Origin of the sequence: Paenibacillus sp. FSL H3-0321, from assembly GCF_038002865.1 — a bacterium.
Classification (GTDB): Bacteria; Bacillota; Bacilli; order Paenibacillales; family Paenibacillaceae; genus Paenibacillus_AQ.
Genome location: NZ_JBBODH010000001.1, coordinates 1,902,771 through 1,960,441, shown reverse-complemented (window position 1 = coordinate 1,960,441; position 57,671 = coordinate 1,902,771). Strand labels below are relative to the sequence as shown.

The 57,671-nt window shown below is 46.3% G+C and carries 50 protein-coding genes and 1 pseudogene (2 of these 51 cut by a window edge); 30 read left to right on the top strand and 21 right to left on the bottom strand.

Annotated features, from left to right (window positions below; genetic code table 11):
* The 13 genes from MHI45_RS08725 to MHI45_RS08665 form a co-directional block, all read left to right on the top strand.
* On the top strand, positions 1 to 537 hold the 3' end of the coding sequence (locus tag MHI45_RS08725) for a glycoside hydrolase family 52 protein (protein WP_341118970.1). It extends 1,689 nt beyond the left edge of the window; only the last 537 of its 2,226 coding nucleotides appear in the window; its start codon lies off the left edge, out of view; it ends in the stop codon at positions 535 to 537.
* A gap of 40 nt (positions 538 to 577) precedes the next feature.
* Positions 578 to 2,653: an alpha-glucuronidase family glycosyl hydrolase gene (locus tag MHI45_RS08720; protein WP_076113817.1), complete on the top strand. Its 2,076-nt coding sequence runs from the start codon at positions 578 to 580 to the stop codon at positions 2,651 to 2,653.
* Between the two features lie 12 nt (positions 2,654 to 2,665).
* The gene (locus tag MHI45_RS08715; protein WP_076113816.1) at positions 2,666 to 3,751 is read left to right on the top strand and encodes an NAD(P)-dependent alcohol dehydrogenase; all 1,086 of its coding nucleotides are present in this window, start codon (positions 2,666 to 2,668) and stop codon (positions 3,749 to 3,751) included.
* A 48-nt stretch (positions 3,752 to 3,799) separates the two neighbouring features.
* Complete coding sequence (locus tag MHI45_RS08710) at positions 3,800 to 4,594, top strand: Nif3-like dinuclear metal center hexameric protein (RefSeq protein ID WP_076113815.1); 795 nt, start codon at positions 3,800 to 3,802, stop codon at positions 4,592 to 4,594.
* A gap of 229 nt (positions 4,595 to 4,823) precedes the next feature.
* Positions 4,824 to 7,112: an AraC family transcriptional regulator gene (locus MHI45_RS08705; RefSeq protein WP_076113814.1), complete on the top strand. Its 2,289-nt coding sequence runs from the start codon at positions 4,824 to 4,826 to the stop codon at positions 7,110 to 7,112.
* A gap of 173 nt (positions 7,113 to 7,285) precedes the next feature.
* Positions 7,286 to 8,881 carry an extracellular solute-binding protein gene (locus MHI45_RS08700; protein WP_076113821.1) on the top strand — a complete coding sequence of 532 codons (1,596 nt, stop codon included), beginning with the start codon at positions 7,286 to 7,288 and terminating at the stop codon, positions 8,879 to 8,881.
* Between the two features lie 79 nt (positions 8,882 to 8,960).
* A complete protein-coding gene (locus MHI45_RS08695) occupies positions 8,961 to 9,869 on the top strand; it encodes an ABC transporter permease (RefSeq protein ID WP_076113813.1) in 909 nt (302 codons plus the stop codon).
* A 13-nt stretch (positions 9,870 to 9,882) separates the two neighbouring features.
* Positions 9,883 to 10,761: a carbohydrate ABC transporter permease gene (locus MHI45_RS08690; RefSeq protein WP_076113812.1), complete on the top strand. Its 879-nt coding sequence runs from the start codon at positions 9,883 to 9,885 to the stop codon at positions 10,759 to 10,761.
* A gap of 44 nt (positions 10,762 to 10,805) precedes the next feature.
* Complete coding sequence (locus MHI45_RS08685; protein ID WP_076113811.1) at positions 10,806 to 14,282, top strand: glycoside hydrolase family 2; 3,477 nt, start codon at positions 10,806 to 10,808, stop codon at positions 14,280 to 14,282.
* Positions 14,283 to 14,963: 681 nt separating this feature from the next.
* Positions 14,964 to 18,527, top strand: coding sequence for an alpha-amylase family glycosyl hydrolase (locus MHI45_RS08680; protein ID WP_341159859.1), 3,564 nt, complete (start codon positions 14,964 to 14,966; stop codon positions 18,525 to 18,527).
* A gap of 189 nt (positions 18,528 to 18,716) precedes the next feature.
* Positions 18,717 to 19,232, top strand: coding sequence for a hypothetical protein (locus tag MHI45_RS08675; RefSeq protein ID WP_076113809.1), 516 nt, complete (start codon positions 18,717 to 18,719; stop codon positions 19,230 to 19,232).
* A gap of 611 nt (positions 19,233 to 19,843) precedes the next feature.
* Positions 19,844 to 21,805: a serine hydrolase gene (locus MHI45_RS08670; RefSeq protein WP_341159858.1), complete on the top strand. Its 1,962-nt coding sequence runs from the start codon at positions 19,844 to 19,846 to the stop codon at positions 21,803 to 21,805.
* 177 nt (positions 21,806 to 21,982) lie between these two features.
* Entirely contained in the window at positions 21,983 to 23,440 is a 1,458-nt protein-coding gene (locus MHI45_RS08665) for a hypothetical protein (RefSeq protein WP_076113807.1), read from the top strand.
* 110 nt (positions 23,441 to 23,550) lie between these two features.
* Here the strand turns inward: MHI45_RS08665 and MHI45_RS08660 are convergent, their stop codons facing one another.
* The 5 genes from MHI45_RS08660 to MHI45_RS08635 all read right to left on the bottom strand — a co-directional run bounded on the left by MHI45_RS08660 (position 23,551) and on the right by MHI45_RS08635 (position 28,024).
* Positions 23,551 to 24,267, bottom strand: a complete 717-nt coding sequence (locus MHI45_RS08660) for an ABC transporter permease (RefSeq protein WP_076113806.1) — start codon at positions 24,265 to 24,267, stop codon at positions 23,551 to 23,553.
* A 17-nt stretch (positions 24,268 to 24,284) separates the two neighbouring features.
* Positions 24,285 to 24,983, bottom strand: a complete 699-nt coding sequence (locus MHI45_RS08655; RefSeq protein WP_076113805.1) for an ABC transporter ATP-binding protein — start codon at positions 24,981 to 24,983, stop codon at positions 24,285 to 24,287.
* An 86-nt stretch (positions 24,984 to 25,069) separates the two neighbouring features.
* The gene (locus MHI45_RS08650) at positions 25,070 to 25,609 is read right to left on the bottom strand and encodes a PadR family transcriptional regulator (protein ID WP_076113804.1); all 540 of its coding nucleotides are present in this window, start codon (positions 25,607 to 25,609) and stop codon (positions 25,070 to 25,072) included.
* Between the two features lie 256 nt (positions 25,610 to 25,865).
* On the bottom strand, positions 25,866 to 27,194 hold the full coding sequence (locus MHI45_RS08640; RefSeq protein WP_076113803.1) for a sugar phosphate nucleotidyltransferase: 1,329 nt from the start codon (positions 27,192 to 27,194) through the stop codon (positions 25,866 to 25,868).
* 14 nt (positions 27,195 to 27,208) lie between these two features.
* A complete protein-coding gene (locus MHI45_RS08635; protein WP_076113802.1) occupies positions 27,209 to 28,024 on the bottom strand; it encodes a DUF6492 family protein in 816 nt (271 codons plus the stop codon).
* Between the two features lie 208 nt (positions 28,025 to 28,232).
* Between MHI45_RS08635 and MHI45_RS08630 the strand changes: the two genes are divergently transcribed.
* Complete coding sequence (locus tag MHI45_RS08630) at positions 28,233 to 28,988, top strand: YheC/YheD family protein (RefSeq protein WP_076113801.1); 756 nt, start codon at positions 28,233 to 28,235, stop codon at positions 28,986 to 28,988.
* Between the two features lie 198 nt (positions 28,989 to 29,186).
* On the opposite strand, the pseudogene MHI45_RS08625 reads toward MHI45_RS08630, so the two are convergent.
* Both MHI45_RS08625 and MHI45_RS08620 read right to left on the bottom strand, forming a co-directional pair.
* Positions 29,187 to 29,456 (bottom strand): annotated as a pseudogene (locus MHI45_RS08625) (transposase); the annotation flags it as partial.
* A 315-nt stretch (positions 29,457 to 29,771) separates the two neighbouring features.
* A complete protein-coding gene (locus MHI45_RS08620; protein ID WP_341118969.1) occupies positions 29,772 to 30,557 on the bottom strand; it encodes a helix-turn-helix transcriptional regulator in 786 nt (261 codons plus the stop codon).
* Positions 30,558 to 30,696: 139 nt separating this feature from the next.
* On the opposite strand from MHI45_RS08620, the gene MHI45_RS08615 reads away from it, so the two are divergent.
* The 3 genes from MHI45_RS08615 to MHI45_RS08605 all read left to right on the top strand — a co-directional run bounded on the left by MHI45_RS08615 (position 30,697) and on the right by MHI45_RS08605 (position 33,818).
* Positions 30,697 to 31,470 carry a sugar phosphate isomerase/epimerase family protein gene (locus tag MHI45_RS08615; RefSeq protein WP_340897149.1) on the top strand — a complete coding sequence of 258 codons (774 nt, stop codon included), beginning with the start codon at positions 30,697 to 30,699 and terminating at the stop codon, positions 31,468 to 31,470.
* Between the two features lie 29 nt (positions 31,471 to 31,499).
* The gene (locus MHI45_RS08610) at positions 31,500 to 32,519 is read left to right on the top strand and encodes a Gfo/Idh/MocA family protein (protein ID WP_340897150.1); all 1,020 of its coding nucleotides are present in this window, start codon (positions 31,500 to 31,502) and stop codon (positions 32,517 to 32,519) included.
* Between the two features lie 225 nt (positions 32,520 to 32,744).
* Complete coding sequence (locus tag MHI45_RS08605) at positions 32,745 to 33,818, top strand: LCP family protein (protein WP_340897151.1); 1,074 nt, start codon at positions 32,745 to 32,747, stop codon at positions 33,816 to 33,818.
* A gap of 104 nt (positions 33,819 to 33,922) precedes the next feature.
* On the opposite strand, the gene MHI45_RS08600 is transcribed toward MHI45_RS08605, so the two are convergent.
* Positions 33,923 to 34,576, bottom strand: a complete 654-nt coding sequence (locus MHI45_RS08600; RefSeq protein WP_340897152.1) for a GntR family transcriptional regulator — start codon at positions 34,574 to 34,576, stop codon at positions 33,923 to 33,925.
* A 173-nt stretch (positions 34,577 to 34,749) separates the two neighbouring features.
* Here MHI45_RS08600 and uxuA point away from each other — a divergent pair, with 173 nt between their 5' ends.
* Genes uxuA through uxaC form a run of 3 tightly spaced genes read left to right on the top strand, consistent with a single transcriptional unit; the run spans position 34,750 to position 38,856 of the window.
* Entirely contained in the window at positions 34,750 to 35,826 is a 1,077-nt protein-coding gene (gene uxuA, locus MHI45_RS08595) for a mannonate dehydratase (protein WP_340897153.1), read from the top strand.
* Entirely contained in the window at positions 35,827 to 37,434 is a 1,608-nt protein-coding gene (locus tag MHI45_RS08590; RefSeq protein ID WP_340897154.1) for a mannitol dehydrogenase family protein, read from the top strand.
* A gap of 18 nt (positions 37,435 to 37,452) precedes the next feature.
* Entirely contained in the window at positions 37,453 to 38,856 is a 1,404-nt protein-coding gene (gene uxaC / locus MHI45_RS08585; protein ID WP_076113795.1) for a glucuronate isomerase, read from the top strand.
* 37 nt (positions 38,857 to 38,893) lie between these two features.
* Here uxaC and MHI45_RS08580 read toward each other — a convergent pair whose 3' ends face one another.
* Entirely contained in the window at positions 38,894 to 39,487 is a 594-nt protein-coding gene (locus MHI45_RS08580) for a hypothetical protein (RefSeq protein WP_038595168.1), read from the bottom strand.
* Positions 39,488 to 39,735: 248 nt separating this feature from the next.
* Between MHI45_RS08580 and MHI45_RS08575 the strand changes: the two genes are divergently transcribed.
* Both MHI45_RS08575 and MHI45_RS08570 read left to right on the top strand, forming a co-directional pair.
* Entirely contained in the window at positions 39,736 to 40,560 is an 825-nt protein-coding gene (locus tag MHI45_RS08575) for a MerR family transcriptional regulator (protein ID WP_076113794.1), read from the top strand.
* A gap of 26 nt (positions 40,561 to 40,586) precedes the next feature.
* The gene (locus tag MHI45_RS08570; RefSeq protein WP_076113793.1) at positions 40,587 to 41,597 is read left to right on the top strand and encodes a serine hydrolase domain-containing protein; all 1,011 of its coding nucleotides are present in this window, start codon (positions 40,587 to 40,589) and stop codon (positions 41,595 to 41,597) included.
* On the opposite strand, the gene MHI45_RS08565 is transcribed toward MHI45_RS08570, so the two are convergent.
* From MHI45_RS08565 to MHI45_RS08555, 3 genes are all read right to left on the bottom strand, one after another.
* The gene (locus MHI45_RS08565) at positions 41,579 to 42,454 is read right to left on the bottom strand and encodes an effector binding domain-containing protein (RefSeq protein WP_076113792.1); all 876 of its coding nucleotides are present in this window, start codon (positions 42,452 to 42,454) and stop codon (positions 41,579 to 41,581) included. The two genes, MHI45_RS08570 and MHI45_RS08565, sit on opposite strands and share 19 nt — an antisense overlap.
* Positions 42,455 to 42,474: 20 nt before the next feature.
* Positions 42,475 to 43,590: a C45 family autoproteolytic acyltransferase/hydolase gene (locus tag MHI45_RS08560; RefSeq protein ID WP_256718250.1), complete on the bottom strand. Its 1,116-nt coding sequence runs from the start codon at positions 43,588 to 43,590 to the stop codon at positions 42,475 to 42,477.
* Between the two features lie 104 nt (positions 43,591 to 43,694).
* Positions 43,695 to 43,895, bottom strand: coding sequence for a hypothetical protein (locus MHI45_RS08555; RefSeq protein ID WP_076113791.1), 201 nt, complete (start codon positions 43,893 to 43,895; stop codon positions 43,695 to 43,697).
* Between the two features lie 203 nt (positions 43,896 to 44,098).
* Between MHI45_RS08555 and MHI45_RS08550 the strand changes: the two genes are divergently transcribed.
* The 5 genes from MHI45_RS08550 (at position 44,099) to MHI45_RS08530 (ending at position 48,152) form a co-directional block, all read left to right on the top strand.
* On the top strand, positions 44,099 to 44,389 hold the full coding sequence (locus tag MHI45_RS08550; RefSeq protein ID WP_076113790.1) for a MazG-like family protein: 291 nt from the start codon (positions 44,099 to 44,101) through the stop codon (positions 44,387 to 44,389).
* Positions 44,390 to 44,492: 103 nt separating this feature from the next.
* Positions 44,493 to 45,713, top strand: a complete 1,221-nt coding sequence (locus tag MHI45_RS08545) for a GAF domain-containing sensor histidine kinase (protein WP_076113789.1) — start codon at positions 44,493 to 44,495, stop codon at positions 45,711 to 45,713.
* A gap of 177 nt (positions 45,714 to 45,890) precedes the next feature.
* A complete protein-coding gene (locus tag MHI45_RS08540; RefSeq protein ID WP_076113788.1) occupies positions 45,891 to 46,217 on the top strand; it encodes an ArsR/SmtB family transcription factor in 327 nt (108 codons plus the stop codon).
* Positions 46,218 to 46,249: 32 nt separating this feature from the next.
* Complete coding sequence (locus tag MHI45_RS08535) at positions 46,250 to 47,539, top strand: arsenic transporter (RefSeq protein WP_076113787.1); 1,290 nt, start codon at positions 46,250 to 46,252, stop codon at positions 47,537 to 47,539.
* 103 nt (positions 47,540 to 47,642) lie between these two features.
* On the top strand, positions 47,643 to 48,152 hold the full coding sequence (locus MHI45_RS08530; RefSeq protein ID WP_340897155.1) for a hypothetical protein: 510 nt from the start codon (positions 47,643 to 47,645) through the stop codon (positions 48,150 to 48,152).
* Positions 48,153 to 48,165: 13 nt separating this feature from the next.
* Here the strand turns inward: MHI45_RS08530 and MHI45_RS08525 are convergent, their stop codons facing one another.
* Positions 48,166 to 48,606: a hypothetical protein gene (locus MHI45_RS08525; RefSeq protein WP_340897156.1), complete on the bottom strand. Its 441-nt coding sequence runs from the start codon at positions 48,604 to 48,606 to the stop codon at positions 48,166 to 48,168.
* A 137-nt stretch (positions 48,607 to 48,743) separates the two neighbouring features.
* Here MHI45_RS08525 and MHI45_RS08520 point away from each other — a divergent pair, with 137 nt between their 5' ends.
* Both MHI45_RS08520 and MHI45_RS08515 read left to right on the top strand, forming a co-directional pair.
* On the top strand, positions 48,744 to 49,235 hold the full coding sequence (locus MHI45_RS08520; protein WP_076114597.1) for a hypothetical protein: 492 nt from the start codon (positions 48,744 to 48,746) through the stop codon (positions 49,233 to 49,235).
* A gap of 28 nt (positions 49,236 to 49,263) precedes the next feature.
* Positions 49,264 to 49,893 carry a suppressor of fused domain protein gene (locus tag MHI45_RS08515; RefSeq protein ID WP_341118968.1) on the top strand — a complete coding sequence of 210 codons (630 nt, stop codon included), beginning with the start codon at positions 49,264 to 49,266 and terminating at the stop codon, positions 49,891 to 49,893.
* Positions 49,894 to 49,973: 80 nt separating this feature from the next.
* On the opposite strand, the gene MHI45_RS08510 is transcribed toward MHI45_RS08515, so the two are convergent.
* From MHI45_RS08510 to MHI45_RS08500, 3 genes are all read right to left on the bottom strand, one after another.
* Complete coding sequence (locus MHI45_RS08510) at positions 49,974 to 50,360, bottom strand: immunity 22 family protein (protein WP_340897159.1); 387 nt, start codon at positions 50,358 to 50,360, stop codon at positions 49,974 to 49,976.
* Positions 50,361 to 50,451: 91 nt separating this feature from the next.
* A complete protein-coding gene (locus MHI45_RS08505; RefSeq protein ID WP_340897160.1) occupies positions 50,452 to 51,054 on the bottom strand; it encodes a pentapeptide repeat-containing protein in 603 nt (200 codons plus the stop codon).
* A gap of 451 nt (positions 51,055 to 51,505) precedes the next feature.
* The gene (locus MHI45_RS08500; protein ID WP_076114592.1) at positions 51,506 to 52,387 is read right to left on the bottom strand and encodes a helix-turn-helix domain-containing protein; all 882 of its coding nucleotides are present in this window, start codon (positions 52,385 to 52,387) and stop codon (positions 51,506 to 51,508) included.
* A 90-nt stretch (positions 52,388 to 52,477) separates the two neighbouring features.
* On the opposite strand from MHI45_RS08500, the gene MHI45_RS08495 reads away from it, so the two are divergent.
* On the top strand, positions 52,478 to 53,743 hold the full coding sequence (locus tag MHI45_RS08495) for an MFS transporter (protein WP_076114591.1): 1,266 nt from the start codon (positions 52,478 to 52,480) through the stop codon (positions 53,741 to 53,743).
* Between the two features lie 204 nt (positions 53,744 to 53,947).
* Here the strand turns inward: MHI45_RS08495 and MHI45_RS08490 are convergent, their stop codons facing one another.
* From MHI45_RS08490 to MHI45_RS08470, 5 genes are all read right to left on the bottom strand, one after another.
* Positions 53,948 to 54,379 (bottom strand): SMI1/KNR4 family protein, encoded by a 432-nt coding sequence (locus MHI45_RS08490; RefSeq protein ID WP_076114598.1) that lies wholly within the window; start codon positions 54,377 to 54,379, stop codon positions 53,948 to 53,950.
* A 466-nt stretch (positions 54,380 to 54,845) separates the two neighbouring features.
* On the bottom strand, positions 54,846 to 55,274 hold the full coding sequence (locus tag MHI45_RS08485) for an SMI1/KNR4 family protein (protein ID WP_076114590.1): 429 nt from the start codon (positions 55,272 to 55,274) through the stop codon (positions 54,846 to 54,848).
* A gap of 251 nt (positions 55,275 to 55,525) precedes the next feature.
* Positions 55,526 to 55,939 (bottom strand): hypothetical protein, encoded by a 414-nt coding sequence (locus tag MHI45_RS08480; RefSeq protein ID WP_076114589.1) that lies wholly within the window; start codon positions 55,937 to 55,939, stop codon positions 55,526 to 55,528.
* A gap of 310 nt (positions 55,940 to 56,249) precedes the next feature.
* On the bottom strand, positions 56,250 to 56,594 hold the full coding sequence (locus MHI45_RS08475; RefSeq protein ID WP_341118967.1) for a hypothetical protein: 345 nt from the start codon (positions 56,592 to 56,594) through the stop codon (positions 56,250 to 56,252).
* 556 nt (positions 56,595 to 57,150) lie between these two features.
* A protein-coding gene (locus MHI45_RS08470) for an SMI1/KNR4 family protein (RefSeq protein ID WP_076114646.1) crosses the window boundary here: on the bottom strand, positions 57,151 to 57,671 show its 3' portion. The gene runs 169 nt beyond the window's last position; the window shows 521 of its 690 coding nt (coding positions 170–690); its start codon lies off the right edge, out of view — the gene reads right to left on this strand; the stop codon is at positions 57,151 to 57,153.

Here is a 57,671-nt window from a genome sequence, read left to right as displayed (position 1 = left end):
CTGCAGGCTGACAAATGCGCCGCGTCCATAGCTTCACAGTTGAACAGCGAAGGATACATTCCGGCCATCATCAATGAAGACAACCATTCCTGCATTATCCCGGCGATTGAAGGGCTTGTGTTCCCGCTCTTCACCGGCTGTGAAGAAGCGCTCGATCCAAATGGCAGATTTGCCGATTATCTGAGTACGCTGAACACTCACTTGAACAATGTGCTGGTTCCGGGAGTTTGCCTTTTTGATGACGGAGGGTGGAAACTCTCGTCTACAAGCAACAATTCATGGCTGAGCAAAATCTATCTATCCCAGTTCATCGCCCGGGAAATTCTGCATCTGCCCTGGGATGAACGCGGACTCGCGGCCGATGCGGCACATGTCAGCTGGCTGCTCCATCCCGAGCTTTCGTACTGGTGCTGGAGTGACCAAATATTATCCGGCCTAATCGGCGGCAGCAAGTATTATCCACGGGGTGTAACTGCAATCCTGTGGCTGGTTGAGGGCACAGGAAACCGGTCGCTGACCCGGGAAGCTGTACGCTAAGACAAATTACTTCAGGCCAGAATAAGGAGGAATTCTGCATATGAAAGCATCCAACGGTAATAAACATACTCTTGCTGACAGTGGATACACTGCCTGGTTAAGCTATCCGGTGCTGCCGCAAGGGAACGCATATAATCAATATGTGAAATGGTGCGGGGCCGTGAAGGTTGCCGAAGAGAACGATACGGTTCAGGCTGCGCTTCAGGAATGGCAAAGAGGTATTGAATCAATGCTGGGCATAAAGGTGTCATCCAAACCGGATGGGCTGTGTATTGCCATCGGCACCTTCCAGGGAGGAAATGAATTAATTTCCGGTGTGTTTGCTGAAGATACCCTTGCAAAGGTGGGCCCCGAAGGTTTTGCGATCCGATCCAGTGAAGAAAATGACTGCATTGCAGTAGGCGCTTCATCACCGGCGGGTGTTCTCTATGGTGTATTTCACCTGCTGCGCCTGATCGGCAGCCTGCAGAGCATTGAAGGGTTGGACGAGGTAGTCAATCCGGTGAACGGGCTGCGGATGATCAACCATTGGGATAATTTTGACGGCAGTGTGGAGCGGGGATATTCGGGAAGATCGTTTTTGTACGAAGACAACCGTTTTACTCGCGACCTGGAGCGTATCCGCGATTATGCGCGGTTGATGTCCTCGGCAGGCATCAACGCCATTGCCATCAATAATGTGAATGTTCATGCACTTGAAACGCTGTTTATTTCGAAGTACCTGCCCGACGTTTCAAGAATCGCCGATGTGTTCAGGCTGTATGGGATCAAGCTGTTCCTGAGCGTTAATTTTGCCGGTCCGATGCATGAAGGAGAAGTAGGGACAGCCGATCCCTTGGACCCTGAAGTACGCAAGTGGTGGCAGAGTAAAGCAGCCGAAATCTATGCAGCCATTCCCGATTTTGGCGGATTTGTGGTCAAGGCCGATTCGGAGAACCGCCCGGGTCCGTTCACCTATGGCCGGGACCATGCCGACGGGGCCAACATGCTGGCCGAAGCGCTTGAACCGTTTGGCGGAATCGTGATCTGGCGCTGCTTCGTCTATAACTGTAAGCAGGATTGGCGGGACCGCAAGACCGACCGGGCCAGAGCAGCCTATGACCATTTCAAACCGCTCGACGGCAAATTTAATGATAACGTGATCCTGCAGATCAAGAACGGCCCGATGGATTTCCAGGTCAGAGAACCTGTATCGCCACTGTTCGGGGCGCTGGAGCGGACCAATCAGGTGATTGAATTCCAGATTGCCCAGGAATATACCGGCCAGCAGCGCCATGTCTGTTATCTGGTCCCCCAATGGAAAGAGATCATGGAATTCAACACCTATGCCAAAGGAGAGGCTTCCCCTGTAAAGCATATCGTGGATGGATCACTATGGGGCAACCGTTACAGTGGTATTGCAGCGGTTTCCAATGTGGGCAATGACAAGAATTGGACCGGCCATCTGCTGGCACAGGCGAATCTGTACGGATACGGACGTCTGGCCTGGAATCCGGAGCTGACGGCAGAGCAAATCGCCAGTGAATGGATCTCGCTGACCTTTGGCACAGACCCGGTAGTATCAGGCGTAATTAGCCGGATTTTGCTTGATTCGTGGGAGATTTATGAATCCTACACGGCACCGCTGGGCGTAGGCTGGATGATCAATCCGGAGCATCATTATGGACCTAATGTCGACGGCTATGAATATTCGCAGTGGGGCACCTATCATTATGCCGACCATCGGGGAATCGGCGTAGACCGGACGGTTAAGACAGGCACCGGCTACAGTGCCCAATATTTAGGCAGCAATGCTGAGCACTATGATTCTCTGGAGGAATGCCCCGATGAATTGCTGCTGTTCTTCCACCATGTTCCATATACCCATATACTTCATTCCGGGAAAACCGTGATCCAGCATATTTATGATGCCCATTTCGAAGGTGCGGAGCGTGCAGCAGAGCTGCTGTCGATGTGGACCAGTCTGAAGGACAAGGTTGCAGAAGGTCTTTACCTGCAGGTGGAGAACCGCCTGAAGGAGCAGGCCGGTCATGCCAAGGAATGGCGCGACCAGATCAATACGTACTTTTACCGGAAGAGCGGCATCGAAGATAACAGCGAACGAGTCATTTACTGAGGGGGAACGGACATGAGCAAGCATTCACAAGTCACAAGACAAGATAAGCTGCCCTTGACCATGAAAGCAGCGGTCATGGACAAACCCGGGAGCATCGTAATTAAGGAAGTGCCGGTACCGGAGGTTGGAGATCATGAAGTGCTCGTCCAGGTTATGGCCGTTGGCGTATGCGGCTCGGATCTGCACTACTATGAGCATGGCCGGATTGGGCGGTTTGTAGTAGAGAAGCCGATTATTCTGGGGCATGAATGTGCAGGAGTTATTGTTGCCGCAGGAGATAAGGTAACCAAAGCAGTCATCGGAGACCGTGTTGCAGTTGAACCGGGAGTGACCTGCGGACACTGCAGCGCCTGCAAGGCTGGAAGATACAATCTTTGCCCCGATGTCCAGTTCCTTGCGACACCTCCTGTAGACGGAGCATTCGTACAGTATCTGGCGATCCGCGAGGATATGGTGTTCAGGATTCCAGATCATTTGTCTTTTGAAGAAGCGGCTTTAAATGAACCCTTCTCGGTAGGCATCCACGCGGCCAAACGAAGCCGGCTGCAGGCAGGTGAGACGGTGGCGATCATGGGGATGGGGCCTGTCGGGCTGATGGCGGTTGCGGCAGCCAAATCCCATGGGGCCTCCCGGATCATTGTGACCGATCTGGAGGAGGTCAGACTGGAGGCGGCGCTGCGCCTTGGAGCGACGCATGCGATCAATATCAGGAAAGAGGACGCGGTAGAGACCATCAAGCAATTAACGGATGGGGCGGGCGTAGATGTGGCCTGGGAGACTGCCGGTAATCCGATGGCGCTGCAGTCGGCACTGTATTCCATACGGCGCGGTGGAAGGCTGGCTATCGTAGGTCTGCCGGCACAGGATGAGATACCGCTTAATGTGCCCTTTATTGCGGATAACGAAATAGACATTTACGGCATCTTCCGGTATGCCAATACGTACCCCAAAGGAATCGAATTTTTGGCTTCGGGAGACGTGGACGCAGGTGTGTTAATTACAGACCGTTACACGTTGGCAGAAACCCGCGAAGCGCTCGAACGGGCCATTCATAACAAAAGCGGCAGCCTGAAGGTTATTGTATATCCCAATGAATAGACCTGAGTCTCGATGAAGCTTATGCTCACAAAACATTAGGAGGGCATAATGACACCTACTTTCGGATGTATTATAGATAAATTAACGGCAGGAATTGCTAGGCCGGACGGAACTGTAGACAAGCTGGAGCCAGGGTGCCTGGAGACGAAGGTGCAGGGAATCGTTACAGCCTTCTCCGCTTCACAGTATGTCATAGAACAGGCTATTGCCTTGGGGGCCAATTTGATCATCACGCACGAAGGCGTTTTTTTCAGTCATCAGGATCACCGGGAATGGCTCATGCATGACCCTGTATATAAGCAAAAAGCTGATCTGATCGCAGGCTCGGGACTGGGAATTTACCGGTTTCATGATTACCTGCACCGCTATACACCGGATGGGATCATTGAAGGCCTTCTCCGGGCGCTTGATTGGCAGAAATATGTTTCGTCACATCAGCCCTCTGCCTCCATTCTGACTATGCCTGCTATGAAGGTTGCGGAGGTTGCAGAATATCTGAAACGGCAGCTTCAAATTCCTTACTTGCGTGCAGCAGGCAGCCTCTCAACTTCATGCCGCAGAGTAGGAATACTGGTCGGTTACAGGGGCAGCGGTGCCACGGTGATCCCCTTATTTGAACAAGAGTCCCTCGATTTAATCATAGCCGGAGAAGGTCCGGAGTGGGAGACTCCAGAGTATATAAGAGATGCAGCCCATCAAGGGCGGGAGAAAGCCTTAATTATGCTGGGCCATGCAGAGAGTGAAGCGCCCGGCATGAGTTATCTGGCAGAGCGGCTGTCATCGCAGTTTCCACAGCTTCCGGTCCACTTTGTTAAAGACCAGCCGGTGTTTCAAATCGTATAAAGCCCGAAGCCTCTTTTGAAGCAATAGGACGGAGGAACAGCCTGTTCACTCCTTGTATCCTCCTGCCGACAAAGAGGTTTTGAGTTTTCACTGCAATATGCTATTGCAAAAGCGGAAGTTTACAAATAATCAATCAGGTTCATTTTGTAGATTGCCCTCCGGGTCATTTATATATATAGTTGAAATCTAGCAAGGACAAAGGCAAAGACACCATAAGGGAGTGCGGAATATGAAGCAAAAAAAGTTGATGTTCAGCAAAAGTGTGGCCTACAAATGGATTGTCTCCTATGCTGTGATTATGCTTATTCCGCTTATTGTTAGCGCTATCATATACCTGCAAACTAAACAAATCGTTGAATATGAAATTGAGCGGGCAGGCCATGCAATGCTGAAGCAGATGCAGAATACGGTCGACAGTGAAATTGATCAGGCTGAGAAGATGGCTATGCAGTTGTCCATTCATAATGATGTGAATAAATACTTGAACATGACAACCATGGAAGAGAAGAGTCAATCCTTTCAGATTTACAAAACCCGTCAGGAGTTAAGCAAATATAAATCGACAAATGATTTTGTGAGCGGAATTTATTTGTATTCAAGCCGTCTGGACAAAGTGCTGACGGATGAGACCTATGTAGACAGTAAAACCTTTTATGAGATGAACCGCCAAATGATCGGTATGCCTTATGAAGAGTGGTTGTCACTGTTGAAGGGTGAGTCTGCCGGAGGAAAGGCATTGCCCCCTTTCACCCAATTCAAACGTTGGGAAACCAAGGTTGTTTTAATGAAGCCTTTCTCAAGCGCCGGAGCGGAAAATGCATTTAAAGGGGCACTTATCCTTCCGCTGAACGGCAGCAAAATTCAAAGTATGCTGAAAAATGTGGATTGGGTCAATAAAGGTGATGTGTATATTGTAGATAAGAATAATCAAATTTTGTTCCAGAACAACAGCCTGGCCGGCTTTCAGAACGTGCCATACACCGAAGAAGGCGGCAAAAAAGCAGGAACCTCTTTCATAAATATCGCCGGAACCGAAAACATGGTATCTTTTATCGATTCGGACACAACAGACTGGAAATATATAAGCGTCTTTCCTTCAAGTGTGTTTTGGGAAAAAGCGCGGGAAATCCGCAATCTGAACCTGTTCGGGCTGCTGCTCTGCTTTTTGGTCGGAGGCGGTGTGATTTCTTATTTTGCCCGCAAGAACTATAATCCTGTACGCGAATTAGTGAATATGTTCTCGGGTGCCAAGGATGAGCAGACACAGCGGGTGCTGGATGAGTTTTCCTTCATCAGGGAGAGCGCATTGGCCACCATCCGTGAAAGGGATGACATTAACAACCGGCAGTTCAGGCAGCTTCGTGTCCTGCAAACCTATTATTTATCCCGTCTGCTTAAAGGGCAGGCTGAAGATGGATTGTCGGTGGAGGAAGCAGCAAGGCTGCATCATTTTAAATGGGATTCTGAGGATTTCGCGGTGTTGCTGTTCTATATCCAGGGCGGGGGGGAAGGCAGTCCTTCACCAAGCCTTTCCAACTTTATCGTTTCCAATATCATCATGGATTTCACCGGCGGGCACCATAGTCTAAGCTTTACCGAAATGGACGGCATGCTGGCAGCTGTAATCAATATCAATGCCGAACGTTCGGCCAGCTGGAAAGAGGATATTGAGGAAGCACTGACCAAAACACTGGAGTTTATTGACCGGAAGTACCGTCTGCAGATTGTTATGGCCGGAAGCGAGCGCCACACCGGACTGAACAGCCTGCACCAGGGTTATCTTCAGGCGCTGGAGGCTCAGGAATACCGGCTGGTGCTGGAAGAGAATCTGTCTATTTGGTATGGGGAAATTGAGCCGCAGGAAACGGATTATTATCTCTCCATCAATGATGAAGTCGTATTTATTAACCTGATTAAAAGCGGGGAGTTTGATAAAGCATCAGCTATGGTGGATGCCATTCTGGCACAGTTTTTCGGTTCCCAGGTGTCCATTGAGCTGGTGAGGTATGCGATGATTGATTTGACCAGCTCGATTATGAAGGCAATTCCTCAAGAGGCCCAGCGGTCCAAGCTGTGGGAAGAATGGCGTCCAATGAAACGTCTATTAGTCTGCACAACACGCGGGGAATTCCGGCAAGAGCTGATGGAGCTGACGCGGATGGCCTGCGGCATGGCCAATGAGAAGCTGACTCTGATGTCCAATACCGGAATTGGGGAAGAGGTATCTGCGTATGTGAAAGACAATTATGCGGATATCAATCTCAGCGTATCTATGATCGGTGCCCATTTCGGCATTACTCCCCAGTATGTATCCAGGTTATTTAAGGAACAAACCGGGCAAGGGCTGCATGATTACATCAGCCAGATCCGCACCGGCGAGGCCAAAACGCTGCTGCAGGAGGGGGTCACTATTGAAGAAATTTCCTCCCGGGTCGGTTTCTCCAGCAGCAGTGCGTTTATCCGGGTATTCAAAAAATATGAAGGCATCACGCCTGGCCGATATAAGAATCTGCAATAAACAAACTGGATCTTCAATTTCCAAAAAGGAGGATAGGGACTCAAAATGCCTATCCGCTTTTTGCGTTTTGATCAATGGATTTTGCATATTGAACATTGTTTGCCCGTATAAATCCGCTTACATTGTAGAGGCAACAAGTCATCAAATCACATTAAACGGAGGTCGTCATGTTGATGAAAACATTCAGAAAGAAAAAAATTCACCACTCGGTTATCCTGCTGTTGGGTCTTGCTCTGCTGTCAGCCGGATGCGCCAATTCAAGCAATGGCAAGAATGAAAGCGCTTCTAACCCTCCTTCCAATGAAACGCCTGCCGCAGAATTCGCTTATCCGATGTCTGGCAGCACGGAGCTCACCTTTATGAACGAACAATTGGGAGGTACTCCGGAAAAACTGCCTATTGATGACGAATATGAAAAGCGTACAGGGATTAAAATCAAGCATTTAGGCGGAACACCCATGACTGACCAGAAATTCAGCCTGCTGCTGGCCTCGGGTGAGCTGCCGGATATTTTTCTGAATACATGGCTGCAGTATCCGGGCGGTCCGGATAAAGCGGTAGAGCAAGGGTACATTCTGAAGCTGAATGACCTGATTGATCAATACGCACCCAATTTGAAGAAGACGCTCCAGGAGCATCCTGAAATCGATAAAATGATCAAAACGGATGACGGCACTTATTATGCCTTCCCGTTCATCCGCTCCGAGGCCGGACGGGTATATGGCGGCCCTATTATCCGCAAGGATTGGCTTGATGAGCTGAACTTGACTGTTCCGGAAACGATTGATGAATGGCATACGGTGCTAACTGCTTTTAAAGAAAAGAAAAATGCAGCTGCGCCTGTAACGTTCCGCACGATGTTCCTGGGCGAACGGACCGGCGGTTTTGCCGGGGCCTATGGAGTGATGGGGAACTTTTATATCAATGACGGAAAAGTAGTGTACGGCTACCTGGAGCCCGGATATAAGGATTATCTGACAACGATGGCCCAGTGGTATAAAGAAGGGCTAATTGACAAGGACTTTGCTTCGATTGATTCGGCAACGGTAGACAAGAAGATGACCTCCAAAGTAAGCGGGGCAACGATTGGCTGGCAGTTCTATATCGAGAAATACAACTCCGCCGCACAGGAAACCGATCCGAACGCCAATTTTGTGGCGGCTCCTTATCCGTCTGCTGCCAAAGGCCAGCTCCCTGAGTTCGGACAACTGGATAATGCCTATGCGGGCACCAGCTCAGCCGCAATATCGGCGACTGCCAAAAATGTCGAAGCGGCGATGCGCTGGCTGGACTACGCCTACACCGAGGAAGGCAGCCTGCTGAATACGTTTGGCGTTGAAGGCACTACGTATACTCTGGAGAACGGCAAACCTGCATATACCGATCTGGTGGTTAAAAATCCGGAAGGCCTCGGCAGTGATCAGGTCATGATGAAATACTCGCACGGAACCAATTTCCCGATGATCCAGCAGGACAACAATCTGCCAGCTAAATATATGCAAACCACAGAGTCCATCGATATCTGGAAGAAAACCAATCATGAAAGCCATCTGCTTCCACCGATTACACCAACAGCCGAGGAAGCTGATGAAATGAGCAGTATTATGAATGACATTAACGCGCTTGTGAAAGAGGTCGAGCTCAAAATTATTCTGGGTACCGAATCCGTTGATAATTACGATAAATATGTTCAGCAGTTGAAAGATATGGGCATTGAGCGGGCACTGGAGATTCAGCAGGCAGCTTATGAGCGTTACATGAAACGGTAGACCCTGTCAGCAGGGGCCGCTATAAATAGGATAAAATGGGCGGCCCCTTCTGAAGTAATGCAGCAAAGGAGAGAAAGTTATGCTGAAATCCAGATTGGGAAAAGATTTATTGCGCAATAAATGGCTCTACCTAATGATTATTCCGGTGGTAATTTACTATTTTCTATTTCACTATGTTCCTTTATACGGCACCATTATTGCCTTCAAGCAATTTGTTCCGGCAAAAGGCATTCTGGGCAGCGATTGGGTCGGATTCAAGCATTTTGAGGAGTTTTTCTCCAGCATTTACTTTTTTCGCGTAATTAAGAATACGGTTTTGCTGAGTTTTTTCAACCTGCTATTCGGGTTTCCCGCACCTATTATTCTGGCATTATTGCTGAATGAATTAAAAAGCCCGCTTTTCCGGCGGATTACACAGACCATCACTTACATGCCGCATTTTATTACACTGGTGGTTGTAGCCGGAATCATCCGGTATTTTACCTTATCCGATGGTCTGATTAATGATGTCATTGCCTTTTTTGGCGGCGCCCGGATCTCCTTCCTGCAGCAACCGGAATCCTTCCGCCCCATTTATATAATCAGTGAAATATGGCAGCAGATCGGGTGGGGAACCATCATTTATCTGGCGGCCATCACCGGAATTGACCAGCAGCAGTATGAGGCTGCCAAGATTGACGGAGCGACGAAGCTGCAGCAGATCCGCCACGTTACGCTGCCGGGTATTCTTCCGACCATTATGATTATGCTGATTCTGGCGCTTGGGAATATCATGAACGTCGGTTTCGAGAAGATCATTCTCTTATACAGTGCCAGTATCTATGAGACGGCGGATGTCATATCCACCTATGTTTACCGTAAAGGGATTTTGGAATTCAGCTACAGCTACAGCGCGGCGGTGGGACTATTCAACTCCGTGATCAACTTCACCATTTTGCTGCTCGCCAACTCTTTCAGTAAACGTGCTAGTAACAACAGTCTTTGGTAAGGGGTGGACAACGATGATTAAAACGTCGCTCGGTGAACGTATTTTTGACATTTGCAATACCATTATTATGGTGCTGCTGATTATTCTGACGCTGTATCCTATGCTCTATATCCTCTTCTCTTCCTTAAGTGAAGGCAACCAACTGATTTCGTTCAATGGCATCCTGCTGTGGCCGCAAGGGTTTTCGCTGGAGGGCTACAAGGCAGTTCTTAGCAATCCTACGATCCTGTCAGGCTTCAAAAACACTCTTTTCATATTAGTAGTGGGGCTCGGGATTAATATGACGCTGACCTCTCTCGGAGCCTATTTTCTATCCCGGGAAGGGGTGATGCTGCAGAAGCCGATCATGTTCTTTATCGTGTTTACGATGTTTTTTCAGGGAGGACTGGTCCCCTTCTATCTGATTGTGAAATCTTACGGGCTGTTGGACTCCTTATGGGCGCTTATTCTACCTACGGCTGTCAGCACCTTTAACTTAATCATTATGCGGACCTATTTTATGGCCATTCCGAAGGAACTGGAGGAGTCCGCATTTCTGGACGGAGCCGGTCATTTTACGATCCTGTTCCGGATCTTCATTCCGCTGTCCATGCCGGTTGTTGCTGTACTGATTCTCTATTATGGCGTGGGCCACTGGAACAGCTGGTTTAATGCAATGATCTTTCTGCGGGATCAGGATCTCTATCCGATACAGCTTGTGGTCAGAAACATTATTCTCGAGAACGACAATGCCAGCATGCTTGGGACCACAACCCTGATCCAGAGCCGCGACGTTGCCGAGACATTAAAATATGCGGCCATCATCGTGACAACGGCACCTATTTTGCTCCTGTATCCCTTTTTGCAGAAATATTTTGTTAAAGGTGTTATGGTGGGAGCATTGAAAGGATAATTAATTGCACTCTGCAATCCACAAACGGGGGGAATCTTATCCATATGAGTATCAAAAGAAAACTGAATGCTGGCTGGCATTTCAGTAAGCAGCCGCTTCATTCGGAGCTGGCGAAGGTAGCCGCTGATGCGGACTGGATGCCGGTTTCGCTGCCTCATGATTGGCTGATCTACAACACTCAAGGGCTCTATGAAAACGGAGAAGGCTGGTACCGCAAAATCCTCACCCTGGATGAAGTGCCAGCCCACAGCCGCCTGTCCCTGCGTTTTGAGGGAGTGTATATGAATTCTACGCTTTATGTGAACGGACATGTGGCGGGCGAATGGAAATACGGGTACTCGACCTTTGAATTTGATATTACCCCTTATCTGATTGAGGGAGACAATACGATTAGTATGCGTGTCATTCATGAATCCCCCAATTCCCGCTGGTACTCCGGTGCCGGGATCTACCGCTCTGTGTGGCTGAAGACTTATCCGAAGACTCACATAGCTCCCGATGGCATTTATATTGCCGCCCGGCATGCGGGCGGCGAAGCCTGGACAGTCGATGTGGACTGCGAGCTGCAGGTGGAAGAAGGAGCGGAAACATCAGGCCTGAAGCTCCGCCACACCATTGTGGACGCGGGCGGAACGGCAATCGCACATGGGGAATCTGCGTTTCCTGCGCAGGGCGGCGGTCTTATCGTTCATGCCCACAGCCGTCTGACCGTGGACCGGCCGGTGCTCTGGGATATCGGCAATCCCTGTCTGTACACACTCCAGACGGAGCTGCTGGATCAGGATGAAGTTACCGAAGAAGAACGGCAAAGCTTCGGATTTCGCAGGGTGGAATTAGACAGTGAGAGAGGTTTCTTCCTGAACGGCAACCATGTCAAAATTTACGGTGTGTGCCAGCACCATGACCTTGGCTGTCTGGGCGCTGCCGTCAACAAGGCTGCGCTGCGGCGGCAGTTCGTTCTGCTGCAGGAAATGGGTGTGAACGCCATCCGCACCGCGCATAACATGCCTGCGGTTGAATTGATGGAACTGGCGGACGAAATGGGCATGCTTATCGTCTCGGAAGCCTTCGACATGTGGGAGCGCAGCAAAACTCCCTATGATTACGCCCGTTTCTTCCCGGAGTGGTGGAAGAAGGATGTGGCTAGCTGGGTACGGCGGGACCGTAACCATCCCAGTCTCATCATGTGGAGTATCGGCAATGAGATCTACGACACCCATGCTGATGCCCGCGGCCAGGAGGTCACAAGGCAGCTGCAGGATGAGGTGCTCTCCCACGATCCCCGGGGCAACGCATTCGTAACGATCGGCTCCAACTACATGCCTTGGGAGAATGCGCAGAAATGCGCCGATATTGTCAAGGTGGCGGGATACAACTACGGGGAGAAATATTATGACCGCCAGCATCAGGAGCACCCGGACTGGATCATTTATGGCAGCGAAACCTGTTCAACCGTACAGAGCCGGGGGATCTATCATTTCCCGCTGGCCCAGTCAGTGCTGGCCGACGATGATCAGCAGTGCTCCTCCCTCGGCAACAGCTCAACCAGCTGGGGAGCCAAAAGCACGGAGGCCTGCATCACGGCCGACCGCGATGCCACCTATTCTCTCGGACAGTTTCTGTGGACCGGCTTCGATTATATAGGAGAGCCGACTCCGTACTTCACCAAAAACTCCTATTTTGGACAATTGGACACGGCAGGGTTTCCTAAGGATGCTTATTACATTTATCAGGCGGAATGGACGGATTACAGAACCCATCCGATGATCCATATTTTCCCGTACTGGGACTTCTCGGGGGGGCAGCTCATTGATGTCCGGGTTTGCTCGAATGCGCCGCGGATTGAGCTGTTCTTCAATGACGTATCCCAAGGAACCTATGACATCGATCATGTCAATGGCCACAAGCTGCTTGGAGAATGGCAGCTGCCTTATGCTCCGGGAGTCCTCCGTGCTGTTGCCTATGATGATCTGGGTAATGTGATCGCTACGGAGCAGCAATCCTCCTTTGGCGATGCCGCCTCTCTGGTCCTGACTCCCGATAAGCAGCAAATTACAGCTGATGGTGAGGACCTGATCTTTGTTACGATTACCGCAGCTGACAAGGAAGGTCTTCCGGTGGCAAACGCCAATAACCGGGTTAGCCTTAGTATAGAAGGCCCCGGACGTCTGGTTGGTCTGGATAATGGCGACAGCACCGACTACGATCCATACAAAGGTGTAAGCCGCAAAATGTTCAGCGGCAAGCTGCTCGCTGTGATTGCCGGCACCCGGGAGACGGGCACGATCACCCTGCGTGCTTCTTCTCCTGAAATGCCTTCCGCCGGGCTGGTGCTGCAGTCCGCAGCACCAGAACCCGGAACTGCTTCGGAAGACCGGTTATACCTCTATGCGTACTGTCCTTTGGAGGTAAGGGAAGAACCGGAAGGAATTCAGAGCAGCGTGGCTGCGGAAATTCCGGTGCGCATGCTGGAACTGATCTGTCCTGAGGGCAATGTCCTTACTGCGGAGCATCCCGCGCTTCCGGTTCGTGTGAAGCTTCATCCGGAGAATGCAACCTTTCAGGATGTAGAATGGCGCATTACCAATGCCGCAGGGATAGATGCCAATATAGCGACTATTGAGGCGGAAGGTCATGAAGCGGTCATTACCGGTCTTGGAGATGGGGATGTGTACATTCGCTGCGCTACTGCCAATGGTGCTGAGGGGATTCGGCTCTATTCGCAAATGGAATTCAAGCTCACCGGGCTAGGCCAAGCTTATCTGGACCCCTATGAATTTATATCCGCCGGCTATCACAGCAGTGCCAGTCTTAACCTGACCAACGGCAATGATCGCGGCGTTGCAACGGCGCGGGAAGGGGAGAGCCGGATCTGTTTTGAACGGATTGATTTCGGCGACTATGGGGCGGATGAAATCATTCTTCCTATTTTCTCCCTGGACAGTGAGGAGTTCCCGATTGAAATTTGGGAAGGCATTCCCGGAGAGCCGGGGGCCGGGCTGCTGTCTAACGTAACCTACCAGAAGCCGTCACAATGGAATGTATATCAGGAGGAAACCTACAAGCTGCCCAAACGTTTGACGGGCATCACTTCCCTCTCCTTTGTCCTGCGGCGGAAGATACATCTGAAGGGATTCCGGTTTGTCCACAAGCGCAAAGCTTACGAGCGGCTCGCCGCTCTTGAGAACAGCCGGGTTTATGGCGACACCTTCAACGTCACGGAGACAGCTATCGAAGGCATCGGGAACAATGTCTCTCTCGTGTTTGACGGCATGGACTTTGGAGAGCAGGCATGTACACGGATTGTAATCTGCGGGCGCTCTGCACTTGAGAACAATACGCTTCATCTGCTGTTCAGCGGTCCCGGGGGCGAATCCAAGCAGCTTGTGGAGTTTGCCGGTTCAGAGGGCTACACAGAGCGTGAATTTATCCTTGAGCCTGTAAGCGGCAGCCGGACAGTAACCTTCTTGTTCCTGCCAGGCAGCCAGTTTGATTTCCGGTGGTTTCAGTTCCGGCCGTGAACTTATAATTCTTCTATTATGGGGTTGGCCGTGACTACAGAGAATATTTGGACTTCCGGTCGCTGTTAGGTTTGGATTTCCTGATTTTAACCGCGAATCGCGGTAGAAATCCAAACCTTGCCCATGCTTTCGAAGCGAGCTTTCCTACGGAAAGCTTTTAGGCGAACGCTACCGCTCCTCCAGTTCCAAAATTTCCCTCCGCCACTTTTCCCTACATGTAATTCTTAAGTTCAATCTATATAGCTCCAAAACGCAAGATACCCGCAAAGGCGGTGGTCTTGCGTTTTTTTATTTGCGCATGTGGAAAGGGGAGGACCGCTGACCTAACAATTGTTGACAATGTAGCTTAATAATCGACAATCGGGACGAATATATCAGAGATTTTTGTAGCTATAGCGACAGATTAATAGGCAAAGAGATTCATTGACCTGGAAAAGTATGGAGACTATAATCATAACAGGAAAATTCATTGGAGATATGAAACTCTGTGTAACGGTGTAGCGGATACTTCCTGAAGACTCTAATTGTAAGCGTATACACATGATGGATCTTTCCAAATTACTACCGGAGGAGGAGATCAATGGATCAATGTTGTTAAATTAGAAGATTTTCTTTTTTTTCTCTTTAATGCAAACGTTTGCGCACGCTGTTCCATTAAATTTAGATCAGGAGGTTGTTTATTTGGCACGCAAAACAGCTCGGAGATTAGTTTCATGGTTGGTTATTTTTTCGCTTTGCTTCAGCTTATTCGGCTTATCAGGAGGGGCTTCGGCCAGCGATACCGATTATACGGTCACCTATACAAGTTCTACAGCGACAGCTGTGACATTGCACTGGACTACTAATAACTGGACGAATACTGTGGACACGGCAATGGCCAGGAATGGGACCACATTTACGGCGAACATCAATGTGCCGGAGGGTGCCACACTAATTTATTGTTATCATATTACGGCCCCGACAGATTACTGGGATAGCAATGGCGGGAAAAACTGGACGGTCACAATTCCGGTTACCGGGAAATACGAAGCCGAGAACGCAGGCTTGTCTGGAGGTGCAAAAGTAAATACAAACCACACCGGATATTCCGGGACCGGGTTTGTGGATGGATACACCGCCTCCGGAGCAGCTGCAACTTTCAGCGTCCAGGCGTCCAGTCAGGCCGCCTATAATGCCACTCTTCGCTATGCGAATGCAACGGGCAGCGCCAAAAACATCTCCATTTATGTCAATGGAATAAAAGTAAAACAGACAACTTTGCCAAGCTTGGCCAATTGGGATACATGGGGCGACCAGACAGAAACGCTCTCCTTGCAGGCCGGAAATAATACCATTGCTTACAAATACGACTCCACTGACACTGGCAACATTAATATCGACTATGTGACCATCTCGCCTGGAGCTACTCCGTCGCCTACCGTAACACCTACATCCACTGCAACACCGACAGCAACAGCAACACCGACACCAACAGCAACACCGACACCGACACCAACAGCAACTGCGACACCGACAGCAATAGCAACACCGACAGCAACTGCAACACCGACACCAACACCAACACCCACTGCAACACCGACGGCAACCGTAACACCGACACCCACAGCTATCGCAGCCGGGGTAACGGTTCATATTAAGAAACCATCAAGCTGGAATTCAGCGATACGAATCCATTATTGGAATCTGAGTCCGGCAACCGTTCCAACAAGCGGGGCATGGCCGGGAATTCTGATGAAGTCGGATGGGAACGACTGGTACAGCTATACCATTGCTGATGCCGCGGGCGCGAATCTTATTTTTAATGACGGCAGCGGTAAACAGACGGGCGATTTGTCCCGCAGTGTGAAGGAGTCCTGGTATTATACGGATAACGTGTGGTATGAAGCCAACCCGGAAATCCCCAAAATTCCAGTGGTTTCAGTCTCTCCTGCGCCGAAAACATACGATTCTGCCCAGACAGTGAAACTTTCCAGTACCAATAGCGGTGATAAAATTTACTATACAACAGACGGCTCAACACCTACGACAGCATCGGCCTTGTATACCTCTCCAATTCAGGTGGCTTCCTCTTTGACCATCAAGGCCTTTGCTGTGAACTCATTGGGTCAAGCAGGAAATGTAGTCTCTTTCGCTTATGTGATTGACTTAAATGCCGATTTTCAAGCCCCGACAATCACAGCGAATTTGCCTGTTGGGCATTCCGATTCCCAGGTCACTGTATCCTTCACGATAAAAGATAACAAGGCAGCAACGACGAGGGCATACTACACAGACGATGGTTCGGAACCATCCGCAAGTTCTAAAGCCTATATTTCAGGCAATGCACTGACCGGCTTGACTGGACCTTCCATACTTATCTCCAAAACCACCACTTTGAAGTTCTTAGTGATAGACGGCGCCGGCAATCAAACCACACAAAGCTTTGTCTACAACATCGGAAAGTCGGGAGATTTCCGGGAAGACAGCATTTATTTCGTGATCACTTCGCGGTTCTATGATGGCGATCCGAGCAACAACGTGCACGCATGGGATGATGCCAAGGCGAATAATCCGGATTCGGACCCGGCCTGGAGAGGCGATTTCAAGGGGCTGATTCAAAAGCTCGATTACATCAAAGCTCTCGGATTCAGTGCCATCTGGATTACACCTGTTGTGGAGAATGCGAGCGGTTATGATTATCATGGTTATCACCCGATCAATTTTGCCAAAGTAGACCCAAGGTATGAATCGGCAGGCGCTTCCTATCAGGAGCTGATCCATGCAGCCCATGCCAAAGGGTTGAAGGTTATTCAGGATATCGTCGTTAATCATACCGGTAATTTCGGTGAAGAGAATCTGTTCCCCATGTTCAAGAAAGATGAGACCAAGCCGGACACCGTTAACAACATGCTCAAAATAACCGATAAGCTGCCGGCAAACTATGATTCCATGACACCCGATCAGCAATATCAGGCAAGACTTGCCTTAATGAAGACAGAGGGAACAAATAATAACATTTACCATACGGAGAAAAGTCTTTCCTGGGAATCTTATACCGTACAGACAGGACAGATTGCCGGAGACTGCGTCGACCTCAACACGGAAAATCCTGTAGTTGACCAGTATTTGATAGACTCCTATAACCAATATATTGATATGGGTGTGGATGCTTTCCGTCTCGATACAGTGAAGCACGTGAGCCGGTATATTTTTAATAAATACTTTATTCCTGCCTGGAAGACAAGAGGCGGTTCGGACTTCTTTATCTTTGGTGAAGTGGCCACCCGCTACAGAGATGTATGGAATAGCGGGATTCCGGCAATTTCGACACCATTTTATACCTGGAAATCTTCGAAATCGTATCCGGGCGATAACACAAATGATTACGCTTCCAATAAAGCGTCGGTTGAACAGGAGTGGGCAGATAACTCGACTACAGCAGGACAGCCTACCTCAAACAATGCTTTCCTGATCGGAAATACCTATCATGCGCCTGACTATTCAATGAAATCGGGTATGGATGTGATTGATTTCCCTATGCATTGGGCCTTCAAGTCAGCACAGGAAGCATTCAGTATGAAAAGCGGTGACCAATTCTATAACGATGCAACCTGGAATGTAACCTACATCGACTCTCATGACTATGCTCCCGACCAGGCTCCTGAAAATCAGCGCTTTGCCGGTACACAGGACACTTGGGCTGAGAATCTCGCTCTGATGTTCACTTTCCGGGGAATCCCCGCCATCTTCTATGGCTCTGAAATTGAATTCAAAAAGGGGTCCGTTATCGATGTAGGTCCAAACGCACCGCTCAGCACAACAGGCCGCGCTTACTACGGCGACCACATTGAAGGCAATGTTACAGTACAAGATTACGGCAGATATACCAATGCTACCGGCACACTTGCGGACTCGCTCAACTATCCTCTGGCCAAACATATCAGACAGCTCAATTTAATCAGAAGAGCGGTTCCTGCTTTACAGAAAGGTCAGTATTCTACAGAGAATGTAACGGGCAACCTGGCGTTTAAGAGAAGATATACCGACAACACCAAAGGCATTGACAGCTTTGCATTGGTTACGATTTCGGGAAATGCCACTTTTACCGGAATTCCGAATGGAACTTACGTGGATGCGGTGACCGGCGATTCCAAAACCGTTACCAACGGCACAATCACGCTGACATGCTCCGGTAAAGGAAATGCGAGAGTGTATGTATTAAACGGCAGCGGCGGAATTGGAGTGACGGGTACCTACCTGAAGTAAACTGCAGTATGTCTTATTAAAAGAAGCACCCTCAGCCGGTATTTCACCGTACTGAGGGTGCTTCTACAATTTTATGCAAAGTAATTTACAAAAAATTATTATAATTGAAAACATTATGAAACTTATCGACTATGACTGGAGTCTATACTTCTAAAATAGAAAACAATGATCAAGTCTGGAGGACTAATCATGAAATATAAAATAAGACAATTACTGGTGAGCTGTTTAGCAGTACTGGTGCTGGGAGGATGCAGCAACGTGTCTAATCATCCGAATAATACAGTTTCTCCTTCTGCAGCAGAAAATGAAATCAATACTTTGATATATACCGATCAGCAGAAGAAGGAGATTCTCGCAGCGGCTCAAAAGGCTGGAGTCAAAACAGTGTATATCCCTACAATTGGCGGTGGGCCGGACGATTCCTTTGAAGGTATAGAGGTGAAAGGGAATACGTTAATCCTTAAATTCCTGCGTATGGCTATTGCTCAATCTGAAGAAGAGATTGGGCCTGCTGTAGAGGGCGGCGATGAAAAAGAAGTGCAGCTTACCGATGAAGTAAACGGTAAATGGATTCCGGAAAATGAAAGCAGCGTGGCCTTTTTATACTTTAAAATAGGGGATACCTACTTGAGTTATTCTTCAGCCAAACCCTTCATCCCCCAAGAGTATGAAGCCTCGGCTCGATCCATGATCCCTCTGAAATAGACAACATAACCCGCCAGGTACTTAACAAAGTGCCCGGCGGGTTTTTTACATTCCAAATGTCGTATCACGAACTCCAAAAACCTTCGGTTAATTGTTATTTTTAGCCGCTCTGTAACGTGAGATTCCCCAATCTATAATAAGCGCTATAAATAACCATGAGAAAAAATGAATGCCATATAGAACATACTGCCAAAGGAGCTCGCTTTTCATAGATTGATGCAACTCCGTCAACTGAGGTTCAAACCATAAAAGTAACGGACTGGTGAAAGCCAGCAGCAAGTTTTTATCATCATTTCCAGACAAATTAATGAAGCAACAGATCAAAGAGAGCAGCGGCAACCAGAAACTGAATTTTTTAAAGAATATAATCCATACCCCCTTCTACATCCTAAATACTACCACAAAATGCTTTGGGCTGAGTTTTTAAGAAACAGTTAAGAATCAAATAAAGATTGTTAAGAATTGATTGAGTAAACTAGAAAGGGTATAGGATACCGATGCAGACAAAGGAGGGAGTTACCAGATGACATCATAGTTGAAACCTATGGACAAACTATTTAGACCCTTTTGCTTATGGAGTGCTAACCAATTCTATGATTAGGAGATTTATGATGAAAAAAATCCTCGGGCTGGCCCTTGCCACCTTGCTTATACTGCCTTCAACAGCACTGGCGAAAGCTGAACCCGTTCAGCGCTCAGACGCAAAGTTGGAACAGGCAGATGTAAAGGAATTTACCAATCAGTTTTTTAAACAGAAAGAAATTCAAGAACAGCTTGTAGGAGCTGCAGTTGTTGTGGTTAAAGATGGCAAGATATTGCTTAATCAAGGTTACGGTTACGCTGATGTTGCCGCCAAGAAACCTTTCGATGCAGATAAGACCGTATTTCGTCTGGCTTCCGTCTCCAAGCTGCTTACCTCTGTAGGTATCATGCAGTTGGCTGAGGCAGGCAAGGTTGATTTGAATAAGGATATACAGGGCTATTTGCCTCATCTGCAAATTCCTAATAAAACAGGGTCCCCGCTTACTCTTAAGCATTTGATGACCAATACTTCGGGTTTTGATTTAGGCGGGTCCGCTGATCCTGCTAAAGCCTACAGCTTGGAGGAATATGTAAAAGTAACAGTACCCACTGTTACCCGTAAACCTGGTGAAGCCTACAGATATAACAATTATGGATTTTCTCTGCTGGGCTACATTATCGAACAGACGAGTGGCTCAACCTTTGAAGAATATATGAAAAAGGGCTTGTTCGAACCCTTAGGTATGGATAACAGTAATGTGCTGTTCAACAGTGAGGTGAAGAAGGCCATTGCTACCCCTTATGATATAACACTGAAGCCTGCAGCACAGATTCCCAATATCCCTGATAGCGGTCCGGAAGGAGGCATGTTCTCAACAGGTAGTGACATGGCGAAATTCCTTCAGGCGATGGTTAACTATGGACAACAGGGTTCTAAACGCATCTTAACGAAAGACTCAGTCTTGGAGATGGAGAAGAACAGTGTGACTATTCATCCTGATATTCCGGGGAGCGGTTATGGTCTGGAGACTATTTATCCGTCGTCTTACAATGGATACACTGTCGTTGAGAAGGGTGGCGATCTACCGGGATTTCATAGCAATCTATGGTTGCTGCCTGAAGAGAAAACGGGAATATTCATTGTGTTTAACAGTGATAAAGGCAACCTCCGGGCCCCATTCTTTGAGCAGTTTATGAACCGCTATTTCCCTGACAAAGGGATAAGTCCTGTGATAAAAACGCCGAAGCCTACGCAAGAGCAACTGCATCCATTCGAAGGGTTATATCGGGATTTGCGTATGCCTGGCTGGACCTACAATATTAAGGCCGGTGACGGAACTCTGATGGTGTCTGATCCCCGGGGAGAGCATGTCTTACGCCAGTCAAAGGATATGCTGTTCTATGATGAGGAGGGAGTGCCTGCCGGCTTCAAAGCGGATAAAGACGGGAACATGGAATACTTCTCTTACAACAAGGAGGGGAGTTGGTCTGAGAAGCTTCCTGAGCCTGCGAAATATTCTGATGTTCCAGAGGATCATCCTTATGCAAAATACATTTATGAACTCGTTCAATTGGGTGTGATTCAGCAGGATCAGGATACATTTAAGCCGGAAGAACCCCTGGCAAGGGGCAAATTTATTGCCCAGTTGTTCAAGTTTACAGATTTCCCGCTTTCTTCAACTCCTAGCCAGTTTAGCGATACTAAGGGTCATCCGTATGAGGCAGTTATTCAGACTGCAGTTGAAAGCGGAGTCGTATCGGGATTTTCGGATGGAAGCTTCCGCCCGGATGAGCCTGTGACCCGGGAGCAGGCAGCAACTATAATATGGAGGCTGGTGAAGCAAAATTTAATGGTTGAACCTGTAAAGGCTGAGCTAAGCGAGGATGTCAGCCCTTGGGCATCTGAAGGTGTACAATTCGTAGTGGGCCTTCATCTGTATGGTCCTGATGTTGCAACGACTAATGGAACAGTACAATATCGGCCAAAGGATATGCTGTTAAATCAAGAATCTGCTGTGCTGATGGGATTGCTTTTTCAAAATTTGTTCTAATGTAAAAGCGATGCTGAAATACAAACAAGACCCGCAGAAGGGATGGATGCCCCCTCCCTCTGCGGGTCTTTAATTTTAGGAGGAGCTTGACCTTGCAGTATACTTCAACCTTTATACTGGAATCAGTGATGAAGAAATGTATTAAGTTGAGTTACAGCAAAAAAGGAGCTATGTACTATGAATAGCAACAACCTTCCTGACAAAGAAAAGCTATGGTATTGGCAAGAAGAGCTGAATAGAGTCGGCCCGCGATTTACTGGAAATAAGGCACATAGAAAGCTGATTGATTTCTTCGAACAAGAATTAACGGACATGGGACTGAAAGTCAACCGGGACAAGCATTTATTCACAAAATGGGAAGCGAAGCAATGGAGTCTGTCTGTGCAGGCGGAACATGGCGGCATAGAGGAATATCCCGTTACGTCCTACTACCCCTATTCGGGAACAACCACAGAGGATGGCGTTGTGGGTGAACTGATCTATTGTGGTTTAGGACCCGGAAATTTCAAACAGGCGGCTGGAAAAATCGCGATTGTGGAAGTAACCGTTTCTAAACTTCCCTCTTCGGTAGCACTTAGAAAAAGAACCTCGTTTCCTAAAAGCGCAAAGCTTCCTTTCGGACTAAGAAATTCTGTTGTTAGTTCGTTAATGAAAGGTCCGGATTTAGTAGAGGCACAACAAGCTGGAGTGTTAGGCGTGATATGTGTCTGGAAAAAGATATCCGCAGAAAACGTTAGGGGGCAATACCTTCCATTCACAACTGCACTTAAAGACTGTCCGGCTCTATGGGTAGACGGGAACACAGGAGATCAATTGAAGCAGCTAGCCTTCAGGCATGCTAAAGCACGTTTAGTGCTGCATGCTGAAATCGAGGAAAATGCAGATAGCGATACGCTTTATGCCATTCTTCCGGGAACGAATAGAAGCGAAAATATCCTGATCAATACCCATACAGACGGACCGAATGCCTGTGAGGAAAACGGAGGGGTTGGCCTGCTGGCGATGGCAGAGTATTTCTCAAAGCTTCCATTGGAACAGCGTCAAAGGGACTTAGTGTTTGTGTTCGTTACAGGCCACTTCCAAATTCCGCAATTCGGCATACAGGGTCAAGCCACTACACGCTGGCTGCATGATCATCCTGAACTTTGGGACGGAGTAGGAGGCCATCAGAAGGCGGTGGCGGGTCTTACACTGGAGCACTTGGGATGCAGGGAGTGGAAAGATAATCAGGAGAATAGCCAATACAGCGACACCGGAAATCTTGAAACTGAACTTGTGTATACAGCAAATGAGATGATGAATACAATTTATTTGGATTCGCTTAAGGGAAGAACGAAAGTGAGAAGTATAACGTTGAAACCGGTAAACAATATACATTTCGGCGAAGGGCAACCGTTATTTGACGCCGGGATACCGAATATCTCACTTGTTCCAGCGCCTGACTATTTATGTGCAACAGGACCCAACGGATATTTAGACAAGCTGGACATTGATTTTATGGATGAGCAGATAGGGTCATTTATTAAAATGACAACCGTTATTGACCGTACCCCGGTAGAAGTATTAGGTCAACCAGAACCTTATGCCAAAGGACTTCTGGGTTTCTTGGTAAAGGACGCAAACGAGAAGCAATAAGCGGAAAGAAAGACTTTTGAAACAGACGGAGAACGATAAAGCAATAAAACAGCGGCATTTTGGGCGTGTTTTTCATGTCTGGACTGCCGCTGTTTCGGTCTGCGGGATACTTATATATCAGCATATCTGAATGTTCTTAATGCCAATAAAAAGGCGGCAATCCCCACCAGTGACAATAGCCCCATACTTATAAAGTAGCCGGACCACTCCAAGGCCAGAGAATTGCGTAATCCGTTGATAAACCATTGAAAAGGGTTAATCCGGTTGAGCGTCTGCACCCAGCCCGGGGCACTATCCAAGGAGTAAAATGCGCTGCTGCAAAGCAATAGCGGAATAGTAATCATATTCGTTAGGATACTAACATTGCTCTCCGTCCGGCTCAGGCTGGCGGCAAAAAAGCTCAGGAAAACATAGCCAATCGTAGCGATAATTATCACCGGTATCAATGCAACAATAGAACGTACTGCAATATTCAGCTCAAAAACAAAAATACCTGATATCAATACGAGGATTGCACACACAAGAGAAGTCAGTGTCCATGCCCCTGAAATACTGCATATATATTTCCAGAGAGACATAGGGGTTACGCGCAGCAGATTGTATACACCTCTTCGGCGCTGTGTCAGGACCGCGAAGGATGTGGTCATAAACGAATAGAACAAAATGCTGACAGCCATCATGCCGGTTAGTATGCGCTCAGGGTAATCCGGAGATTGTATAAACATTCCCAAGCCAATGGTTCCGCCTATCGGTAACACAATCGACCAAAATAATAAAAATGGATCACGGGTTGCTGATTTAAGCGTAAGTTTGAAGATGGTTTTCATTGTATTTTCCTCCCAATCTAAGCATTATCGGTCAACTGAAGATATAGATCTTCCAGTTTTTCAGCATGATATTGCTGCAACAAGTCTTCCGGTTGTCCCTCAGCAATGATTTGTCCGTTGTCCATCAAAATCAAGCGATCAGCGATACGGGATACTTCCTCCATATCATGAGAGGAGAACAGCACAGTCACTTTGTTCCCGGCAAGCCGCTCAATCATTCTTCTAATTTCTTGACGTGCCCGGGGGTCAAGCCCAGCCGCTGGTTCATCAAGAACAATTAAATCGGGATTGTGTATCGCAGTGACTGCAATGGCAAGCCGCTTTTGCTGTCCGCCGGACAAACGGGCGGCTGGTGTTTTTCCTGCATCTGCTAAGTTGCATTCCTCCAGCTTGTTTCGTATTTGCGCCTTGCTTAGCTTCACATGATAAAGTGCCGCAAAAAGTGCAAGATTCTCTTCAGCTGTGTATCCTTCAAAAAATGGAGTCGATTGGAGCTGCACACCTATATGCGCACGGTAATCATCCCTCCAGCGTGTGATGTCGCCGGAATCCGGCTGCAAAATCCCCAACAGCATCGCCAAGGTGGTTGATTTTCCGGCTCCGTTTGTGCCAATCAGAGCAAGAACTTCTCCTTGCCTGATTTCCAGGTCAATTCCCTTTACTACCTCACGGTTACGGAATTGCTTGTGGATCCCTTTGGCTTCAATGAGGTTCATCCTTTCCACTCTCCTTTACTTCACATTGTTTATTCATCGTTGAGTATAGGGGCATTTTTTTCTCCCTCAGTTATGAGGGAGAATGTTTATTCCTGCGTATCCAAAAGCGCCAGCGCCTTTTCAACAAAATCCTGCTGCTGCCGGATAATGGCGAACATATTATCCATGATCAACATGACCATTGGAGGGATGTTATGCTGCATGGCTGCATCTTTGGCTTCAAAACCTTGCTTCACAGCGTCGTATTCGTCCTGTAGAGTGCTGCGCTGCTGTTCTAATGCTCTTCGGCATTCCTCCGGCGACAGTTTTTCATAAAAGGATAAACCGGAATACATCTTCGAAGGGTATAGCACAGAAGAAGCTTTTAGCGCTTCACTGATCAGCTCCTGCAGATACTGTTTTCCGGATTCAGTAATGGTGTAAATCGCCTTTTGGCGATGCCCGGTCTGTTCAATGCTTGTGACCGCAACATAACCCTCCAGCTCCATTTTTTTCAGTGCATGATAAATAGAACCGATCAGCACCCCACCCCAGCGTTCCGCATCTGTCATCTGCAGCCCCTGCTGCACATCATAACCAGACATAGGCTGAACATTCAGCATGCCAAGTACAAGTAATCGTGTCAACCGTTTCCCACCTCCATTACTCAACGTTGAATATTGTATAATGACTATTTGACTCTGTCAAGTTGATATGTAATCCGGTTATACAAGCATGACGGATATTATGTGAAAATGGCCGTTGCCTGGGCAGTTTCAATGTGCTATATCAAACTGCCCGAGGCAACGATAGCATACTTTGAAAAGAATTCATTGGATGATTTCACCGAAACGGATGATCTCCTCAAAATGCGTTAGCGTTTTCTAACCCTTTCATCCCTGATCACGAGTCGTAGAGCCTATCATGATCTTCATCCTGTTCTTCGAGAGTCCGTATCTCAATCAGTTTCATGGCGGTGAAAGCCCTGATTTCATGCCGATCTCCCCGAACCATTGTAAATATCTCACCTGTGCGGGCCGCAGCAACCGATCCGTTCAGAACGACTTCTCCGTGACCGGACACTATCATCCAGCTTTTGCTGGAATGAAGACAGGGCATTTCAGGCAGGGCATGATCCGGCAGCAGGGACAATTTAATTGTAAGCACAAGCCCCGAACCGCTGGTTGCCTCGTCCAGCACGGTAAAGCTCCCCCATTCAGTTTCCCCATACCTCGGTGCAGCGGAAACGTCTTGGAGGATTTCTTTAATGGCATTTGCTTCTGCTTTGCCGGCAATCAGAATGCCCTCGGGACTTCCTACAGCAACTATGCCGGGTACGCCGATCACATGCAGCGGAATGTTCAATTCATTGACAATATGAGTATGACCCGACTCTCCCCAAATGCCCCCTGCACCAATTACGTGATGATTCAACTGGGCAGTCAGTGTTTCCCAGCTTCCCAGATCACGCCACTCGCCTTCATGCGGCAGCACGACGGCTTTGCTGCTGCGCTCAGCCACTTCCTTGTCAAAGCTGCGGACCGGAAATCCGGGGTACGCGTCTGTAAATGCGGCGAGGTCAATAGGCAGCCCCATTTGTTCCAGATGCGACAGCATAAAACGCAGGGAAAAAGCAAAAACTCCACAGTTCCATAACGCATGTTCCCGTATCAGCTCCCTGGCTCTGGAGATGACCGGCTTTTCTTCAAAAGAAATGACGGGCGAATAGACAGAAGTCGTTCCCTTTCCCGGGACAATGTAGCCGTACTGGTCCGAGGGATCGGTGGGCCTTGTCCCAAGCAGAACAAGGTCTGCCTGTGAGGCAGCCAATGTATCCGTGAACTGATGAAATAAACGGAAGAACGTATCATCCGCAAACATATCCGCCGGAGCCACGCAGAGGGTATCTTCGGGTTTAGCTTTTCCGGTGGAGTACAAGTAGAGCGCCCCAAGCGCGGCGGCGGTGAAAGTACCGCGCTTATAAGGCTCCCCTATTACCGGGTATCCATTTCCGGTATACCGCCGGGTCAGAGCCATTTGATCCTTATGCGTCACGAACAACGCCGATTCACCCAGTCCGCAGTGACTGAGCTGGCGGCATACCCGTCCAAGCATGGACTCTGTGCCTCCGCCCGGTGCAGGAAGCAGCTCTAGAAACATTTTGGAACGGATCCGTCCGGACAGCGGCCACAGCCGCTGTCCGGAACCGCCGCATAAAAGAATGGTATGCACGGCTGTCTGCCTCCTTAATGCTTGGGTGGAGTGGAATATCCTTTACGCTGATGGAAGGAAAGCGAACGGTAGGTACGGGCATACTTCCGAATCTGCGCTTTTCCCAGAGAAGCGGCTGAGGTTTTCAGAGACTTATTGTTGGCATTTTTCAATATCACAGATGCGCTGTTTCCGCTGTAGACATAATTGGCATAGGTTTCAAATTCGGAAAAGCCGAACTGTTTCGTCTTGTCGATACTGCGGATAATGGCGGCATGCCATGACATCCCGTGCCGGGCTTCGATTTTTCTTTTAAGTCCGGCCAGTTTTGCTTTCTCAAACAGCATGTAATGGGTGACAAAGGATTTGGGTGAAGGGGCGGCAGTACCCAGCAGCTTCCGGTAGGTGCGGAAATATTCCGGCTGGCTCCAGTTGCGGCAATAAAAGATACTCTTTCCCCCGGTACGGAACCGGTGGGGACGAATCAGCACCGTATCGGCATCAATGACCAGAAAATGACTCTCCCGGCAAATATGATCACCGTTCATTTTAAGCAGTTGCTGATACAGCCAGCCGGAACGGTTCCAGCGGGAGGAGGAATAATGGATGTCCTTTTTAGTAAACGGCAGAACGGTGGTCTCATTGACAAAGATACAGTTTTTGCGTGAGCACAGATTTCTGATCTTGCTGCTGTTCGGTGAGACAATATAGATATTGCTGATGGGATGGCGGACATAGCGGCGAAGACTGTCGATCACATGAGGGAGGGTCGCCAGGTCCTTTTCAATCGCCGGAATAAGGACATCTATCGCGGGACCGCTAACACTTAAGCCTGATGAGGTTGCTGACATAGGTTCATCTCCGTGCACAAATTGACATGAGCGTCTGCACTAATGTATGCCGCGAATTCACTTCATGACCGGGCATAGATCACCGTAAAGATAATCTAACCCGTACGGGATAGATGCTTAATTCAGCCGGGGCCTCTTCTGCATAGGATGCAGTGACTATGTAAATCAGGGAGGGGATTCATCCCTTCTCAGACAGGAGAGTGCATGAGTGAAGGCAAAACGCGCTAACTTACCGCAGAGCAAATGGCTGAAGACCAAATTGCTGCTGCGCAACGCTTCGATCAGGCCCTTTATTCCGGACACCCGGAAGTTCAGCAAACGTAATCTGGAGCAGATGATCCACAGCTATGGAATGATCTATGTCAAGCCGGAACGGGGAACCTATGGCAACGGGGTCATCCGCGCGGAGCGGGGGGAACGGCAGGGCTTTACTTACCAGTATGAAGAAACCGTCCGTCATTTCGACAGCTTTGAGGCCTTTCACAAAAGTCTGGCGAAGAAGACTGGCGGCAGGAGTTATTTAATTCAGAAAGGGATTCACCTGCTGAAGCATAACCGGCGGCGCTTTGATATCCGGGTGATGGTACAGTTAAGCCCCAAGGGCGTATGGGAAGCTACCGGGATTATCGGACGGCTCGGGCATCCGGGCAAAATAGTGACGAATTACCACAGTGGCGGTAAACCCATGGCGATTGAGAAATTGCTCTCGACCCATCTTTCGGAGCGCAGGCTTGCGCAGCTGACAGAGGAATTAAATAGACTTGGTGCCCGCATGGCGGCTCATATGCAGAAAACCTACCCCCGGATTCGGCAAATTGGTGTAGATGTCGGTTTGGACCGGTCGCTGACGCCATGGATTATTGAAGTGAACATGAATCCCGATCCCTATATTTTTAATCAGCTTAAGGATAAATCCATGTATAAAAGAGTAATGAGATACCGGCGTTTTTACATGGGGAAATAAAGCTTTCGCATCAGGAGTACCCTGCTGCCGTTAGCAGAGAAGGCCCAAAACTCGATTTTCTATGACCAGGGCCAGCCTTCTTCTTTGTAAAAATCCACAAAAAGTGAACAGAGCAGCGATTCTCCCGTTATTGGAAAATCCTGCTCTTAGTTTTTGCTCTATTGTCGCTTACTTCAGCAAGTTATGAGCAAGCGAAAGTCAAATGGCCTCAAGCGTCACTTTTTTATGCCGCGAAGCAGAAATCCCCGGAAGCCCCGGTTGTTCTTCAGTTGTCCAAACACACACTCCGGTTTCGTCATCCGGCGCACGGCCAAGGCGAACCGTCCTCACTCTGTAGTATTTTTCGTGCTGCTTCTGGTACCGTAATCGTTCCAAACTGACGACCACTTCCCGATTCCCTGATGCTTTTTGTACAACGTTCCTCAGTGCGCAACCGTCTCAACTTGGGCTAAGGTAATGACGTTTTCGATCAGATAGGCATGTACAAAGAAATTGCTTCTTTTTTTGCGTTTTTAAAAGATTGCAGAAACTTTTTCTGCTTAAACAGCGGAGAGGACGGACTGATTGTGGAAAAGCGGTAGCGGTCGCCTTTGTCCCCGGATTTTCACCGCTAAGGAGAATTAAAAAAATCTGGGGACAACAGCGATTGGAACAACGGTCCGTTCGCGGAGCGTCCACCCAAGTGCTCTCGTTGATCCTGCTCAAAAAAATGAGGGGGGGCTGGCGGGCGACGTGCAGAACAGCAGAGTGTCCTTGCCCGTGATGCCCACCGGCGGCTCTATCTCATTTCAAGCGGTATTCTAACGGAGAGACGCCGAAGTGAGCCCGGAACACGCGGTGAAAATAAGAGTAGCTGGCGAAGCCGCAAGTTTCGGCAATATGCTCCAGTGTCAATTCACTGTATTTGATCTGCTCTACAGCAGCTTTGAGCCGGATCTCAATCGCATATTGAATCATGGTTTTGCCATAATGCTCCTTGAACAGCCTTACTGCCCGCGACAGGCTAAGACCGGCATAGCTGGCAGCTTCCTCAAGCTTAAAAGTGACTGTGGCATGCTCTTCAATGAACCGCTTGAGCTTTAGGGTTGCCGTACCCTTCCGGTCCGCCTGTACATTTTCGGTAATTGCTCTGTCAATATACAGGCAGAGGCTGCGCAGCAGCACATCCTTCAGCTCTGCATCCTCTTCAAGCGAACCGCGCCGTTTCTCCAGCAGCAGGTTGCGCCATAAGCCAATCAGCTTGTCATCCAGGCCAATCCGGTTAGCTACCGGACGGTTCCTCCGTTTCCACCAGGCGTCAATCCAGGGGCCTTCGCAGAACAGATAATAGTCTCCGCTGGACAGGCGTCCCTTATGATCCGGTTCCTTCACTGTTAGCTGGTAATCGTCGCCTGGCCGGAGCAGCAGCAGATCACCGCCACTTAGGGTGTACTCTTTGCCGTGTGAAGTCACTTCACAGGAGCCTTCGGTCTGCAGCCGGAACAGGTAATTCTGTAATCCGCCCTTCAGATTGTGGCTAAACGACTTATAGTGATATGAGTGATCGCAGATGAGCAGAGACGTATCCACGAATATGACCCTCCCAACGAATTCAGAGCAAATAGTTCATGTTCTGTCGATATTGTATATGTTCATTTTAGTCTGTATTCCACTAGAATGATACCAGAGAGAACAATAAAATTTTAAGTAGACAGAGGTGCTTGTTATCATGAACAAGATCAATATCGGGTTGCAGCTGTACACGCTCCGTGATCTAACCGCTTTGGATTTCGAAGGAACACTCCGTAAGGTGGCGGAGCTTGGTTATCAAGGCGTTGAATTTGCCGGGTATGGAGATATTCCTGCTGAACAAATGAAGTTGCTGCTTGATGAGCTGGGTCTCCAAGGATTCAGCAGTCATGTTTCGCTGGAAGCCATGCGTAAGGATCTGCAAAAAGAGATTGATTATCTCAAAACTATCGGTGCAGCGTATATGATCTGTCCTTTTCTAATGCCCGAGGATCGTCCTCAAAGCAGTGAGGAGTGGAGCAAATTGTTCTCCGAGCTGCAGGAAATAGGAACTGAAGTCAGTAAGCAGGGATTGATCTTTGGTTATCACAACCATGATTTTGAATTTATAGGACAGGCCGGAGAACATAACGCATTTGATGGCATGTTTATGCAAACCACACCGGCTGCGGTTCAAGTGGAAATGGATGTGTGCTGGGTTCAATTCGCTGGACAGCATCCGATCGAGTATATCCACAAATATGCCGGACGTCTGCCGCTTCTCCATCTGAAGGATTTCAGTACAGACGAGCAGGGTCAGATGATAACGCTTGAATTGGGACAAGGTTCCGTTAATCTGCCTGCGGTTATTGACGCCTCAGCGAAAGCGGGGGTGCAATGGCTGATCGTGGAGCAGGATGTCTGTCAGAACCCGCCGCTTGAAAGTATATCGAACAGCTATAGCTGGCTCAAACAAAACTATTTAAACCAATAATAATCCATTACTTAAAGGAGCTATTTAACATGAAAAAAATCAAAGTTGCTGTATTCGGCTGCGGCGCCATCGCCGAGCGCAGACATATTCCAGAGTATGCAGCGAGTGAACACGTAGAGCTGGTTGCTTTTGCAGATCCTATCATGGAGCGCGCCGAGAAAATGGCCGAAACCTATGGCGGCAAAGGTTATGCCAGCTACGAGGAATTACTGGCTAATGAAGAAGTGGATGCGGTCAGCGTATGTACGCCGAACTATCTGCATGCTTCAATGGCTATTGCGGCGGCCAATGCAGGCAAACATGTTCTGGTGGAAAAACCCATGGCATGCTCCGCTGAAGAAGGTGAGCAGATGATCGAAGCTGCCCGTAAAAACGGAGTGTACCTGATGGTTGGACATAATCAGCGTCTGATGCCGCCTCATGTGAAGGCCAAAGAAATTCTCGACTCCGGCAAACTGGGCAGAGTGCTCACATTCCGCACGTCCTTTGGGCACCCGGGTCCGGAGGGCTGGAGTGTAGACGGTGCAGACAGCTGGTTTTTCCGCAAAGAAGAAGCAATCATGGGCGCGATGGGCGACCTGGGTGTACACAAATCAGACTTTATCCGTTATTTGCTGAACGACGAAGTCTCCGAAGTTGCCGGCTTTATCAGCACTTTGCACAAAGAAGGCACGGAAGTCGATGATAACGCAGCCTGCATCCTGCGTATGAAGAGCGGCGCCATCGGAACACTGGTTGCCAGCTGGACACAATACAGAGGCGGAGACAACAGTACCGTGTTATGGTGCGAGCATGGCGTGATGAAGATTGGTACTGTAGAGGGTGACGAAGTGATCGTAGAGCTTACGAATGGTACGGTCGAGACCTACAAAGTGGGCGCTATGGCGACCAATGAAAAACAAGTGCCGAGTGGTGTCATTGATGATTTCGTGAAATCCATCGTAACGGATACACCTCCGGCGATCTCTGGGGAAGAAGGTCTGAGATCCCTGAAAGTTATTTTGGCTGCATTCGAATCCCAGAAGACGGGGCAAATGGTCAAGCTGTAATTATTTTCACACATAAGCAAATAGTTCAGGTTACAAATGATGGAAACCGCAGCCGGTTTAGCTGCGGTTTTTGTATGCCGGAAGGCTATTAAATCAACAACTTGCCTGTGAAGAGTATTTTGTTAAAGGCACAAGCGGTCAGCTTGATCTCTGCCATTTTTTGAGCATTAACACCGGTCTATGCTATAATTCCTTATACTAATGAGAGTAAACAGGAGGAAGGGAATGCAAGAACGAAGCAAGAGAAGGAAAGCGCAGCGCAGCAAATCACGTAACCGCAAAACGCTGCTTAGCGTGACCGCTGTGCTGGGTACGTGTCTGATCGCTGGAGCTGTTTATGCAGGAACTTTGTATTATAAGGCTGAACGGGCACTTGACCGGATTTCGGCATCGGGAACGACTCCCAGTGAAACGGCAAGTCCTGCATCGCCTATGCCTGGAGCTTCGGCCGAGGCTGCGGATGCCGTGGATGAGAATAAACCGCTCACGTTCTTACTCGCCGGTGTGGACAACCGGAGCGGCAGCGGAGGGACGCTGAATACGGATGTGCTGATGCCGGTGGTCTATGAGCCTGTGAGCAAAAAGCTGTCCATCCTGTCCATCCCCCGTGACATGAAGATCACAAGCAGTGATATCGGCACGCATAAGGCCAATTATTATTACGCTTATTATTACTCACATAACAAAGGTGAGGATCTAAGCAAGACCAAGGAGTTCTACAGCAGCATTCTGCAGGTCGACATTGACCATATGATTCTGGTTAATTTTGAGGCGTTCAGCAGCATAGTGGATGAGCTTGGCGGACTGGATATCGATGTGCCGATGAATATGCGCTATGTGGATAATGCGGACGGAACGAATATTAATCTGACTAAAGGGATGCAGCATTTAAGCGGCAAGGAAGTGCTGGATTTCGTCCGTTACCGCAAGTCGAACCGGGGAACGGCTGAATCCTCAGATATATCCCGCAATGAGCGGCAGCAGGAGGTCTTGAACCTGATTCTGGGCAAGCTGGATTCTGTTAACGGGCTCGCTCAGCTGGGGGATATCATCGACATCCTGGGGGAGAATATCCGCACCGATATCGACAAGGTTCAGCTCCGTGACTGGATTCTGAATTATAAATCCATGAAGCCTTCATCCAGTGAGCTGATTACACTGGATTCGGTCTGGAAGAGCCCTTATGTCTATGCCAAAGAAGAGGATCTGCTGGTGAAGCTGCAGAAATTTCGCGAACCGCTGGGTCTGCCTGCGCTCGACAAGCAGCAGCTGCTTCATGATTTTGGAATTACGGATTAGGCTGGAGCACGATACATAGGTTTCACTATGCTTGGTCCATGTACGAACAATAAAGAGCTGTCTCCACAGTAGAGGTTTCTACTGTGGAGACAGCCCTTTTTCATTTATGTTCTGATGTACTCCGAGAAGTTCTCCTGCAGGTATAGCGAATTGATATCCTCCCGCAGATGGTGATGAATCAACGCCTCAATGGACTCGGTTTCCTTTTGCATCATGTATTCAAGGATACGCTGATGCTCATTCCAGATTTCCTCAAGCTTCTCCGTTCTCAGCATGTGCAGTCTGCGGTATCTTTCATAATGCACATTGGACTGCTGAATCAGATTCCACAGGAACTCCCGGCCGGCTAACCTGAACAGGGCAGCGTGGAATGCATCGTCCAGGCGGAGAAACTGCTCTGTGGCCGATTCTTCATGGATGGCGGCTTTCTGCTGCTGCAAAATATCTTTCAGTTCATGTACGCCTTTGAGTACAAGATGAGTGGACAGATATTTGATAATCTCTTTTTCCAGAACACTTCGCAGGTAAATAATCTGTTCGACCGACTCCAGGTCAATATAAGAGACCAAATTGCCCTTTTTGGGATAAACATCAATGTAGGACTCCCGGCTGAGCTGTTTCAGCACATCGCGTAAAGGTGTTCTTGATATCTGAAACCGTTCGGACAAGGCGGTCTCACTTAGAATGGTACCGGGTTTCAGCGTCAGGGTAAGAATTTCGTTCTTTAGCGAATTCATAATTTCTTCTTTAATTGACATTGTACTCCTGCTCCATTGTCGTTTTTAAGACCTAGTATACATCATTGTAGAGGTTTATTAAAGTAAACGATAATGTTTTCGAAAGATATATTGACAACTTAATGGCTGTATTTTATGATCAAGGAAATCTTGTATACAAGATACTAGAGGTAAAATCAGAGGAGGTTCTATCAATGAACATGACGTGGAGATGGTATGGTGAAGGCAATGACAACATTACGCTTGACCATATCCGGCAGATTCCGGGGGTTATGGGTATCGTCTGGTCTTTGCACGATAAAGTAGCCGGTGAAGTGTGGGAAATGGAACGGATCCAGGAAGTGGCGGATCAAATCACTGCCAAAGGCTTCAGCACAGCTGTGGTGGAGAGCGTCAACGTTCATGATGATATCAAAATCGGCCTGCCGTCCCGTGATAAATATATAGATATTTATATCGACACGATCCGCAAATTGTCCAAAGTGGGCGTAAAAGTCATCTGCTATAATTTCATGCCTGTATTCGACTGGACCCGCACAGAGCTGTACAAGGAATTGCCGGACGGCTCCAATGCCCTCTTTTATGAAAAGGCTGCCATTACCAATAATCCGCGTGAGATGGTGGACCGGATTCTGAAAGGCGCCGGACAATTCACAATGCCGGGCTGGGAGCCTGAGCGGCTGGCGAAGCTGGATGAGCTGTTCGCAGCCTATGCAGATGTTACGGAAGATAAGCTGTTCGAGAACCTCAAATACTTCCTGGAACGCATTATTCCGGTATGCGAGGAAGTGGACATCAAGATGGCGATCCATCCCGACGATCCGGCCTGGCCGATCTTTGGCCTGCCGCGCATTATCCGCAACCGGGAAATGATCCGCAGGTTCCTGGATTTGGTGGACAGTCCCTACAACGGTCTAACCTTCTGCACAGGATCGCTGGGCACGAATCCGGAGAACGACCTGCCGGCGATGATCCGCGAGTTCCATGACCGTATTCATTTTGCCCATATCCGCAACGTGAAGGTGTTTGAGAACGGTGACTTTATAGAGGTGTCGCACCGCGGGCGTGATGGCAGTGTGGATGTGGCTGAAGTTGTCAAAGCCTATCATGAGAATGGATATACCGGTTATGTGCGTCCGGACCACGGGCGGCATCTATGGGGCGAAGAGAAAAACTGCCGTCCGGGTTACGGCCTATATGACAGAGCCATGGGCATCATGTATCTCCTTGGCGTATGGGACAGTCTTGACAATGTCAAGGGGGCGAACTAAATGCTGCGCTTAAGCCGAAGCAGTATCTCTGATGAAGCAGCCTGGAAGGCTGCGGGTGTAGAGCTTCCGCGCTTTGACTTTGATCAGGTGGCGAAGAATACACAGGTGAAGCCGGAATGGGTTCATTTCGGTGCAGGCAACATCTTCCGCGGATTCGTGGCGAATGCCCACCAGAAGCTGCTGGACAGCGGCAAAGCGGACACCGGGATCATCGCGGCGGAAACGTTCGATTTTGAGATGATCGATAAGGTCTACAAGCCATACGACAATCTGACACTGCTCGTGCTGATGAACGCACGCGGTGATTTCCAGAAAAAGATCGTCAGCAGCATTGTTGAGGGAATCGCAGCCGACAAGAACCGTGAAGCGGATTACCGCCGTCTGACTGAGGTGTTCGAGAATCCCAGCCTGCAGATGGCCAGCTTCACCATTACGGAGAAGGGTTACTCACTGACAGGCCCGAACGGACAGTATCTCGGCATCGTGGAAAAGGATATCGCAGGCGGGCCGGAGCAGCCGGTGCATGCGATGAGCATCGTGGCTTCCCTGGCCTACCGCCGCTACCTGAAGGGCCAATACCCGATGACCTTTGTGAGCATGGACAACTGCTCCCACAATGGCGATAAGCTGAAGAACGGTGTCGTGACCATTGCCAAAGAGTGGGCCGGCAAGGGACTTGTCGAAGAAGGATTTGTGACTTATCTGGAGGACGAGCGGCTAATCGCCTTCCCGCTGTCCATGATCGACAAAATTACGCCGCGCCCGTCCGAAACGGTCCAGGCGGCGCTGCTGGAACAGGGAATCGGCGATATGGATGTCATCGTCACTTCCAAGAATACCTATACAGCCCCATTCGTAAACGCGGAGATCAGCGAATATCTGGTGATTGAAGACAAGTTCACGAATGGCCGTCCGGCGCTGGAGGAAGCAGGGATTATCTTTACCGACCGCGATACAGTCAACAACGTGGAGACGATGAAGGTAACAACCTGCCTCAATCCGCTGCATACCGCGCTTGCCGTATCCGGCTGTCTGCTTGGCTACACCCTGATCGCCGATGAGATGAAGGATGATACGCTGCGTAAATTCGTGGAAATAATCGGCTACAAAGAGGGATTGCCGGTCGTAGTGGATCCGGGGATTCTCAGTCCAAAGCAGTTCCTGGACGAAGTATTGACAGAACGCTTCGCCAATCCGTTTATCCCTGATACCCCGCAGCGGATCGCGACCGACACCTCACAGAAGGTGGGCATACGGTTTGGAGAAACCATTAAATCGTATATCCGCCGGGAGGATCTTGATCCGGCGCAGCTGACAGCTATCCCGCTGGCGATTGCCGTCTGGTGCCGCTATCTGCTTGGAGTAGATGATGAAGGCAAACCTTTCACATTGAGTCCGGACCCGCTGCTTGAGGTGCTGCAAGGACATTTGCAGGGAGTTTCACTCGGAGCTACCGCGGTAAATGTGCGGCCAATTCTTGAAGACGGGCAGCTCTTTGGTGTTCGGCTCTATGACATCGGCCTTGGGGAGAAGATTGAGGGTATGTTCCTTGAAATGCTGGCCGGCCCGGGAGCTGTGCGGAGCACATTGGAGAAATACCTGAAATAAGGGTAAAGGAGCATAAGGATGAAGCCTTTTATTCATGAGGATTTTCTGTTGCAGTCAGAGGAGGCCCGGATACTCTATCATGAGTATGCGGAAGCTCTGCCTATTATCGACTATCATTGCCATCTGGACCCGAAAGCCATTGCCGACAATAAACGCTTCAATAATATTGCCGAGGTCTGGCTGGGTGGAGACCACTATAAATGGCGTGCACTGAGAACATTCGGGATCGAAGAGAGATATATTACCGGCAATGCCTCTGATGAAGAAAAGTTTGCCAAGTGGAGCGAGGTGCTTCCCTATACTGTCGGCAACCCGCTGTACCATTGGTCGGCGCTGGAGCTGAAAGCTTACTTTGGCGTAGAGGAGCAGCTGAGTCAGGACAACTGGCGGAAGATCTATGACCACTGCAACACCTTGATTGCCCAGGACGGCTTCACGGCCCGGGGGCTGATTACCCGTTCCAGGGTGAAATGGATCTGCACGACGGATGATCCGGTGGATGATCTGCGGTACCATGAGCAGATTGCCGGAGACAAAGAGTTCAAGACCGGGGTGACGTCGACCTTCCGGCCGGATAAGGCACTGCTGATTGAAGCGGAATCCTTTCCGGGTTATGTAGCAAACCTGGAGCAGACCGTAGGGTATGCCATCACCTCCTATGAACTGATGGAACGCGCGCTGCTGGAGCGAATTGAATACTTTGACCAGCAGGGCTGTATGATCTCTGACCATGGCTTCTCACACCTTCCTTATGCTGAGGCGCCGCCATCTGTACTGGAGACGATCTTCAGCAAGCGGCTGAGCGGCGAGACCTTGAGCAGACTGGAATGCGATCAGTACGCAACAGCGTTGTTCTTAGCCATGGGCCGCAAATATGCCGCCCACGACTGGGCGATGCAGCTGCATATCGGTGCGATCCGCAATCCGAACACACGCATGTTCCGGGAGCTTGGTCCGGACACGGGCTTCGACATCATCGGTGACCGCAGCTACGCGGACAACTTATACAAGCTGCTCGACGGGCTGGACCGGACCGGCGAGCTTCCCCGGACCATTCTCTACAATTTGAATGCAGTGCAGAATGATGTGCTGGCTGCGATGGCGGGGTCTTTCCAAGGCGAAGGAGTCAAAGGGAAGATTCAATTCGGCTCCGGCTGGTGGTACAACGACCAGAAGGACGGAATGATCAAACAAATTACTTCCTTATCCAATCTGGGGCTGCTCAGCTGCTTTGTAGGGATGCTGACAGACTCGAGGTCTTTCCTGTCCTATACACGTCATGAGTATTTCCGCCGGATTCTGTGCAACCATATCGGCGGCTGGGTGACCAGCGGGGAGGCCCCGCGGGATCTTTCATTCCTTGGAGGCATCGTTCAGGATATTTGCTACCATAATGCCAACCGCTATTTTCAATTAACCTGATAAAGATGATAATTTTACAGTCGAAGAACTGCAAAAGCTACCTGTTCCGCTTGAAATAGCGCAGAAGAAACAATCCGGTAATGAGGCCTACACCTGCTATCCCCGCAGCAATCCAGAGGTGCCGGCTGTCTCCAGCTTGTCCGGCTGCTGGTTCAGCACCGGCATTGGCGGCACTTGCAGTCGAAGGACTTTCAGCGGCTGGACTCACGGTAGGACTAGGTGATGGGGAAATGCTGATTTCTTTATCCTTCAGAAACTCCAGGTCTACGTAGGCGTCCGAAATCTTTACGGAAGGGGAACATAACGGATTTTCCCACTTGCCGTCCTTTTGCCTCAGAAAAAAAAGATAATCACTGCCTTCTTCGCTGGGGCCGTTCATCGCACCCCAAGTCATATTTTCGTCAACGACAAGGGAAGGTTCCGTGATCGTTTTGAAACTGCGTACTACCGTCATATGGATTTGGTTGTTGGAGCTGATTTGCACGACATCCTCCACATGTCCAATGACGACTCCATCGTATGTATCATAGGCCGCTTCCATGGAAAGCAGTTGTACACAGGATAAGGCTGATGTGCTTGGGGCGGGCAGGAACAGAGTGAACAACAGAACGAGCAAGGCTGCTTTTCTCATAAGGAACACCTCCGGGTTACCTACCAAACGTTCCCAGTGGCTAAAAGGTTGCATTTCATGTGATGCGCAAATTCCTGCGGATTCAGGGAGACAGCCCCGGCATGTACCTCTGGTGCAAGCAATATTTCAGACTGACGAGGTGCAGAAGCCGTTAATTCCGGTCTCTGCGCCTTTATTATTTTGTAGTTGACTTTGCCCTTAGGGGAAGGTGCATAGTGGATACAAATACAAGGAATGGAGGGGACGGCTTGCTGTCGATTGGAGACTTCTCGAAGATATGCGAAGTATCTACAAAAACGCTCCGATATTATGATGAAATGGGATTAATTAAACCTGATGAGATTAATCCGGAAAATGGCTATAGGTATTATTCTATCAGGCAGCTTAAAAAGATGCTCTTTATCAACCGTTTGAAATCCTATCATTTTTCACTGGAAGAAATCAAAGCTCTTCTGGACTGGGAAGAGGATCAATCCGATGAGAAGCTTCGTTCTGCCCTGGATCGCAAGAAAAGAGAAATAGAGGACAAGCTGAAAGCTTTTGAACAAACACTGCAACAAATAAGCAACGATATTTTAAATGTAGAGAAGGGCCTGCCGATTATGTCCTATATGGACGATATTGAAGTGCAACTTGTTGAAACCCGGCCAATAAATATGCTTTATATGCGTCAGATGATGAGCAGGGATGACTATGCTTTTGGATACGGAAAGTATTTTAGCAGGTTATATGAGAGGATTGCGACTGAAAAACTCACCTCGCTGGGTACACCCATGACAATTTATCACAGCGCTGAATACAATCCGGCCAGCAATGATATCGAGTTTGCCATCCCGGTAAAAGAAACGGTAAACGGAACGCGTAATCTGCCTGGAGGCCTGTGTGCGAAGTCTGTTTTAAAGGGATCATATTCGGAATTGACTTCGGTCTATGCCAAGCTGAGGGAATGGATAGAGAATGAGGGCTATGTAATGGTGAAATCACCCTATGAAATTTATGTAACCGACCCTTATCAAGGCACCGGTCCTGAGGATCACGTTACCGAGATATATTTTCCTGTAAAGAAAATTTAAAAACGTCTTGTAGAGAGGTGTCTATCATGCAAAGAAACTACTGGCCCACTTCAGAATGGCTGCAAGCCCCAGACCCGGCAACCTTGAGGAAGGATGCTGAGAAGCTTACAGCGCTTGATCCAATCATTAAATCGGAGTACAGCAATATAAACGGTATTGTTGTTGTGAGAAACGGATACATGGCTTATGAAAGCTATTATAACGGCTATGGCCCGGAGGATACGCATCATGTAGCCTCTGTAACGAAAAGTGTCATATCTGCTCTCGTTGGCATTGCCATAGATGCAGGATATATTCGCAATGTAGACCAGAAGGTGCTCGATTTTTTCCCTGAATATGCTCAAGGTGCTGATAAGCAGAAACAAGAAGTCAGCATTCGCCATCTTCTCACGATGACGGCTCCCTATTCATTTGAGGACTGGCAAGAACCGCTCGACAAGATGTGCATGCAGCCTGACTGGGTAAAATACACTTTGGATCTGCTCGGCCAACAAGGTAGTATTGGAACCTTTAAGTATTCCACCGCAGGGGCACATCTGCTTTCCGCTATCCTCACTCGCAGCACAGGAAAAAGTGCCCGTGAGTTTGCCAACGAATGTTTATTTAAACCCATCGGGATGAAAGAAATTCCGGATTATGAAATGAAATCGTTCGGCTTTGAGGATCTATTCGGGGAAAATGTGAAGGGATGGGTTACAGATCCGAACGGCAACTCCACAGGAGGCTGGGGACTTACACTAAGTCCCCGTGATATGGCACGTTTTGGTCTCCTATATCTGAACGGTGGCATTTGGGACGAACATGAGGTTGTTTCGGGTGCATGGACCCGCGAATCCACAGCAATGAACCCTAATAAGTACGGCTACCTATGGTGGTTACGCCAAGAGGATGGAGTTTCCGCATACTTAGCTATGGGAGACGGCGGCAATGTCATTTGCTGTATTCCAGAAAAAGATCTAGTCGTAGCCATCGCATCAGAATTCATGATGAATCCCCGGGATAGATGGACACTGATTAATTATTTAATCGGAAAATAAATATCAATCTGAGATTCGGGGTTATCCGCGCCTAGAAACCGTTCAGAATAGCATTCGAAATCATCCCTGGCAGCCAGTTCTACATCGCTTGCAGACAGCCAAGCTCCCCAGATATACTGATAACTTTGAAACAATGAGTATACCTTTCCAGTGTGTGTGAATCGTGCGTATTTTCCTCCGGGGAACTTTTTATAACACATTTTATCTGGAGCAAGGCTTGGTTCGTTTACTTCTATTCCGATAAATTCGCTTGTTTGGCTCTGCTCACTGAACGAATCAAATGTACAGCCTTGTGCAGACTCAAAGATGCCATAACGGCAGGAGTCAGGAAGCGCATGATGGATTTCATGAACCCGAGACTGGAAATATTCCCACTTACTAACGCTTTGATTGTTTGCAACACTAGTTTGAAATCGTATGCCAACGAGCTGTTTGGGTTCAACATCGACAATTTGCGGCCGCAGCGTAATAGAATTACACCGATGCTGTATTTCAGGTTTAGTGATTTCCCTGCGGCTGCCAAGGATGGTCTCTACACGGTTTTTGCGGTATTGATTCGGTGTCATATGATACTGGGATTTAAAGGCCCGGCTGAAAGCTTCATGGGATTCAAACTGCAGAGAAACCGCAATATCTAAAATTCTTTTATTAGTGTATAGCAATTCCTTCGCGGCCTGTGTCAGTCTTCTGGAGCGTATATAACTTCCTGCGGTTTCTCCCATCATTGCTTGAAAAAAACGATGGAAATGATAATACGAATAGGAGGCTGCTTTAGCAACATCAGTAACGGAGATAGCGTTATTTAGATTGCTTTCAATAAAAACCAATGCTTTTTCCAGTTGCAGCCTATAGTCCATAGCAGCCTCTCTTTCTCAAATTATAAAATATTATAAAAGTTTTTTGGTGTCTGTTCGTAAGGAAGCTGTACAGAAAATTCCATATCCTTCTGTGAAGCGAAAGTAAACAACTGCCAATCATTCTGCTGTGGGGAACCAAAGGTCATTTCCACTTGTCCTGCTGTAACATCAAAAATCATAGAACGCAGTGTGCCGAAAAAGTCTCCGTAGTAGTGGCAGCATAACCCATTTGGATAGGGTGAAGATAGCAATTGTTTTATATCTGTTTTCGTGAATTTTTCCCTTGCGTGGCTAAAGTGGACAATAAGGTCGTTTCTAATCATGGAATTTTCTAGGATCACTTTCTCAAAGGACTTTAGCTCAGTAAGTACTGCGTGATTGGTAGCACTTAAAAAAGATTCTTCTGTTTGGCCATCCAGTAACTTATTCGCCTTGTGTCCATCAATACATTCAAACAAGGCTATTTCACCACTTTTATCGGCAAGCATCAAATTCATGTTGTACCCGATGGGAACCTCCATGCAATAATTAACTGCTTCCTTAACGTTTTGGCAATTTTCCAGAATTCCGCGAATTACAGCCCAGAACTGCAGGCCGCTTACTTCCGCCTTCTGTCCGCCCTCAAAATTACCGACAGGCATTCCGCAGGAGGCTTGGGCAACGGCGAGGCCACATTCATTCATCCCATCACCGCGACCAAATAGGTTAATCATAGAGCCGAGATGCTTGTATTTACCAGTTGGTTGAGTATAGCTAAAGCAAAGCTCCTCCATCACATCGGAGAACTCATAATTCCTCGCAAGGATAGTATGTCCTTCCTGTGTTTTGGCAGGCATTGCCGCAATCAAGCTGCATCCGCGTTCTAAATAGGTCATAGCGTAAAACAATGCTTGACCGCGTTCAATACCAACGGTATCTGCGAATCCTTGTATTTCTTCATTGATACCGCTGCAATATTGATCCAATAGTTCAGTGATTTCCTCTAATTTCTTTTGAGGGTACACTTTTGGAGGGAGCAACATAGCTTTGAGCATTTCCGGTTTGGACAACGCCCATTTACCAAGCAATACGCCAATTTGATAACTGTCTCCTTCAAAGGTTTTATAATACGCTGTAGTTTTTTTCAAAATAGTCACCTTACCTTTCCTGTTTTACTTTACAAGAAAGGAAATAATTGATTTTGATATTTTCTGCTGTTTTAGGTTTTTTGCATGATACTGTTTCAGCTTGCTCTTAGCGGTTACAGGAACTTCCTTAAAGTGTTCAGCCGCTTGATTCCTTCCGTGCCGGCCCATCCTCCGGCACTTGCCAAGAGGACATTGTGGAAAAGCTTCAACGCTATAGAATAGGTCACGGTCCCAAGGATAATTTCGATGACAAAGAAGCGCAGGATATCGCCGGAGGTTATAATATAGACTTTGAATTCTTGGTTATGGGTCATGGATTAATCACCGTCTCTTCAGGGTTTATGTAACTAAATATGCTTATTTTAGGTTGTCTAATGCCTAAAATCACCTATTAACCGCTAACGCTGTCATGTCCTTGTTCCTTGTTGCAAACTTTTGTTCTGCGGGATAAATGGTATATATTATATTTGAGGAATAATTGAATGTTTTTATTTGAATAAAGGTGAGGAGCAGGGGAATGAACACAGCGGAGTTCCAACAGTACGTAAGAGAATTTAGTGAAGTGAAAGGTTTTGACAGGAGTACCATTGAGCAGCGGATGTTGTACTTGATGACTGAGGTTGGTGAGTTGTCGAAAGAGGTGCTGTCTGTGTCCTTTCATCCCGATGCCGAGAAGAAAGAGAATCTCGGTTATGAGATGTATGATGTGGTGTGGAACATCTTTGATTTAGCTAACAAGCTGGACATTAATCTGGAGGACGCCTTCAATCGCAAGAAGGAAATCAATGACAACAGAAACTGGGAATAATATGGGGAATGTATCTCATTTGCATAGAATGTGATATTGTTAACAGCGGTGTGAAATGTGTGTGGTCTTGGAATTAGCAGGACTAGAAGGGACGAACGGCATTATGTTAAAGACAGAATTTATTGATGTATTGTCGGTTATTTCCATAAAGTTATATGATTCGGCTGCCAACGTTATGGATACAGCAAGCAAGTTAATCCCCGCAAATACCTTCTGCATCGCGAATCTGGATAGTCTCTCTACAAAGGTGATGAAAGCATACAACCGGGACAAGCTCATCTTGGGAGAGGGCCTGGTAGTAGACAATGAGGAGTCTTACTGCGCGCTGGTGACGGAGCATGCCCAGGGCCCGCTGCTTATTAACAATAATCTTACCCATCCGTTAACCAAAGACATGGATGCGACTCAATTCGTAGGCGGTTGTTCGTTTATCGGAGTTCCGATCCGTAATGAAAAAGGCGAGTTTTACGGTTCGCTTTGCTCTTTTGACCAGGATTTCTATCAGTATCAGGAACGGGATATTGAATTATTGCTTTCTTTGTCAGCCTTTTTCACCGTACTGCTTGAAATGGAGTCAACGCTCATACAGCTGAGAGAGGCTGAAGAAATAGCTGCGCAGGTGCTGGAGGACAAGAATAATCTGCTTGCAGTGCTCAGCCACGAAATTCGTACACCGATGAATGGTGTCATTGGCATGGCAAGCTTGCTGGAGTCTACCGAGCTCTCCGAGGAACAGTCCATATACGTCGATGTCATCGAGAAGAGTGGCAGTAATCTGCTCGCTATGATGGATCAGATCCTGGATTATTCCAAAATGGAGGCTGGCACAATGACGCTCGACAACAGCCCGTTTATTGTCCGTGATGTCGTGGGCCAAGTATTGCAATTATTCTCTACAGAAGCAGAGAAGAAGGGCCTGAAATTGTCGGCCGTTTTCGATAGCGAGGCCAATCCCAAACTGCTGGGAGACAGCAATAAAATCCGTCAGGTCTTGACCAACCTGCTTGGGAATGCACTTAAATTCACGGAAAACGGTGAGGTTTGCCTGTCAATCCGGAATCAAGCTGCCCCAGAGGGCGGGGTCATCGTTACTTTCGAGGTAAGGGATACCGGGATCGGCCTGCCGGCTGAACAAATGAACAGTCTGTTCCATTCCTTCTCGCAAATTCATGATAAAATAACTCCGGGCAAATTTGGCGGTGCGGGATTAGGACTCTCAATCTGTAAGCAACTTGCCGAATTGATGAACGGGAGAGTATGGCTTAAGGATTCGTGTGAACAGGGAAGCTGCTTTGTATTCGAACTTCCATGTGCAGTCGCGTAATAACTTGTATATCAACTTAAATTGCAAATAGATGATCTTACTCATCCGCAGCGCTTGTGCAGCCTCAAGCGCTGCGGATGAGTATTTGTGATGTCCTGTCCGGACCGAGGTTGCTTAATTCTAAATAGCGTTTTAGAATATAAGTAATGACTTATATATTAGAAAGGAGAAACCTGCATGGATGTTCTAAATGAACTCGTGGATGATCTGAAGCTGCTGGGTGACAAAACACGTCTCTCTATGCTTTCGTTATTGAAAGAACGGGAGTGGTGTGTCTGTGAATTCGTTGAACTATTTGATATTTCACAGCCCGCGATCAGTCAGCACTTGCGCAAACTCAAAAGCAAAGGACTGGTCAAGGAACAGAAAAGAGGGCAATGGGTTCATTATTCCCTGAATATCAAAGACAAGCCGCATATTCAGGCTATTCTTGAGTATACGCCGGATTCCAAAGAGATTCTGGCAAGGCTGAACAAGGTGTCTGGTACTGTCTGCTGTGACTAAATAGAGATCATACATAAACGGGAGGGTCAGACTTGGTAATACTTGCAATTCTTATATTTTTGCTCACATTGGTTTTTGTTATTTGGCAGCCCAGGAACCTGTCTATCGGCTGGTCGGCCTGCGGAGGTGCGATTCTCGCTTTGCTGGCAGGTGTAGTCAGCTTTAACGATGTTCTCGATGTTACCTTAATCGTGTGGAATGCTACACTGGCGTTTGTTGCGATTATTCTGATTTCCTTAATCCTTGATAAGGTTGGGATCTTTGAATGGGCTGCCCTGCATATGGCGAGAGCTGCACGAGGGAATGGAACCCGGATGTTCATCTATGTCACTCTTCTTGGGGCGGTAGTGGCTGCATTTTTTGCCAATGACGGAGCGGCGCTTATCCTGACACCTATTGTCCTGGCCATGGTCCGTGCGCTGAATTTTGATGAGAAAAAGGTCTTTCCCTTCATCATCGCCAGCGGCTTTATTGCGGATACGACCTCATTGCCGCTGGTGGTAAGCAATCTGGTCAATATCGTATCGGCGGACTTCTTCGGAATCAGCTTCATGGACTATGCAGGGCATATGCTGATACCTACACTGTTTTCTTTGGCAGCAAGTACCCTGGTGCTATACCTCTTCTTCCGTAAAAGCATCCCGCGTAACTTCGACAGCTCAGAGCTTAAACATCCGCAAGAGGCGATCGAAGACCCAAAAATGTTCAAACTGTCCTGGCTTGTGCTTGCGATTCTGCTGGTTGGATACTTCGTCAGTGAATTCCTGAACATTCCGGTTTCTGTGGTGGCTGGGATTATTGCGATCTTTTTCCTGCTCATGGCCAGAAGAAGCTCTGCTATTTCAACGATGGAAGTAGTTAAGGGCGCACCATGGGCGATCGTGTTCTTTTCTGTCGGGATGTATGTTGTTGTGTATGGATTGCGGAATGCCGGGTTAATGGATATACTAGCGGATTTGATTCAGGTTGTTGCCGATCAGGGGGTATTCGCTGCCACAATGGGGATGGGCTTTATAGCCGCTGTCATTTCATCGGTAATGAATAACCTGCCTACAGTCATGATTGACGCACTGGCTATCGACGCCACACATACCTCCGGAATCATTAAGGAAGCTTTGATATATGCCAATGTCATCGGCTCAGATCTAGGCCCGAAGATTACGCCGATCGGATCACTGGCCACGCTGCTGTGGCTGCATGTGCTCTCGGGCAAAGGTGTGAAAATCTCCTGGGGCACATATTTTAAGACCGGAATTATATTGACGATTCCTACATTGTTTATCACTTTAGTGGGCCTCTATTTAAGATTGACTCTATTTTAAACCTAAACTATATTGCATTGCGCCTATGGAGCGACCCATGGCCTGAATTCAAATCGAACAGTACAATCGAGTCTGTGGGCGCTTTTGTTAAGTGGGGATAACTATGAACAACTATATAATATCTTTTACAAAAAAGTTTGATTACTTTTTCGGGCAAAAAGAAATCGCGAATCTTATTTATTTACATGATGAGGGTGATAATGAGCGATTAGATCATGTCCTTTTTCTTGAGAAAGATAGTGGTGATGTCATAGGTTTGTATATAAGAGGCATGAACCCGTTATTCTCAGTGAATAGAATTTACGATTTGGATGATTTTAATTTATTTGCAAGTTATGAAGGGTTAATTGAATGTAAGGAAAATTTTAAACTCAAAATAGAGTATGTAGGTATGTTTTTTAACACTCAATACAACGAATTATTGGGTTTCTATTTGGCGAATAATGATGCATCCAGTTCTATATTCATATTATTTTTACAAGATGAAATTTATATGGAAAAGGATTGTAGCAGATACGAGGTTAGTAGGGTACTTGAAAAAAGGTTTTCGACTGAAGGTTTTATAACATACGAAAAAAAATGTGAAACTGACTGGGAAAAAATAAGCTTCTGACCGGAAAAAAATGCTAATACTCGCGTTTAAAATCTTCATAAATTGCAAATGCATTGGCTAGTATCTCTTTCAGATCTTCGTAATCACGGAATATTGGCCTTCTGACTTTGTCTTTTTCTAAACCATCTAGTTGTTCTTTTAATATCGCCCAAGTCCCGCCAATCTTTAATTCAGAACATTTCCATACAGACCATAAAAATTCAGCAGCACCATATTTTAATGATATTTTAAATTGATATTTACTATCGCCTATTGTTTCTATTATTTTGTAAAATTCTTCTTTTTTGTTGAAAGTGCAGTAGTACCCTAAATGCTGAATAATATTTACTACTATATCAGTTTCATAATTTTCGAAACTTTCGTTAGCATCGAAATGATACTGTTTAGACAAATCCTTATATCTTTCAATGAAATTAATTTTTACTAAAGCATGCTCGGAAGCCTTATCTAACATCGTTACTCCTCCCTGAACCTAGTTTCAATACCACAGTATTTTAGCCAAATCGATGTAGTGCGTAATCAATGTTTTCATTGTAGAGCTGTCTCAGCTTTTCATCAACAATAACAAATTAAAGAAAACGAGGCGAAGTTGTGAAATCAATAAAAGATTTTTATAATGAAAGAGTTGCAAAAGTTCGCTGGTTCGAGAATTGTGGTAAAGAGATTAGCGAGCCTTATTTTGAAGGAAACATCAAAATTGTTGATAGTTGGACAAAAGCTCAGAAAGGGATCAACGGGAAATGGGACAATCTGAAACTAGAAATAAGGAATAATCTAACGGGTACTTTACATGAACGTTGGAGAAATGAATATAGAGAATGGAATACGATTACTTTAGAAGCGAAAGCTGTACTCCAAAAAGGTGTACTTAACGAACTCAAATCTTATGTTTCTGCTAATAATATCAATTATCGTGTATATGAGAGTGTTGAATGGGATCTTCTTTGCGTGTTGATGGAATATGCCTACAGTGATCTCGTCGCTCCTGGTTTTTATTTCAAAATGTTCGATGTATATGAAGCAGGTCATCTTCCATGTGGCTGGAAAGGAAAATGGCCGGAAGGAAGTGTTTTAATTTATTAATATTAGGTTCTAACCTCCGGAGGTACATATGGTTAAAAATGATGACTTTGCATCGGGTGAGCTAATGAATCATTTACGTGAAAATATTGGAGAACCCAGTTTTGTAAACATGGAAGGTTTTATGCAAAACATAAATATAGATTTAATAGTATTTGAGGCAAACACCAATAGAAACTATCACACCATAGTTACTTCTGGAATGAGCAACTATTCTTCCAATGTTGAGGAAGGATGTGAAGAGTGGAAATACACAGAATTAATAATGTATTTACCTTCAGAGTGGCCTGTACGACAAGCTGACATTCAAGATGAATTGTATTGGCCTTTCGGCTGGTTACGGAAACTTGGGAAGTTTACATTTGATCATCAAACTTGGTTTTGTTACGGTGACAGTATTCCAAATGGAGATCCTCCGCAGTTATTAAGCAACAAAAACCCATTTGTCGGCTTTATGCTGTTACCACCTATAAACGAGAACCCTGATTTTTTCACACTAAAAACGCCTGATAAAGAAATTCAGTTTCTAGTTGTATTTCCTGTTTTTTTGGAAGAAATGAACTTTCTAAGGAATAATGAGTTTACTCTGTTGTTGGAGAAGTTTGATGATTGCCATATTAATGACATTATTAATCTGCAAAGGGTTAATGTTTGTGAGTAAGCAGATTGGTTTACATCGGGGGTGGCGGCATCATGCGGAACGGGTGGAGGATGTATTCATTCGTCACTGGGTAGCCCCCACTATTGATACTCTACCGCACCCAAAAATCTGAAATAATTCGATTGAATGGTTGCTTCAAGAAGTTCCTCTGTATACTTAAAATTATATAGTAAAACTACTGCATTAAAATTATCCGTCAAACCTTCCTGCACTAAGGCAGTGAATTTCAGAACAATCTCATCATCATAAGAGAATCCTTCAAGTAATTGATTCGGATTATTACTAGCTTCTTCATAATATTCTGCTTCTCTTACAGCATCATCATATCTACGAATCCCAAAATGTTTAGCAAAGATCGATGGAGTAAAGTCTCCTTCATCCGTATAAGACACAGTAAGCAGCCTATCCAATTCCTCGGAAGATTGAACATTGCCTACCCACAGAGATACGGCTCCTTCTTTTTCCATGTTAGCCTCCTCTAAGGTTTTAATCCATCAGGCAGATCAGTAGACGAATCAATAATTTCTAACGTACAAGTTCATTGGCAGCGGCACTTACTTATTCACTTATTTCGCATTTTTCTAGCACCCATTCCTTTGCTTGTTCGGATTTCAACAATATAGGGTTCTCCAATGTACCAATATTAATGCTTCTAAAATGAGCTTCTTCTATACCTGTAATATTTTTCAGTGTCACTCCGTTTAATAATGTTTCTTCAAATGAGGCTACACTTATATCTACATTTTCTAGTCTTGCATTACTAAAATCAGTTAAGTAGAAAAATACATTGATCAAATTACAATTCACTAAATATGCATTTCTAAATATTGCTTCCCAACAATCACCTTTACTAAATCTGCTGTTTTTAATGACGCAATTAGAGAAATCTGTATACCCAAGATCTGATTTATAAAAATCGCATTTATCTAAATACGCTTTTTTAAAAGTTGATGAGCATAATAATGATGCATGAAAATCGATATTTTCCAATATAAGATCATCAAAAATACACTCAGTTAAATATGCTTGTTCAAGCAATTTATCGGATAAATCAAAACCTCTTAAATCCACTTCATCTAATTTTAACACTTCGCCTTCTTTACCAATGGACTCAACCCACTTTTTATGTAGTTCAAACTTATTTATAATGTTTTCTTCCATTTTGCCACTCCTTAAGAGACCAATTCAATTCTTGATTTCTTCCTCCGGTATACTTTCCATCTTTATCGTAAAGGTTATCTTTATCCGGCGCCCCAACTCGACCAGAGTACTCTCCTGATTCTAACGCATCTATCAGTCCTTGTCTCTCGGGGAGAGAACCGCTTCATACGGATTTTCATTTTTCGGACAACACTTTGCAAGAAGCCTTCGAGAGAATCCAGATTGATTGGCAGGCGGAGCGCTTAGGTCTTGAGCATTCCGTCGCCGAGCTTGGCTACCGGGTATCAGGACCATTGTGTTTTGTTGTGATTAGGTACGTCCAGTTCACTGGAGAGGAGAAAGCCAATCATGGTTGTATCTGACCACAATTGACCTGTTTTATGTATCGCTTTAGCGTTAATTAGGTAATTTCAAAAGGTGCAATGAAAAGTTTGAATTGACGAATCGAAACTCAACTTGCGTATTTGAAATTCGGGATATTCAATTCTGCAAACTCTTTTAGAGCCTCTGCAAAAGGCTCTCTTCCCATCAAATAGAAGCTATGAATAATGTGCGTAATATTCGGGTCAAAGGTTCGGAGTTCATTTATACACTCGATGACGATCTGATAGTATTTGCTCATTAAACGATAAAAGGTGAAATCAGGAGTTTTAGGAAGCTTGTCTAGTAGCTGAAACGGTTTTCTGGTGAGGACAAGTTCTTTTTTTCTAATACATATAGATATATAATTCAGTAGAATTGTCGCCAGCAGGAACGGGTTTTCATTTGCAGTTTTCGTAAATGAGTAATCCATCCGCTTTCGGATTAAGGACTGGACTAAAAAAACGGTATCTTCAAAGTCGAAAATGTGGAGCGTATTTGCAAAAAGCATAAGTGAGCGAGTGGTCCAGTCTGAATCACTTGAAATTCTGGACTTCAAAAAATTTCTGTCTGCTTCGGAAATCTCCCTGTCAGAATGATCCGTAATCTCCTTTAAAACCTCCAATAAGGTAATGAAAATTTTCTTTTCAGATTCAGATAGTTCCTGGTGATTTCGTGCAACACGCTCCAGTTGTGTGAGCTCAGCAATTTTGTTGTCATAAAATATTTGATACATTTGTACCTCTAGAAGTGTCAGCGGGGATTTTTGATCTGATATATCCAGCTTGTTCACAAACTCCGTAATTGAAATGGCATTGATTTGCAGCAAGCTGAACAAGTCCTCCGCGCATATTCTATGTAGGTTGTTCTCCACTTTTGAATAATAGGATTCCGAAATACAATTCTTGATGAATTCCTTCTGTGTCAGTTCTTTTTGCAAACGATATTCCCTCAATAAAGAACCAATTTCCATAAAAAAAACTCCTTTCGAATTCGAAATCATTGCCATACCTAGATAGTAAACAGGTTATGTTTGATTTATCAAGTCAAAAGGAGAATGACAATGCACATTTATTTTTCTAACAGACAATTTCGGCAAATCGCGACTGCAAACATTTTCTCAACGATCGGGGACAAGATGTATTATCTGGCCATGCTGACTTTTGTCAGTACACTTCCTAACGCGCAGTTAGCTATTGGCCTGGTGACAGCGTCTGAATTGATTCCGCAGCTATTTTCCTCTTATACTGGGTATCGGGCAGACCAAACGCACAAGGTAGCCAGAAATTTAATTTGGGCTGATCTCATCAGAGTTGGCTTGTATTTCATCGTCGGCTTGTTATTTTGTTCGACCCTTGAGAAATGGATTGTGTTAATAGGCATCGTCATATTGAATTTCCTGTCCGATTTCACAGGATCGTACGCAAGTGGATTGCGGCTGCCGCTCATTGTGAAAGTTACTGGAAAAGAGGATTATCCTCAAGCCAGCGGCTTCAATCAGGGCATTTCACAAATCGTCGGCATGATTTCCCAATTCATAACCGCCTCCTTACTGATCGTTGTGTCTTACTCCTTTTTAGCCTGGACGAATGCAGCAAGCTTTCTTTTTTCTGGCTTTATTATGCTGAGTTTTTTTAGAAGAAGCCCGCAATTCGCAACAAAGGCTGTAACCGAAGTACAGCAAGGGCATAAAGGGGACAGCTATTTCAAAAACCTGAAGGTGAGCTTTGCAGCCTTAACAAAGGAAAACAAGCTTTTCGGCGTAATTCTTGCAATTATCGTGCTTAATGCCATGCTATCGTCCCTCACACCACTCATTCAAATGATCATTGTATCGGCTAAAAAAGAGATGGTTATTTATTCCTATCCATTTACAATAGCTGTACTAAGCACGGTGATTTCTCTTTCACTAGCTGCTGGTGGACTGCTGGGAACTAAAATACTCAAGCAAATGCATTTGCAGCAATTAGTGATGATCTGCTTAGTGTTTACCACTATTTTTTATCCTGCTCTACTTCTAAAAAATATGCTGATCATTCTGCCGATGCTAGCACCTGTTTGTTTCCTGGTCGGAACGATCGTACCCAAGTTATCCGGCTGGATCGTGTCCGTAGTAGAAGAGAACAAGCTGGCAACTACGATTGGCATCATTAATACACTTTTAGTAGGCCTTGCACCGTTAACCACCTTTTTATTAGTAACGATATCTGCTGCAGCTTCTCCAATTTTGACCATAGCGATTTTATTCGTCAGCTCCCTGGCATTGATGACATTTCAAATCAAGAGCGGCCGGGTCAATAAAAGCAAGCAGCATGTGAATCTCCAGTAGTGTGAGGAAAGGGGAACGTCAAATAGCCCCATCTAGCGAGAGGGGGCGAAATGGAGAGACGTTGGTGGCAATACCCATTTTAGAAACCTGTTGTTAAGACTAACGGCGAGAAAATAACAAAAAACAGGTCAATCATGGTGGTATCTGACCATATTCGACCTGTTCAATGTAACGTAGAATGGAAGAGTATTTGAAAATATCCAACTACTCTTCTGTATCATCATATAAATTTTCTAAAAAAACCTTGAAATTCTCAGAAATAAAATACATGTTGTCCATATCTTCAGTGTCTTCGTCATGAATCCCAAAATAAATATTTCCGAAACACTTCTCAGTAAGACCTATGCAAATTTGATTTCCACCAGAATCATCTGCAATTGGTAAAAATCCTGCATTAAGTATATCGTCAAAAATATCTATTTTTTTGTCTAAATTATCATACATTCCTCCAATGCCATAGAAAATATTTACCATACCCATACCTTGTTCCTCAGAAATGGTGAAGTAGTATGGTTTAGGATAGCCCCCATTGTATCTCAATAAAAAATCTCGATAATGGTTAGGAAGTTGCACTCCAATGATTCGCTCAAAAACTTGAAGTCTAGCTTCTGTTAGAACTTCTTGATTGCTGTGCATTTTCAAGCCAATCTCCTCCTGTTCCGTTTACAATGGACCGTCCGCCCATGTGCTCATGTATGTCTTTTCAGTGAAGAAAGCTCGTAGTAGTTTGGCAGCCCTTCCTTGAAAATATGAACCAATTCACATTTCTTTCCTGACTATTATTTGTATACATTAAAACTACCTCCCATCAATTCAGCGTTACATCAAACAGGCCGATTTTAAAATGGATATTGCGCAGGGAAGAGGGGACATGGGCGTCAGGACCATTTGTTTTGGGATCAGGCAGGTTCAGCTTACGAGAGAGGAAAAGGACCATTTCGATTTCCGTGCAGTTCTCAGACCGGGGGAGAAGTTGCTAGCGTAATTGTGCGTACAAGTAAAATGGAAGAATTCTTATACTGATATTAATTGAGTTAAGTCTGCTTGGGCTAAGCCGCCCGAATCACTCGGCATTGGGTGGGGTGTATATTAGAGCCAATCCCTAATATAAGTTATCAAAAAAATCGTTAAAACTGGTTTTTAAAAAAATCATGTTTTCCATTTCTTCATCTGACTCCATATCATGCATCCAAAAATATATTTTTCCAAAGTATTTCTCACTAATTCCAATACAAATCTCATTTCCTCCTGGATCACTAGCGATTGATATAAAACCGTCAGGCAGCTCACCATCTAAAATCTCAAATACCTTAGCCAAATTCCCCTTCATATCACCGATCCCGTAAAATTTATTTACGACACTTTCACCCGCTTCATCAGAAATCTTAAATGTAGATGCTTTAGGATACCCACCATTATTTTTAAGCAAAAAATCAATATACTGTTCAGGAAGCTTTAGAACATATTTACCTTCAAATTCACGAATTTCATTTATAGTTATTTTCTTGTTTCCTCGATCCATATTCGCCATAGTTATTTTCCTTTTGAATTTTTTATTTTTCTATAGACTGACCACTGAAATACCTAAACTCTCTATGTATATCTTCATCGACAAGGATCATTGTCTTTCTATATTATTGGGCTTTATGAGTTAATTCTATATATTTGTTCTTCACCAGTTCCACATACTCTTCTAGATACTCAACCTCATGTTCATCCAAGCTGTCCAGATAGAGACGTGGCTATCTCATTAAGAACCTAATTAACATCTAATCCACAAAATCACAAATGGATTTTCGAAAGGAAATCTTGGAGCATTTTCTTTACTGGTAGGCTAGCAGTGTGTAATGAGTCATTTATACGTTGGAGTATATTTGGGTTATCTAATATCATTTTTTTAATTTCTTGATTTGTAAAACTTCTTAGTGTGTCAATACATATTTCGAATAATTCCTCATCATTCGTACTGAGCAATGATAATAAAATGTTGAATTCATTTACATTGCATTCATTATCCAAACAATACGCTAATTTTCTCTGCCACTCTATAGGTTTATGATGCACTTGATTAGATAATTCAACCCAATCACTTGGGTTAAACTCCGAAAGCATCGCGCTTGCAATGACACAGCCATCATCGTACCACGAATCTACTGATGTATCAGCGGATAAAAGGTTATCTAGTTCTTTGTACATATTTGAGGCCTCCATTTATATTTGAATTAAAAACCTGATAGGCGAGACGCTTTATCTTGCCTGTTGGCTAACCACTTGTTACATCGTCACCAACTTTAAATATATCAATTTCCACAGCATTCGTCGTGGCCCTTTTAGAGTTGCTCCAATCTCTTAATCTTGTAGAAATAGTATGCTCTTTTTTAGGTTGGAAATATTTCAGTCTGGGAACTGCTTTGTAAAAAACTACATTCTTTGTATCATCAGCATTAGTTGATAATACTTCAACTGCGAAATTAACGTTAGCATTGTTAATGCTTTGCGAATGTCCTCACGGGTACTCTCCTGATTCTAACGTATCAATCTGTCTTTGTCTCTCGGGGGAGAGTCGCTTTATGCGGATATTCATTTTTCGGGCAACACTTTGCATGAAGCCTTTGAGAGAATCCAGATTCTTTGGCAGGCGGAGCGCATGGTTCTTGAGTTTGCCGTCGCAGAGCTTGGCTATCGCATCTTTAATATTTCCGAGCCCTCTGAACAGGGGAGAGCGGACGTGGGCACCAGGCCTGGGTATTTTGGGATCAGGCAGGCCCATTTTACGGGTGACGGAAAGGACCTTTTTCGAATTCCGTATTGCTGCCAGACTGGGGACGAAGAAGCTGCTGGCAATATCCATCTCAAAAGGCTCTTGTCCGCCTTGAATTCGTCCGATCTCATAACTTTCTTCTGGAGTGAGCGTCAGCGGGTTATGATACGCATTCGCTTTTTGCAGATTCCGTAAGAATTCTGCACTCCCCTCTTTGAAGCTGTCCTTGGCTTTCTTATAGAGATGAGGGAGTCGGTGGCTAGCCCTTCACGCATGACCTTCCCGTAAATGATAATAATCAGATATGTCTTGATGCCATTACTGGTCAACCCATTAAAGTAGCGAACTAATATTCATAACGACCCTTACAATAAATCTATCGTTCTGACAGGATACATTGTTGCGATTATTTTGATAAAACAGTAAGAAAGCAAAGATAACAAAAAACAGATCAATCATGGTAGTATCTGACCATAATCGACCTGTGATGTGTAACGCTAAAGCGTTATTAGGTTATACTTTTCAAGAATTACTGTGCGTACAAAAGAAATGAAGAAATCTTTTTAATGGTATTACATAGCTTAAGTGTATTATTGGTTGAATGATTGGTTCATTCGGCACTGGGTAGCCTCTTATTATTTTCAGACTAATTTTCTTTCTTTTTTTCTTTCCTATTTTTTTCTTTAGCTTCGAGTTCGGCTTTAGCAGCAAGCATCATTGCCATAAAGTTATCACTCATTTTTTCACTAACAATCTTGGAATCAATATCTGATTCGTTTACTATCTCTTCAATTTCAAAACTTTTAATGAAATCGAAGAAAGATTCAGCGATTAAGAATATATTTTCCCAATAATCATCAACACTAACACCTACATATTCCTTTTCATTTAGCATAACCTTAGCCGTTATCTCGTTTTCATGATCCCAAAAGTAAATTTTACCTATATGATTTCCTTTTATTCCTATACATATTAGGTTTCCTACACCGTCATCAGCAATCGGTACAATTGAATTCGGAATTCTATCGTAATATCGTTTAATATTTTCTTCGAGATTGTCAGCACCCTCTTCAAAACCAAAAAAAGATCCGAAAGCGTTCAGCCCATCTTTACCTGTCCAATGGGATTGTTTCAATGGGCGGTAACGCACATCATTTTCAAAAGTCG

Coding starts and splice junctions, on each gene's coding strand:
- MHI45_RS08720 (WP_076113817.1), top strand. CDS start 578: ATGAAAGCATCCAACGGTAATAAACATACTCTTGCTGACAGTGGATAC.
- MHI45_RS08715 (WP_076113816.1), top strand. CDS start 2,666: ATGAGCAAGCATTCACAAGTCACAAGACAAGATAAGCTGCCCTTGACC.
- MHI45_RS08710 (WP_076113815.1), top strand. CDS start 3,800: ATGACACCTACTTTCGGATGTATTATAGATAAATTAACGGCAGGAATT.
- MHI45_RS08705 (WP_076113814.1), top strand. CDS start 4,824: ATGAAGCAAAAAAAGTTGATGTTCAGCAAAAGTGTGGCCTACAAATGG.
- MHI45_RS08700 (WP_076113821.1), top strand. CDS start 7,286: ATGAAAACATTCAGAAAGAAAAAAATTCACCACTCGGTTATCCTGCTG.
- MHI45_RS08695 (WP_076113813.1), top strand. CDS start 8,961: ATGCTGAAATCCAGATTGGGAAAAGATTTATTGCGCAATAAATGGCTC.
- MHI45_RS08690 (WP_076113812.1), top strand. CDS start 9,883: ATGATTAAAACGTCGCTCGGTGAACGTATTTTTGACATTTGCAATACC.
- MHI45_RS08685 (WP_076113811.1), top strand. CDS start 10,806: ATGAGTATCAAAAGAAAACTGAATGCTGGCTGGCATTTCAGTAAGCAG.
- MHI45_RS08675 (WP_076113809.1), top strand. CDS start 18,717: ATGAAATATAAAATAAGACAATTACTGGTGAGCTGTTTAGCAGTACTG.
- MHI45_RS08670 (WP_341159858.1), top strand. CDS start 19,844: ATGAAAAAAATCCTCGGGCTGGCCCTTGCCACCTTGCTTATACTGCCT.
- MHI45_RS08665 (WP_076113807.1), top strand. CDS start 21,983: ATGAATAGCAACAACCTTCCTGACAAAGAAAAGCTATGGTATTGGCAA.
- MHI45_RS08660 (WP_076113806.1), bottom strand. CDS start 24,267: ATGAAAACCATCTTCAAACTTACGCTTAAATCAGCAACCCGTGATCCA.
- MHI45_RS08655 (WP_076113805.1), bottom strand. CDS start 24,983: ATGAACCTCATTGAAGCCAAAGGGATCCACAAGCAATTCCGTAACCGT.
- MHI45_RS08635 (WP_076113802.1), bottom strand. CDS start 28,024: ATGTCAGCAACCTCATCAGGCTTAAGTGTTAGCGGTCCCGCGATAGAT.
- MHI45_RS08615 (WP_340897149.1), top strand. CDS start 30,697: ATGAACAAGATCAATATCGGGTTGCAGCTGTACACGCTCCGTGATCTA.
- MHI45_RS08610 (WP_340897150.1), top strand. CDS start 31,500: ATGAAAAAAATCAAAGTTGCTGTATTCGGCTGCGGCGCCATCGCCGAG.
- MHI45_RS08605 (WP_340897151.1), top strand. CDS start 32,745: ATGCAAGAACGAAGCAAGAGAAGGAAAGCGCAGCGCAGCAAATCACGT.
- MHI45_RS08600 (WP_340897152.1), bottom strand. CDS start 34,576: ATGTCAATTAAAGAAGAAATTATGAATTCGCTAAAGAACGAAATTCTT.
- uxuA (WP_340897153.1), top strand. CDS start 34,750: ATGAACATGACGTGGAGATGGTATGGTGAAGGCAATGACAACATTACG.
- MHI45_RS08590 (WP_340897154.1), top strand. CDS start 35,827: ATGCTGCGCTTAAGCCGAAGCAGTATCTCTGATGAAGCAGCCTGGAAG.
- uxaC (WP_076113795.1), top strand. CDS start 37,453: ATGAAGCCTTTTATTCATGAGGATTTTCTGTTGCAGTCAGAGGAGGCC.
- MHI45_RS08580 (WP_038595168.1), bottom strand. CDS start 39,487: ATGAGAAAAGCAGCCTTGCTCGTTCTGTTGTTCACTCTGTTCCTGCCC.
- MHI45_RS08570 (WP_076113793.1), top strand. CDS start 40,587: ATGCAAAGAAACTACTGGCCCACTTCAGAATGGCTGCAAGCCCCAGAC.
- MHI45_RS08565 (WP_076113792.1), bottom strand. CDS start 42,454: ATGGACTATAGGCTGCAACTGGAAAAAGCATTGGTTTTTATTGAAAGC.
- MHI45_RS08555 (WP_076113791.1), bottom strand. CDS start 43,895: ATGACCCATAACCAAGAATTCAAAGTCTATATTATAACCTCCGGCGAT.
- MHI45_RS08550 (WP_076113790.1), top strand. CDS start 44,099: ATGAACACAGCGGAGTTCCAACAGTACGTAAGAGAATTTAGTGAAGTG.
- MHI45_RS08545 (WP_076113789.1), top strand. CDS start 44,493: ATGTTAAAGACAGAATTTATTGATGTATTGTCGGTTATTTCCATAAAG.
- MHI45_RS08540 (WP_076113788.1), top strand. CDS start 45,891: ATGGATGTTCTAAATGAACTCGTGGATGATCTGAAGCTGCTGGGTGAC.
- MHI45_RS08530 (WP_340897155.1), top strand. CDS start 47,643: ATGAACAACTATATAATATCTTTTACAAAAAAGTTTGATTACTTTTTC.
- MHI45_RS08525 (WP_340897156.1), bottom strand. CDS start 48,606: ATGTTAGATAAGGCTTCCGAGCATGCTTTAGTAAAAATTAATTTCATT.
- MHI45_RS08515 (WP_341118968.1), top strand. CDS start 49,264: ATGGTTAAAAATGATGACTTTGCATCGGGTGAGCTAATGAATCATTTA.
- MHI45_RS08510 (WP_340897159.1), bottom strand. CDS start 50,360: ATGGAAAAAGAAGGAGCCGTATCTCTGTGGGTAGGCAATGTTCAATCT.
- MHI45_RS08505 (WP_340897160.1), bottom strand. CDS start 51,054: ATGGAAGAAAACATTATAAATAAGTTTGAACTACATAAAAAGTGGGTT.
- MHI45_RS08500 (WP_076114592.1), bottom strand. CDS start 52,387: ATGGAAATTGGTTCTTTATTGAGGGAATATCGTTTGCAAAAAGAACTG.
- MHI45_RS08495 (WP_076114591.1), top strand. CDS start 52,478: ATGCACATTTATTTTTCTAACAGACAATTTCGGCAAATCGCGACTGCA.
- MHI45_RS08490 (WP_076114598.1), bottom strand. CDS start 54,379: ATGCACAGCAATCAAGAAGTTCTAACAGAAGCTAGACTTCAAGTTTTT.
- MHI45_RS08485 (WP_076114590.1), bottom strand. CDS start 55,274: ATGGCGAATATGGATCGAGGAAACAAGAAAATAACTATAAATGAAATT.
- MHI45_RS08480 (WP_076114589.1), bottom strand. CDS start 55,939: ATGTACAAAGAACTAGATAACCTTTTATCCGCTGATACATCAGTAGAT.
- MHI45_RS08475 (WP_341118967.1), bottom strand. CDS start 56,594: ATGGATATTGCCAGCAGCTTCTTCGTCCCCAGTCTGGCAGCAATACGG.